This window comes from Amycolatopsis sp. MEPSY49, assembly GCF_051337345.1.
Classification (GTDB): domain Bacteria; phylum Actinomycetota; class Actinomycetes; order Mycobacteriales; family Pseudonocardiaceae; genus Amycolatopsis.
In genome coordinates, this window is sequence record NZ_JBDLYJ010000016.1 from 57,672 (window position 1) to 112,657 (window position 54,986).

56 protein-coding genes (2 of these 56 cut by a window edge) are annotated in these 54,986 nt (G+C 72.3%); 27 read left to right on the forward strand and 29 right to left on the reverse strand.

Going from position 1 to position 54,986, the window contains the following annotated elements; genetic code table 11:
• The 16 genes in view from ABFJ78_RS43275 to ABFJ78_RS43350 are tightly spaced (at most 26 nt apart) and all read right to left on the reverse strand, a layout consistent with a single transcriptional unit that may run on beyond the window.
• Window positions 1–59, reverse strand: the 5' end (the start) of a protein-coding gene (locus tag ABFJ78_RS43275) for a hypothetical protein (RefSeq protein ID WP_436393264.1). The gene continues 1,936 nt to the left of window position 1, outside the view; only the first 59 of its 1,995 coding nucleotides appear in the window; its start codon is at window positions 57–59; its stop codon lies beyond the left edge, outside the window.
• A complete protein-coding gene (locus ABFJ78_RS43280) occupies window positions 56–1,255 on the reverse strand; it encodes a hypothetical protein (RefSeq protein WP_436393265.1) in 1,200 nt (399 codons plus the stop codon). Before ABFJ78_RS43280 ends, ABFJ78_RS43275 begins: the two co-directional genes overlap by 4 nt.
• Before the next feature lie 15 nt (window positions 1,256–1,270).
• Window positions 1,271–3,187 carry a phage tail protein gene (locus tag ABFJ78_RS43285; protein ID WP_436393266.1) on the reverse strand — a complete coding sequence of 639 codons (1,917 nt, stop codon included), beginning with the start codon at window positions 3,185–3,187 and terminating at the stop codon, window positions 1,271–1,273.
• Window positions 3,184–5,286, reverse strand: a complete 2,103-nt coding sequence (locus tag ABFJ78_RS43290) for a putative baseplate assembly protein (protein ID WP_436393267.1) — start codon at window positions 5,284–5,286, stop codon at window positions 3,184–3,186. The genes ABFJ78_RS43285 and ABFJ78_RS43290 overlap by 4 nt, the downstream gene beginning before the upstream one ends.
• Window positions 5,283–7,172: a hypothetical protein gene (locus ABFJ78_RS43295; RefSeq protein WP_436393268.1), complete on the reverse strand. Its 1,890-nt coding sequence runs from the start codon at window positions 7,170–7,172 to the stop codon at window positions 5,283–5,285. The genes ABFJ78_RS43290 and ABFJ78_RS43295 overlap by 4 nt, the downstream gene beginning before the upstream one ends.
• On the reverse strand, window positions 7,169–7,573 hold the full coding sequence (locus ABFJ78_RS43300) for a GPW/gp25 family protein (protein WP_436393269.1): 405 nt from the start codon (window positions 7,571–7,573) through the stop codon (window positions 7,169–7,171). Before ABFJ78_RS43300 ends, ABFJ78_RS43295 begins: the two co-directional genes overlap by 4 nt.
• A complete protein-coding gene (locus tag ABFJ78_RS43305; RefSeq protein WP_436393270.1) occupies window positions 7,570–8,202 on the reverse strand; it encodes a phage baseplate assembly protein V in 633 nt (210 codons plus the stop codon). The genes ABFJ78_RS43300 and ABFJ78_RS43305 overlap by 4 nt, the downstream gene beginning before the upstream one ends.
• Entirely contained in the window at window positions 8,199–9,392 is a 1,194-nt protein-coding gene (locus tag ABFJ78_RS43310) for a phage late control D family protein (protein WP_436393271.1), read from the reverse strand. The genes ABFJ78_RS43305 and ABFJ78_RS43310 overlap by 4 nt, the downstream gene beginning before the upstream one ends.
• A 13-nt stretch (window positions 9,393–9,405) precedes the next feature.
• Window positions 9,406–10,074 (reverse strand): CIS tube protein, encoded by a 669-nt coding sequence (locus tag ABFJ78_RS43315; RefSeq protein ID WP_436393272.1) that lies wholly within the window; start codon window positions 10,072–10,074, stop codon window positions 9,406–9,408.
• Window positions 10,071–10,259, reverse strand: coding sequence for a putative phage tail protein (locus tag ABFJ78_RS43320; RefSeq protein ID WP_372661946.1), 189 nt, complete (start codon window positions 10,257–10,259; stop codon window positions 10,071–10,073). The genes ABFJ78_RS43315 and ABFJ78_RS43320 overlap by 4 nt, the downstream gene beginning before the upstream one ends.
• A 26-nt stretch (window positions 10,260–10,285) precedes the next feature.
• The gene (locus ABFJ78_RS43325; RefSeq protein ID WP_436393273.1) at window positions 10,286–10,786 is read right to left on the reverse strand and encodes a phage tail protein; all 501 of its coding nucleotides are present in this window, start codon (window positions 10,784–10,786) and stop codon (window positions 10,286–10,288) included.
• Window positions 10,783–12,255, reverse strand: coding sequence for a phage tail sheath subtilisin-like domain-containing protein (locus ABFJ78_RS43330; protein ID WP_436393274.1), 1,473 nt, complete (start codon window positions 12,253–12,255; stop codon window positions 10,783–10,785). The genes ABFJ78_RS43325 and ABFJ78_RS43330 overlap by 4 nt, the downstream gene beginning before the upstream one ends.
• The gene (locus ABFJ78_RS43335; protein ID WP_436393275.1) at window positions 12,255–12,713 is read right to left on the reverse strand and encodes a phage tail protein; all 459 of its coding nucleotides are present in this window, start codon (window positions 12,711–12,713) and stop codon (window positions 12,255–12,257) included. The genes ABFJ78_RS43330 and ABFJ78_RS43335 overlap by 1 nt, the downstream gene beginning before the upstream one ends.
• Window positions 12,714–12,732: 19 nt before the next feature.
• Window positions 12,733–15,000: a phage tail sheath C-terminal domain-containing protein gene (locus ABFJ78_RS43340; protein ID WP_436393276.1), complete on the reverse strand. Its 2,268-nt coding sequence runs from the start codon at window positions 14,998–15,000 to the stop codon at window positions 12,733–12,735.
• 17 nt (window positions 15,001–15,017) lie between these two features.
• Window positions 15,018–15,779 carry a carboxypeptidase regulatory-like domain-containing protein gene (locus tag ABFJ78_RS43345; protein WP_436393277.1) on the reverse strand — a complete coding sequence of 254 codons (762 nt, stop codon included), beginning with the start codon at window positions 15,777–15,779 and terminating at the stop codon, window positions 15,018–15,020.
• A complete protein-coding gene (locus ABFJ78_RS43350; RefSeq protein WP_436393278.1) occupies window positions 15,776–16,348 on the reverse strand; it encodes a DUF4255 domain-containing protein in 573 nt (190 codons plus the stop codon). The genes ABFJ78_RS43345 and ABFJ78_RS43350 overlap by 4 nt, the downstream gene beginning before the upstream one ends.
• A gap of 155 nt (window positions 16,349–16,503) precedes the next feature.
• On the opposite strand from ABFJ78_RS43350, the gene ABFJ78_RS43355 reads away from it, so the two are divergent.
• The 5 genes from ABFJ78_RS43355 (at window position 16,504) to ABFJ78_RS43375 (ending at window position 20,925) form a co-directional block, all read left to right on the forward strand.
• Entirely contained in the window at window positions 16,504–16,710 is a 207-nt protein-coding gene (locus tag ABFJ78_RS43355) for a hypothetical protein (RefSeq protein ID WP_372661925.1), read from the forward strand.
• A 112-nt stretch (window positions 16,711–16,822) separates the two neighbouring features.
• Window positions 16,823–17,548: an AfsR/SARP family transcriptional regulator gene (locus tag ABFJ78_RS43360; protein ID WP_436393279.1), complete on the forward strand. Its 726-nt coding sequence runs from the start codon at window positions 16,823–16,825 to the stop codon at window positions 17,546–17,548.
• Window positions 17,549–17,748: 200 nt separating this feature from the next.
• Window positions 17,749–18,726, forward strand: a complete 978-nt coding sequence (locus tag ABFJ78_RS43365) for a LuxR C-terminal-related transcriptional regulator (RefSeq protein ID WP_436393280.1) — start codon at window positions 17,749–17,751, stop codon at window positions 18,724–18,726.
• 172 nt (window positions 18,727–18,898) lie between these two features.
• A complete protein-coding gene (locus ABFJ78_RS43370; protein ID WP_436393281.1) occupies window positions 18,899–20,377 on the forward strand; it encodes a hypothetical protein in 1,479 nt (492 codons plus the stop codon).
• Entirely contained in the window at window positions 20,374–20,925 is a 552-nt protein-coding gene (locus ABFJ78_RS43375) for a hypothetical protein (protein WP_436393282.1), read from the forward strand. The genes ABFJ78_RS43370 and ABFJ78_RS43375 overlap by 4 nt, the downstream gene beginning before the upstream one ends.
• Here ABFJ78_RS43375 and ABFJ78_RS43380 read toward each other — a convergent pair.
• The 3 genes from ABFJ78_RS43380 to ABFJ78_RS43390 are packed head-to-tail and all read right to left on the reverse strand — an operon-like array spanning window position 20,913 to window position 22,918.
• Window positions 20,913–21,350 (reverse strand): VOC family protein, encoded by a 438-nt coding sequence (locus ABFJ78_RS43380; RefSeq protein ID WP_436393283.1) that lies wholly within the window; start codon window positions 21,348–21,350, stop codon window positions 20,913–20,915. The genes ABFJ78_RS43375 and ABFJ78_RS43380 overlap by 13 nt on opposite strands.
• Window positions 21,334–22,047 (reverse strand): SDR family oxidoreductase, encoded by a 714-nt coding sequence (locus ABFJ78_RS43385; RefSeq protein WP_436393284.1) that lies wholly within the window; start codon window positions 22,045–22,047, stop codon window positions 21,334–21,336. Before ABFJ78_RS43385 ends, ABFJ78_RS43380 begins: the two co-directional genes overlap by 17 nt.
• A 1-nt stretch (window position 22,048) precedes the next feature.
• On the reverse strand, window positions 22,049–22,918 hold the full coding sequence (locus ABFJ78_RS43390; RefSeq protein WP_436393285.1) for a DUF427 domain-containing protein: 870 nt from the start codon (window positions 22,916–22,918) through the stop codon (window positions 22,049–22,051).
• A 67-nt stretch (window positions 22,919–22,985) separates the two neighbouring features.
• On the opposite strand from ABFJ78_RS43390, the gene ABFJ78_RS43395 reads away from it, so the two are divergent.
• The gene (locus ABFJ78_RS43395) at window positions 22,986–23,510 is read left to right on the forward strand and encodes a CGNR zinc finger domain-containing protein (RefSeq protein WP_436393286.1); all 525 of its coding nucleotides are present in this window, start codon (window positions 22,986–22,988) and stop codon (window positions 23,508–23,510) included.
• An 11-nt stretch (window positions 23,511–23,521) separates the two neighbouring features.
• A complete protein-coding gene (locus ABFJ78_RS43400; protein WP_436393287.1) occupies window positions 23,522–25,195 on the forward strand; it encodes an MOSC domain-containing protein in 1,674 nt (557 codons plus the stop codon).
• Between the two features lie 3 nt (window positions 25,196–25,198).
• Here ABFJ78_RS43400 and ABFJ78_RS43405 read toward each other — a convergent pair whose 3' ends face one another.
• The gene (locus ABFJ78_RS43405) at window positions 25,199–25,768 is read right to left on the reverse strand and encodes an N-acetyltransferase family protein (protein WP_436393288.1); all 570 of its coding nucleotides are present in this window, start codon (window positions 25,766–25,768) and stop codon (window positions 25,199–25,201) included.
• A 55-nt stretch (window positions 25,769–25,823) separates the two neighbouring features.
• Here ABFJ78_RS43405 and ABFJ78_RS43410 point away from each other — a divergent pair, with 55 nt between their 5' ends.
• From ABFJ78_RS43410 to ABFJ78_RS43420, 3 genes are read left to right on the forward strand one after another with little or no spacing between them, the layout of a single operon-like run.
• A complete protein-coding gene (locus ABFJ78_RS43410) occupies window positions 25,824–26,213 on the forward strand; it encodes a helix-turn-helix transcriptional regulator (protein ID WP_436393289.1) in 390 nt (129 codons plus the stop codon).
• 50 nt (window positions 26,214–26,263) lie between these two features.
• Window positions 26,264–26,737, forward strand: a complete 474-nt coding sequence (locus tag ABFJ78_RS43415) for a hypothetical protein (RefSeq protein ID WP_436393290.1) — start codon at window positions 26,264–26,266, stop codon at window positions 26,735–26,737.
• An 18-nt stretch (window positions 26,738–26,755) separates the two neighbouring features.
• Window positions 26,756–27,721 carry a LysR family transcriptional regulator gene (locus tag ABFJ78_RS43420; protein WP_436393291.1) on the forward strand — a complete coding sequence of 322 codons (966 nt, stop codon included), beginning with the start codon at window positions 26,756–26,758 and terminating at the stop codon, window positions 27,719–27,721.
• Here ABFJ78_RS43420 and ABFJ78_RS43425 read toward each other — a convergent pair.
• Window positions 27,711–28,559 (reverse strand): carbohydrate-binding protein, encoded by an 849-nt coding sequence (locus tag ABFJ78_RS43425; RefSeq protein ID WP_436393292.1) that lies wholly within the window; start codon window positions 28,557–28,559, stop codon window positions 27,711–27,713. The genes ABFJ78_RS43420 and ABFJ78_RS43425 overlap by 11 nt on opposite strands.
• Window positions 28,560–29,172: 613 nt before the next feature.
• Between ABFJ78_RS43425 and ABFJ78_RS43430 the strand changes: the two genes are divergently transcribed.
• The 3 genes from ABFJ78_RS43430 to ABFJ78_RS43440 all read left to right on the forward strand — a co-directional run bounded on the left by ABFJ78_RS43430 (window position 29,173) and on the right by ABFJ78_RS43440 (window position 31,558).
• Window positions 29,173–29,610, forward strand: a complete 438-nt coding sequence (locus tag ABFJ78_RS43430; RefSeq protein ID WP_372661889.1) for a helix-turn-helix domain-containing protein — start codon at window positions 29,173–29,175, stop codon at window positions 29,608–29,610.
• Window positions 29,607–30,107, forward strand: a complete 501-nt coding sequence (locus ABFJ78_RS43435; RefSeq protein WP_436393293.1) for a hypothetical protein — start codon at window positions 29,607–29,609, stop codon at window positions 30,105–30,107. Before ABFJ78_RS43430 ends, ABFJ78_RS43435 begins: the two co-directional genes overlap by 4 nt.
• Window positions 30,108–30,451: 344 nt before the next feature.
• Window positions 30,452–31,558: an MAB_1171c family putative transporter gene (locus tag ABFJ78_RS43440; RefSeq protein ID WP_436393294.1), complete on the forward strand. Its 1,107-nt coding sequence runs from the start codon at window positions 30,452–30,454 to the stop codon at window positions 31,556–31,558.
• Here the strand turns inward: ABFJ78_RS43440 and ABFJ78_RS43445 are convergent.
• From ABFJ78_RS43445 to ABFJ78_RS43460, 4 genes are all read right to left on the reverse strand, one after another.
• Complete coding sequence (locus ABFJ78_RS43445; RefSeq protein ID WP_436393295.1) at window positions 31,464–32,420, reverse strand: catechol 2,3-dioxygenase; 957 nt, start codon at window positions 32,418–32,420, stop codon at window positions 31,464–31,466. The genes ABFJ78_RS43440 and ABFJ78_RS43445 overlap by 95 nt on opposite strands.
• 10 nt (window positions 32,421–32,430) lie before the next feature.
• Window positions 32,431–33,474 (reverse strand): 4-oxalomesaconate tautomerase, encoded by a 1,044-nt coding sequence (locus ABFJ78_RS43450; RefSeq protein WP_436393296.1) that lies wholly within the window; start codon window positions 33,472–33,474, stop codon window positions 32,431–32,433.
• Entirely contained in the window at window positions 33,471–34,175 is a 705-nt protein-coding gene (locus ABFJ78_RS43455) for a 4-carboxy-4-hydroxy-2-oxoadipate aldolase/oxaloacetate decarboxylase (protein WP_436393297.1), read from the reverse strand. The genes ABFJ78_RS43450 and ABFJ78_RS43455 overlap by 4 nt, the downstream gene beginning before the upstream one ends.
• Window positions 34,176–34,402: 227 nt before the next feature.
• Window positions 34,403–35,080, reverse strand: coding sequence for a GntR family transcriptional regulator (locus ABFJ78_RS43460; protein WP_436393298.1), 678 nt, complete (start codon window positions 35,078–35,080; stop codon window positions 34,403–34,405).
• A 93-nt stretch (window positions 35,081–35,173) separates the two neighbouring features.
• On the opposite strand from ABFJ78_RS43460, the gene ABFJ78_RS43465 reads away from it, so the two are divergent.
• Entirely contained in the window at window positions 35,174–35,950 is a 777-nt protein-coding gene (locus tag ABFJ78_RS43465) for a DUF1932 domain-containing protein (RefSeq protein WP_436393299.1), read from the forward strand.
• 83 nt (window positions 35,951–36,033) lie between these two features.
• A complete protein-coding gene (locus ABFJ78_RS43470; RefSeq protein ID WP_436393300.1) occupies window positions 36,034–37,359 on the forward strand; it encodes an MFS transporter in 1,326 nt (441 codons plus the stop codon).
• On the opposite strand, the gene ABFJ78_RS43475 is transcribed toward ABFJ78_RS43470, so the two are convergent.
• Window positions 37,319–38,116 carry a hypothetical protein gene (locus tag ABFJ78_RS43475; protein ID WP_436393301.1) on the reverse strand — a complete coding sequence of 266 codons (798 nt, stop codon included), beginning with the start codon at window positions 38,114–38,116 and terminating at the stop codon, window positions 37,319–37,321. The genes ABFJ78_RS43470 and ABFJ78_RS43475 overlap by 41 nt on opposite strands.
• A 208-nt stretch (window positions 38,117–38,324) precedes the next feature.
• Here ABFJ78_RS43475 and ABFJ78_RS43480 point away from each other — a divergent pair, with 208 nt between their 5' ends.
• From ABFJ78_RS43480 to ABFJ78_RS43500, 5 genes are all read left to right on the forward strand, one after another.
• Window positions 38,325–39,350 (forward strand): amidohydrolase family protein, encoded by a 1,026-nt coding sequence (locus ABFJ78_RS43480; RefSeq protein WP_436393302.1) that lies wholly within the window; start codon window positions 38,325–38,327, stop codon window positions 39,348–39,350.
• Window positions 39,347–40,267, forward strand: coding sequence for an amidohydrolase family protein (locus tag ABFJ78_RS43485; RefSeq protein ID WP_436393303.1), 921 nt, complete (start codon window positions 39,347–39,349; stop codon window positions 40,265–40,267). The genes ABFJ78_RS43480 and ABFJ78_RS43485 overlap by 4 nt, the downstream gene beginning before the upstream one ends.
• 19 nt (window positions 40,268–40,286) lie before the next feature.
• Entirely contained in the window at window positions 40,287–41,642 is a 1,356-nt protein-coding gene (locus tag ABFJ78_RS43490) for an MFS transporter (RefSeq protein ID WP_436393304.1), read from the forward strand.
• A gap of 72 nt (window positions 41,643–41,714) precedes the next feature.
• Window positions 41,715–42,443, forward strand: a complete 729-nt coding sequence (locus tag ABFJ78_RS43495) for an ArsR family transcriptional regulator (protein ID WP_436393305.1) — start codon at window positions 41,715–41,717, stop codon at window positions 42,441–42,443.
• A complete protein-coding gene (locus ABFJ78_RS43500) occupies window positions 42,440–42,814 on the forward strand; it encodes a VOC family protein (protein ID WP_436393306.1) in 375 nt (124 codons plus the stop codon). Before ABFJ78_RS43495 ends, ABFJ78_RS43500 begins: the two co-directional genes overlap by 4 nt.
• Here ABFJ78_RS43500 and ABFJ78_RS43505 read toward each other — a convergent pair.
• From ABFJ78_RS43505 to ABFJ78_RS43515, 3 genes are read right to left on the reverse strand one after another with little or no spacing between them, the layout of a single operon-like run.
• Window positions 42,811–43,635, reverse strand: a complete 825-nt coding sequence (locus ABFJ78_RS43505) for a hypothetical protein (RefSeq protein ID WP_436393307.1) — start codon at window positions 43,633–43,635, stop codon at window positions 42,811–42,813. The genes ABFJ78_RS43500 and ABFJ78_RS43505 overlap by 4 nt on opposite strands.
• Window positions 43,635–44,867 (reverse strand): RNA polymerase sigma factor, encoded by a 1,233-nt coding sequence (locus ABFJ78_RS43510; protein ID WP_436393308.1) that lies wholly within the window; start codon window positions 44,865–44,867, stop codon window positions 43,635–43,637. Before ABFJ78_RS43510 ends, ABFJ78_RS43505 begins: the two co-directional genes overlap by 1 nt.
• A complete protein-coding gene (locus ABFJ78_RS43515; protein ID WP_436393309.1) occupies window positions 44,860–45,231 on the reverse strand; it encodes a YciI family protein in 372 nt (123 codons plus the stop codon). The genes ABFJ78_RS43510 and ABFJ78_RS43515 overlap by 8 nt, the downstream gene beginning before the upstream one ends.
• A gap of 222 nt (window positions 45,232–45,453) precedes the next feature.
• Here ABFJ78_RS43515 and ABFJ78_RS43520 point away from each other — a divergent pair, with 222 nt between their 5' ends.
• The 7 genes from ABFJ78_RS43520 to ABFJ78_RS43550 all read left to right on the forward strand — a co-directional run.
• Entirely contained in the window at window positions 45,454–46,635 is a 1,182-nt protein-coding gene (locus ABFJ78_RS43520; protein WP_436393310.1) for a carbohydrate-binding protein, read from the forward strand.
• A 186-nt stretch (window positions 46,636–46,821) separates the two neighbouring features.
• Window positions 46,822–48,102: an extracellular solute-binding protein gene (locus ABFJ78_RS43525; protein ID WP_436393311.1), complete on the forward strand. Its 1,281-nt coding sequence runs from the start codon at window positions 46,822–46,824 to the stop codon at window positions 48,100–48,102.
• Between the two features lie 71 nt (window positions 48,103–48,173).
• A complete protein-coding gene (locus ABFJ78_RS43530; protein ID WP_436393312.1) occupies window positions 48,174–49,115 on the forward strand; it encodes a carbohydrate ABC transporter permease in 942 nt (313 codons plus the stop codon).
• A complete protein-coding gene (locus ABFJ78_RS43535; RefSeq protein ID WP_436393313.1) occupies window positions 49,112–49,930 on the forward strand; it encodes a carbohydrate ABC transporter permease in 819 nt (272 codons plus the stop codon). The genes ABFJ78_RS43530 and ABFJ78_RS43535 overlap by 4 nt, the downstream gene beginning before the upstream one ends.
• Window positions 49,930–51,453 carry a beta-N-acetylhexosaminidase gene (locus ABFJ78_RS43540; RefSeq protein ID WP_436393314.1) on the forward strand — a complete coding sequence of 508 codons (1,524 nt, stop codon included), beginning with the start codon at window positions 49,930–49,932 and terminating at the stop codon, window positions 51,451–51,453. The genes ABFJ78_RS43535 and ABFJ78_RS43540 overlap by 1 nt, the downstream gene beginning before the upstream one ends.
• 158 nt (window positions 51,454–51,611) lie before the next feature.
• Entirely contained in the window at window positions 51,612–52,310 is a 699-nt protein-coding gene (locus ABFJ78_RS43545) for a GntR family transcriptional regulator (RefSeq protein ID WP_436393315.1), read from the forward strand.
• A 288-nt stretch (window positions 52,311–52,598) separates the two neighbouring features.
• Window positions 52,599–54,986, forward strand: partial view of a DUF7617 domain-containing protein gene (locus tag ABFJ78_RS43550; RefSeq protein WP_436393316.1) — the 5' portion only. It continues 3 nt past the right edge of the window; the window shows 2,388 of its 2,391 coding nt (coding positions 1–2,388); the start codon lies at window positions 52,599–52,601; its stop codon lies beyond the right edge, outside the window.

The window sequence follows — 54,986 nt, forward strand, 5'->3', positions numbered from 1 at the left end:
AACGCGGCCGGGAAGGCCGACGTCCCGCCGCACCCGCATCCGCAATCAGGCTTGCTCATGAACGCTCCTCGGTGACGAAGAACCAGCTCTCGAAGACGTCGCCGCCCGCGCCGGTGCCCGACGTCCACGGCCCGATGCCCGACGGCGGCACCAGGCAGCCCGTCGGGTCGGGCTCGGGCTTCGGGTCGTGGCCGTGGCCGGTTTCGGTCTCGGCGTCGGCGTGCGCCCGGCCGATGAAGGGGACCCGGCCGCCGACGTTGGTGCCGTCCACCGGCCGGCAGCAGCGGTCGAGCAGGAACGCCGCGCGGATGGTGACGAGCACGCGGTCGCCGTCCTGCAGCGTCTCGCGGGTCGTCTGCCGGTAGCGGAAGCGCCGGGTGAACTCGCCGTCCTTCTCGGTGGGCTCCTCGAACTGCCCGCCCATGTACCAGGTGTCGGCGTTGCGGCCGGCGCCGCCCTCGATCACCTGGATCTCCACCACGCCGCGGCGCAGGCTGTCGACGCGGACGTCGTCGGAGAACTCGACGACGAGCCCGCCCGAGTTCTTCTGCGTGCCGAGCAGCTCCTTGGCCTGGTCGACGGTGTAGGTGTGGCCGTGGCGCCAGTTGATCCCGGTGATCACGGTCGGCACGTGCCGGCCGAAGAGCCGGCGGACGTTCAGGTGGATCTGCTCTTCGCGGACGGGCTTGCCGAAGTCGACGTCGTCGATCCGGGCCAGCCACAGGATCTTGTGCTCGCACGGGGTGCAGCAGGTCTCGCAGCGCTCGTCCTCCGGCGGCGTCTTGGTGGTGACGCGGACGCAGTAGCTCTCTTCGGTGTAGCCGAAGTCGCAGTCGGAGGTGTCCGCGCAGGCGGAGTTGAAGACGGTCCTCGTCGGCTCGACCGCGCGCTCGGTGTACTCGACGCCGACCCACACCGTCGTGCCGCCGGTGCGCTCGTCCTCGTGCACCGCGTCCCACAGGTCGATGGCGCAGCCACCGGGGACGAGCACCTCGTTGCCGTCGCAGTCGACCCCCAGCCCGGCGGTGATCCGCACCCGGGCCTGGTGTTCGTGCTTCTCCTTCTCGTCGGCCGGCGGGGCGGGTTCGACGAGCAGCCCGCACACCACGCCGTAGCCGAGCAGGCAGCGCATCCGCAGCTTCAGCTTCTCGCGGAAGTACTCCTGCTCGCGCTGGAAGTCGCGGGCGGTGAGCAGCTGCCCGTGAAAGTACCGCAGCCGGCGGAAGGGCTGTTCGTGTGTCGTTGCCTCGGTCATCTCTCTTCTGTCCTCTCAAGACACTCGCGTGTGGACCCCGACCGCGGACACCACGCCGACGCCCACGCCGTGGCGGGCACCCCGTGGCCCGGGTCTCAGTACTCCGTCGTGGTTCAAGCGCGCCCCGCCCACCACCGGCGGCGGCAGCGGGACGAACGCGGTGTCCACCCCGACCGTCGACCGCGTGCCGACCACGAACCCCGTCCCGCCGACGCGCACCGACCCCCTCGTGTGCGCGGGCGCCTGCCGGACGACCAGGCGCCGCACCGCGTCCTCGTCGGCCGCGCCGGCGGGCAGCAGGACGCGGAACCGGTGGGCGTGTTCGGTGAGGGGGTCGGTGTCCGGGTCGCCGAACGCCCGCAGCGGCGCCCCGCCCAGCGTCGAGGTGCCGAGCCGCAGCCGCGCCGACGAGCGGCCGAACAGCCGCACCGAGCCGAGGCCGCGCGCCGACGGCGGGGCCGCCGTCGCGCGCACCTGCGCCCAGTGGCGGTCGTCGGCCAGCTCGTCGACGACCGGCTCCACGCCGAAGACGATCTTGATCGCCTGCTTAAGGGCGCAGGGCGTGCCGCGCCGCCGGTACAGCTCGGGCGCGGCCGTGATCAGCTTCCGGCGCGTGTCCGCGTCCCAGCCCGCCTCGAACGACAGGCCGAGCAGCCCGGCCAGCCACGGCAGCGCCCCGTCCGGCACGCCCGCCGGGTCGAGCAGCGCCGGGTAGCGCTCGACGACCCGGTCGATCTCGGCCGTGGTGGCGTCGAACAGCGACAGGAACCGCTCGGTGAAGTCGTCGGCCGCCGGGTCTTGCCGGAACGCGGCGGGCAGCAGGTCCGCGCTGGTGGAGCGCGGGAAGTCGAGCCGGATCCGGTGCAGCACCGGCGTCGCCGACGAGTCGCCGGACAGCGCCACCCGGGCCGTGAGGTAGCGGCCGGGTGGCTGGTCGACGAGGAAGTCGGTGACGCCGGCGGGTGCGGTCTGCCAGTCGCTCGCGGCGAACTTGCCGTCCTCCGACACGACGACCGCCACGGACACCGCCGTGCCCGCCGGCACGTCGGCCTCGACCCGCACCCGGTGCCAGCGGCAGCGCGAGATCCCGCTGTCGATCCGGCGGGTGGTGAACTTGCCCTCGGTAGCGAACTGCCCCGATGTCGGCGCCGGTTCGTCGCGCGGCTCGCCTTCCCAGTCGTAGCAGGAGGTCACGTCGCCGTCGGGTCCCTTTTCCCGCAGGCAGAAGCCGTCGTCGTCCGCGCCGACGAGCGCGCTGGGCGGCAGCGCGGCGGCGAGTTCGTCCACTGTGGACTCACACCCGTCGCGGTAGATCCGGAACCGGCTGTTCTCCTCGGTGAGCAGCCAGATCGTGCGGCCCGGTCCGGTGCGGATCCCGATGATCTCGCCGCGAACGTGCGTCCGGACGACCTCGCACAGCCGCCCGTCGGCGCCGTACCGCCACAGCCGGTCGCGGCCGGCGCGGGCGACGAGCACCTGCTCGTCCTGCGCGAGCGCGACGACCGTGGCGTGCCACAGCGGGATCACCGCGGTCAGGTGGTCGCCTTCGTTGCGCCACACGAAGACCCGGTCCGAGTCGACGACGGCGACGCGGTGCCCGCGCGCGGCCACCACGGCCGGCTCGTGCAGCAGCCGGGGGTCGCAGTACGGGGCCCAGACGGGCCGCCAGCCGCCGGCGCAGGTGTCGCGGCGCAGCAACCGCTTGCCGGCCAGCAGGAACCAGCCGCACGGCCCGCAGCCGGGTGCCAGCCGCGGGTCGGGGAACCACGGCAGCAGCTGTGTCCGCGTCGGCCCGTCCGGGTCCGAACCGGCGTAGGCGAGCCGGACGCCGGTCTCGTCCTCGAAGCCGACGATGTTCGCCACCGCGTCCTGGTCCCACCCGACGACGTCGTCGAGGAGCCGGAACGTGACGGTGGTCGGGGCACAGGTCATGGGGACTCCTCCACCGGGATCAGCAGCGGGCGTTCCGGCCACACCAGGTCGTCCGGCGGGATCGGGTGGTCGGCGCACGGCGGCAGCCGCAGCCCGTCGGCCGTGAGCGACAGCCCGGACACCGCCAGGACGCCGTCCACCGACAGCAGCCGGCGCACGAGCGGGGTGTGGCGCACCGCGCCGCCGAACGGCCACCCGCCGCCGTCCTCCCCGCCGCGCAACGGATCGAGGTAGGTGGTCACGGCGTCGGCCGCCCTCGCGAGGACAGCGGCCCGGTCCTGGTCCGCGTCGAGCACGACCCGGGCCTCGACGGCGACCCGCCGGAACGCGACCGGGCCGGTGACCACCGTGATGCCGGCGGGCGCCACCTCGCGGGTGAGGTACGCGGCCACCGCGCGCAGGGTTTCGGCGGCCGGCACGGGCGGCTCGGTCGCGCCCGCCTCGATCGGCGGCACCACGAGGACGCCGACGACCCCGGGGATGGGCGCGCCGGCGAAGTCCGGGTGCAGGCCGGGCACGCCGTGCGCGCGGGCGATCGAGGCGCCGGGCGCGCGCAGCGCCAGCAGGCCGTAGTCGGCGGGGGTGACGGCGCGGCCTCGGGACCGCAGCTCCCCCACCCCGCGCCGGACGACGTCGGCGTCCGGCTCGGCGTCGGCGCCGCCGGTGGCCGGGAACGGGTTGGTCACGCCGGTCACGAACGGCCGCGCGGTGACGACGCCGTTGACGGCACCGGCCGCGACCGCGCTCGCCGCGCCGCCGCCGACGCGGTACCGCACGGCCCGGACGTTGCGGAAGCCCGGCGGCACGGGCGCGCCGTTGACGCCGTCGCCGAAGGTGACGATCCCGGTGTCGTAGTCGACGACGAACACGCGGTCGTCCGGCCCGTACGCGGCGAGGCTCGGCACCTCCTGCCACCGCGACGCGTTCGCTGTGACAGCCGGGGCTTCGCCCCGGGCCGGGGGCTCCGCCACCCGGAACCCCCGAAAAGCGGTGTCGGTGGTCCCGAAAAGGTCGGTGCCCGGGTCGTCGTCGACCTCGATCACGACGCTGCCGGCGAGGATCGGGACCTGGCTCAGCCGCAGCTGCCGGCGTTCGGACGGCGTCGCCGGGTCCTGGATCGGTTCCAGGGGCTCGTCGCGGATCGTGCGGGCGGCGGTGGCGGCGACGGTGTTCAGCCGCAGCCCCGACACGAGCGGCGGCGCGACCGTGACGAGGCCGTTCGTGACCTGCAGCCGCAGCCAGCGCAGCGCCGGGCCGGGCCGCGCGGTCGGCGGCCGGCCGGGCGCCCAGGTACGCGGCAGCCGCAGCTCGATCGTGCCGCCGGCGCGCAGCCCCTGCGTCTCGTCCCGGACGACTTCGGCGGGGACGAACCGGCCACCGTCCAGCACGTCCCAGCGCAGCAGCGGCTGGGGCGCGACGGGCGGCGGGGTGAGCCCCCCGGCCGCCGCGGGCGTCGGCGCCGCGGCCTCGATCACGAACCCCAGCGACAGCGAGGGGAACGGGCCGGCGGTGCCGTCGAGGCCGAGCCAGAGGGCGTTGCCGGGCTGCGGTTCGGTGCCGAACGGCGGGAACGGGCGGCCGGGGCCGCTGGGCCCGAGCGGGACCGGTTCGAGCGCGCCGCCGCGCTGCACCGCGAGCACGGCGAGGGTGGCGGGGGTGGCGTAGAGGTCTTGGCCGGTTTCGAAGACGATGTCGCCGTCGGTGCCGGACGCGGCGGCCTGGAAGCCGGCGGGCACGAGCACCGAGGCGCCGTCCGGCGGAGTCACGGTGAACTCCAGCAGCGCGGCGGCCGCGGTGGCCGGGCGGCGGCGCACGCCGGAGGTGTTCAGGTGCTCCGCGAGGATCTTCTCCGGCAGCCGGTTGACCCGGGCGAGCACGGGTTCGGCCTGGGTGCCGAAGAGCCGGACGAGCGCGACGCCGGCGTCCTGCCGGTCGGGGTTGGTCCAGTCCGGGGTGTAGCCGGGGAGGCGATCGCGCACGGCGGCCCGCACCGCTTCCCGCGTCGCGTCGACGAGTTCCGGCTGCACCCCGGACGGGCCGGGGCCGGGGACCATGCGCGCGTCTCCGCCCGAGTCGCGGGCCCACCAGACGTCGGTCACAGCAAGCCCTCCCCCGGCTCGGCAGCGGGCACCACGCGCGTGCGCACTTCCCGCACCACGGGCAGATCACCGGCGCGCAGCTCGACGTCGTGGCACGTCTCGGCCGGGGCGGCGCCGTCGATGCCGATCGCGACGGCGGTCACGTCGGCCAGGTCGCCGAGCGCCTGCTGGGCGGCCCGCAGCAACGCCGAGGGACGCAGCGCCTCGCCGAACGGCCAACCTGTTTCGTCGTCGCCACCGACCAATGGGTCGAGAAACCGGCGCAGCCCGCCACCGACCACTGTGGACACTTCGACCCGGTCGGCCGGCGTGCCGGACAGGTCGACGCGCAACCGCACGTCGCGGTACGCCGGGGCGCGCACGAACACTTCGGCCGTCAGCAACCGTGCCTCCGCCAGCCGTCCGGCGACCGCGCACACCATGCCCGGATCCGGTCGCGGGGCCACGACGCCGGGCGGCACCGACGGGACGATGTGGACGGTCACGGCGCCGGGCACCCGCGCGCACGGGAAGCCCGGGTGCTCACCGAGCGCGGCGTACGCCCGGCCGACCGCCACGCCGGGGGTCGTCACCGCCAGCGTGACGAAGTCCTCGGCGGTGACCGCCCGGGTCACTTCGCCGAGCGCGCCCGCGGCCCGGTCGCGCGCCTGGGCCACGGTTTCCGGGTCCGCGCCGCCGTCGGCCTGGACGAGGTTCGCCGCGCGCACCGGGGCATCCGCCGTCACGGGCAGCCAGTTGCCGGTGACACCGCCGTTGCCGTCGCGGCCGCCGCCGATCGTGTACTCGACGACCGTGTCGCCGTCCGGACGCGGGATGCGGCCGGTGAGCCCGTCGCCGAACACGAGCGCGCCGTCGTCCCGGGCAGGCCGGAAGACGCGGTCGCGGGACGTGCCGAAGGTGAAGTCCGCCACCGAGGTCCAGTCCTCGCCGGCGAGCTTCAGCGCCGCGGTCAGCAGCCGGCCGGCGGCGTCGGGCAGCACGAGACGCTGGCCGGGCAGCTTCAGCCACTCGCCGGTCTGGTCCGTGAACCCGGACTCCGTGCGGTGTTCGAGGTGGCGGGCCGCGGAGACGTTGACCGCCAGCCGCAGCAGCCGCGGCGCCGCCGCGTAGGTCGCCGCCGGAGTGGACACCTGCAGTCCTCTGGCCACTGTGGACCAGCCGGCCGGCGGCCGCAGCCGCACCACCCCGGACCGGCGCAGCCCGCCGGTGCCGTCCTGGACCTCCTCGAACGGCCCGGAGGCGTCGCCGGACGGCCGGAACCACGACCACGTCAGCTCGGCGGGTGGCTCGGCGGCGGCCGCGAGCGGCGACCAGGACGGCGGCACCGGCGAGTCCAGCTCGAAGAGCACGGACAGCCAGCCGGTCGTGGTGTGCGCACCGGTCAGCGGCAGCGTGAAGCGGGCCGACGCGGCGGAACCGTCGCTCGCCAGCAGCGGAACCCCGCGCCGGGCCGACAGGTCCGTGGTGTGGTCGCGGTCGGTGAAGACCGCCGCCTCGCCCTCGACCGGGAACGCGGTGACGTCGTCGTCGAGGCTGAACCGGATGGCCGCGGCGGGATCCCGGGCGAAGACGGTGCCCGCGGGCACGTCGGCGGGGTCGTCGGACTCGGGCGTCAGCGCCAGCACCGTCGACGCCGGTTGCGCGGGCCGCGGCGGGTCCAGGCCCAGGAGCTTCAGGATCGCGACGACCAGCTCGTCGGGGGCCTGGTCGAGCCAGTAGAGCCGCTGTTCCAGCAGGTAGGCGAACAGTTCGAGGAGCGTGACGCCGGGGTCGACGGGCGCGTGCAGCGTCCACGTGCCGTCCGACTCCGCCGGGATGCGGCGGGTGACGGCGGCCATCAGGTCGGCCCAGGTGAGGTCGTCGAGCTTCGGCACGGGCAGGGTCATGGCGTGGTTCCCGTCATCCCGAGGTAGAACGGGAACACCAGGTTGGCCTTGGTGTTGGTGCGCCGGATCCGGTACTCGACCGAGATCGTCACGCGGGATTCGTCGGCCGGGTCGGCCTCGGCCAGCACGCCGGAGAGCTCGACCCGCGGTTCGAAGTCGCGCACCGCGTCGGCGACCGACCGCTCCAGCTCGCGCAGGTTCTGCACGCTGCCGGGTGCGAACACCGACTCGCTCACCGTGGTGCCGAGGTCGGGCCGCATCACGCGTTCGCCGGTGGCGGTGAGCAGCAGGGCGCGCAGGCAGTGTTCGATGCTCGTCTCGCCGACGGCGTAGGCGAGCCGGCCGGCTTCGTCGGGCAGGATCGGGAACCGCCAGCCGGTGCCGAGGAAGGGTTCGGTCACGTCGCCTTCACCTTCTTCGCGAGCACGGACGGCGGCAGCGGCGTCGCGGGACCGGTGACGCCGCCCGGCGCCGGGTGGGTGTGCTGGACGAACGCCTGCAGCAGCGCGTTGCCGAGCACGACCGGTTCGGTCGAGCCACCACCGAGGTCGACGTCGGACGCCTTGACCGTGACGGTGTTGGCTTCGACGGTGATCTCGCCGCTGTCCTTGAGCACCACCGTCGCCCCCGACGCGGTGCTGATGGTGATCTCCTTCTCCTTGTCGTCGAAGAGGATCCGATGCCCCGCCTTGGTGCGGATGATCTTCTGGTCGGCGCCGTCCTTGTGCGCGACCGGCGGTTTCTTCTTGCCGTTGTAGAGCCCGCCCAGCACGTACGGCTGCCGCATGTCGCCCTGGAAGAACGCGACCAGCACCTCGTCGCCCACCTCGGGCACGAACACCGAGCCGTAGCCGGCGCCCGCGTACAGCTGGCTGACGCGGATCCAGGGGCTGATCGACGCGCCGCCGTCCAGCCAGTAGTACTTGACCTTCACGCGGCCCTCGTCGTCGCCGTCGTTCTGCACGACCTCCGCCGGCGCGACGCCGTAGAAGCGCCGGTCGGTCGCCATGGCCCGGGGCATCGCCGTCATTTCCTGTCCCCCTGGAAGATCTTCCGGCCGGTGAACGTGGTGAAGAAGCCGCTGGAGTTGAGGGCGTGCTCGACGCGCTTGACGAAGTAGGTGCCGGAGAACCGCTTGCCGAGGCCGAAGATCTCCAGGTTGTCCCCCGGCCGCAGCTCCGGCAGCCCGGCCACCCGGCCGGTCGCGGTGATGAACTCGTACGCCCGCTCGCGAAGCAGCGCGATCGCCAGCTCCTTGGCCTCTTCCTGGCTGAGGACCGGCGCGTCGACGACCACCTCCTGCCGCCCGCCCGCCGCGCTGTCCGCCGCCTCCGGCCCGCTCTGCCCGTCGCTCTGGTTCTGCCCGCCGGGCAGGTCCTTCGCGGTCGCGACGTACTCGATCGGCTCCGCCTTGACCGGGTCCCAGCCGTGCACGGTGAGCTTGCTGACCTGGTTGGACACGGTCATCGTCGGGGTGAAGTCGAGCAGGTTCGGGACCAGCCCGGCCGGCTGCCCGCTCGGCCCGGTGGCCAGGCCCGGGCTGTAGGCGAGGCGGAACACCCGGATGGCACCGCTGTCGCGGCCGTCGGTGGGCTTGATGAAGTAGAGCGTCTGCTCGCCCGTCCTCGGATCCGGCAGGATGTAGCAGTCGAAGTCGATCCGCTTCGCCCGTTCCATCAGGAACTGCGCGTCCGACTGGTTCTTCTGCACCACGAGGTCGTGGCGCGGGCCCTCGTGGGTCGTCTTGAACGCCAGCTTGTTGCGCCGGGCGATCTGCTCGGCGATCTCCCAGTCGGTCTTGCCGACGAAGTTCTTGTCCTCTTCCCTGGTGGGCTTGCGGTCCTTGAGCGCGAGCATCCCGTCCACGCAGGTGATCGAGACGGTCGGCGACGCGGCGTCCGGGAACTTGGGCGCGAGCGAGCTGATCGTCCCGGTTCCGACGGTCAGCAGCTGGTCGGCGTAGCCGAGCCGGACAGACACGCGGGTGCCGATGCGCAGCTGTTCGGAGTCGCTGTGCTTGAACTTCAAGGTGACGTCGTCCCAGTTGTTGAGCTCCAGGTCGAAGCCGGACATCTCGTCGAGGTCGCGGTGCACCTTGATGTCGAGGATGTCGTTGCGAGTGGTCGGGTCGGCCTGGAGACCGTCGATGACCACTTCGAACCCTGGCGCGTAGCGGTCCGGGTCGGCGATCTCGGGCTTCGTGCCCGCCGGCGCGGTCATCGCACACCCCCGCTCACGGCAGCCGGGGCACGGTCAGCACCAGCCCCGGCCGCAGGTCACGGGGATCGGAGATCCCGTTGGCGCGCGCCAGTTCCCGCCACGCGTCGGGGCGCCGGTAGACGGCGGCGGAGATGCGGTCCCAGGTGTCGCCGCGGCGCACCACGTAGCTCTTCTCGACCGTCGGGGACGACCGCGGCGGGTCGTTGGCCTGCTCCTTCGCCGGCCGGTACTCCTTCAGCGTGAGGTCGAGCTGGGCCCGCAGGGGCACGCCGTTCTTGGCGAACAGCACGTAGTTGACGTCCAGCTTCTCCACGACGCCCCGGAACACCGTCCTGTCCCAGACGAACTTGACGATCGGCGGCGCGTGCAGCGTGTTCTGCGGCCGCAGCAGCTTCCGGATGTTGTCCACATAGGACTCGCGGACGTCGTCGAGCGTGTCGGAGGTGTCCACCAGCGCCTGCACGGACAGCGATTCGCTGCCGCCCCGGATGTACTGGATGGGCGGCGTTTCGAGACCGGGGATGGTGATCTCGGCGAACGTGTTGCTCTTGCTCAGCTTGTACTCGGTCGGGTTGAACTTCAGCGGGATCCGCTTCGGCACGTCCTGCGGGTTCGCCGGCTGCTCGATCTCCAGGTGTGCGTCGGCGCCCTGGCTCACCAGCGAAAACGGGGTGATGCTCACCGGCGGCCCCCACTGTCCCCGAGGCTGCGGTCGTTGTCGCTGCGCTCGGCCCGCGCGCACTCTTCTTCGTAGAGCCGTGACCACGCCTGGATGTGCTTGTTGAACAGCCGCGCGAACAGGGCCCCGTCGTCGCCTTCCACCTGGAACCGCACTTCGAGGTTGTGGATGATCAGGTTCTTGGGCACGCTGTGTCTCCTAAAAGCGCTGTCCCCTAGAGGACGGCCGTCAGGCCCTCGTGGGCGATTTCCAGTTGCTCGATCGCGACCGCGTTCTGCTCGGCGTGCAGGTCCGGGCCGGTCCATTTGGCGGCCAGGCCGCCGTGGAAGATCCACGACTTCGCCGGCAGCCCCGCCTCGTCGAGCATGATCACCGCGCCGTCGCGGCGGGCGCCCAGCGAGTCGTGCAGGCCGGTCTCGTACCAGGACCAGAGGAGCCGGTCGCGGACCACGCCGCGCTTGAGGGTGATCGGGTTCCACGAGTGGCGCAGCGGCAGCCGGCGCACCGAGTCGTTGCGGCCGCCCTCGGCGTAGGTCACCACCTCCAGCTGCGCCCCCATCCCGGTGACCTCCTGGAAGGCGCCCGCCGCCACGACCTGCAGCAGCAGGGCCTGCGCCGGCGGCAGGTAGACGTCCGCGGGGGCGAGCGTCACGAGGAAGCGGAACTTGCCCAGCGGCTCGTTCAGCGCGAGCAGCTGGTCGACCGGGGTGGTCACCGCTCGATCACCTCCAGCCCGCGGTCCTGGCCGAGCACCAGCCGCAGCGCGATGAACTCCATCGGCACGGCCGGTGCGACGTCGATCTCGCAGACGACCTGGCCGGGGTCCTGCTCCGGCGGGTTGTTGGTTTCGTCGCACACCACGCGGAACGCGTCCTCCGGCCGGGTCCCGGCGAGCGCCCCGGTGCGGAACGCCTCCAGCAGCACCGAGGTGATCGCGCGGACCAGCGACAGCCGCAGCTCCGGCGAGTTCACCTCGAACACCAGCGGCGCGACGGCCCGCCGGATGGCCCGTACGAGCAGGTGCAGCAGCCGCCGGTGGGCGACGTACACCCGGCGCGGGTCGGCCGACAGCGTCCGCCCGCCCCACACGACCAGCCCGCGGCCGCGCACGCACCGCACCAGGTCGACGCCTCCTTCGAACAGCCGGACCTGCTGCGCTTCCGGGTACTCGACGTCGAGGTCGACCGCGTCCAGCAGTGTGGCGTTCGCCGGGGTCTCGGCGGCGCCCCGCTCGGCGTCGAGCCGCGCGACCAGCCCGGCGACGTGCCCGGAGGCCGGGACGGTCCGCAGCCCGGTGCCGTCGAGCGACGGCGCCCGCAGCGGCGGGTGGTACACCGCCGCCGCGGCGAGCAGCGCCTCGTCGCCGAAGTCCGCCAGCGCGCCGGTCCAGTCCACGACCTCGTCCACGGTGGACCTGCCCGGTGGGACATCCAGCAGCACCAGCCGGTCCAGCAGCGGCGCCACGGTCCCCAGCAGGTCGAGCACCAGGCCCGTGTGGTCGTCGCCGGCGAGGTCGGTGCCGAGGTCCGGCAGGGCCACCAGCGCCGGCTCCGGCATTTCGGCCTGCGTGAGCACGGCCGCCGCGTAGTCGGCGCGGCCCGGCGGGCTGTCCGTGCCCCCGGTGAGCGTCAGGTCCCACGACAGCGAGATCGGCGCGTCCGGCGGGATCGGGTCCGCCCCGCCGGCCGGGACCACCCGGATCAGCCGGGACGCGGCGACCCGGTCGACGACCTCCCCGGGGGCCATGCCGGCGAAGCTCTCCGCCGGTTCACCGGGCACGAGCACCCGCACGGTGACCGTCGGCGGCCCCGCGACGCTGCTGGCCCGGTACCGCACGGTGACCCGGCCGCCGTTCGCCCACGCCCCGGGACTGGCGGCCACCACGCGGAAGCCGTCCGTCCACAGTGCACTGGCCGGCTCGGCGGGCCCGGACACCCGCAGCACCCACGCCGCGGCGCCCTCGTTTTCGAAGAACCCGCGCAGCGCGTACGGCGTCGCCGACGTGCCGTCCGGGGGCCCGAACCCGCCGACGACGTCGTTCCAGCTTTCGACGCGCACGGGCCGGCCGACCGGGCCGCGCCGGGTGCGGCCGAGGAACACGGCCACGTCCGTGCGCAGCGGCTCGTCGACGGTGGCCGCGCGGTCGAAGGTCAGGGAGACGCCGGGAAGCGCCGAGCCGGCCATCACGCGTCGATGCCGAAGCTCTCGACGGCCAGCACGAGCGTCTCCATGGCGATCTCGTTCTTGGTCGCGTTGAACGACGGTCCGGTGTACTTCGTCGGCCAGGCCCGGTCGAAGTTCCAGCGCATGACCTCCTGGCGGTTCTCGTCGAGCATGACGACCGAGCCGGACGTGCGCCGCACCCGGCCGTCGAGGGCCTCCTTCACCCAGTTCCAGAAGCCGATGTGGCCGGTGACCCCGCGCTTGAACGTCAGTGCGCTCGGGAACTTCTTGAGCCCCACGAGCTTGCGGACCGTGATGTCCTCGCTGCCGGTGCGGTACTCGATCACCGGCATTTCGATGTCGAACCCGCTGGCTTCGGTGAACGACCCGCTCACCGCGACGCCGTCGTCGCTGACGTTGGTCACGATGACCAGGAAGTTATACGCGGCGTACGGGTCGTCCCGCGTCACAGGTGGCATGTCCCTTGCCTTTCAGTGGTCAGACGAGCTGGGGCTCGCGGGTCTTCTGCTGGATCCGGAAGATCACGAACTCCGCCGGGAACACGGGCGCCACCCCGATCACGCAGATGAGCCTGCCGTTGGCGATGTCGTCGTCGGTCATCGTGGAGCGGTCGCACTGGACGAAGAACGCCTCGTCCGCGGTGGTGCCGGCGAGCGCCCCGCCGCGCCAGACGGTGGTGAGGAAGTTCGCGACCGTCTGCCGCACCAGCGCCCACAGCGATTCGTCGTTCGGCTCGAACACGACCCACTGCGTGCCCTCGTCGATCGACTCCTCGAGGAACAGGAAGAGCCGGCGCACGTTGACGTACTTCCACGAAGTGTCGGAAGCCAGCGTGCGCGCGCCCCAGACCCGCTGACCGAGGCCGGGGAAGAACCGCAGCGCGTTGATCCCCCGCGGGTTCAGCACGTCCTGGTGCCGCTTGGTGACGTCCTGGGCGATGCCGTCGGCCGGCCGGATGCCGCGGATGACGGCGTTGGCCGGTGCCTTGTGCACGCCCCGCTCGACGTCGGTGCGGGCGTAGATCCCGATGATGTGGCCGGACGGCGGCGCTTCGACGAACTGGCCGGTCGAGGGATCGGTGACGACCAGCCACGGGTAGTACAGCGCCGCGTACTTGGTGTCGAACAGCTCCCGGAAGGCCTGGATGCCCTCGATGTCGAGGCCGTCCTGCGGGTCCAGGACGGCGAAGCGATCCTTGAGCTGCTCGCAGTGGGTGACCAGGGCCGACTCGACCGTGCCGGCCCACACGCCGGGCACCGCGCAGATCGCGATCTCGTCGATGTCCTCCAGCGCCACGATGCCGGTGCGCTTGCCGCTCCCGCCGTCGGTGCCGACGAAGTCCCCGACGTCGAGGCCTTCGAACGCGTCGTCACCGTCGTCGGCGAGGCTGATCCAGGAACCGCTGCCGGGTGTGGGGAACTCGGCGGGGTCGGTGCTGATGCCGTCGAGGGCGGTGGCCCGCACCAGCCGCGACCGGCCGGCCAGGGTGCCCACCACCGTGCCGGGCGCGTCGCCGGTCAGGCGCAGGTTGCGGAACGTCTCGGTCACCGCACCGCCGCCCGGGTCGGTGAACCGGGTGTCCACAGTGGACTCGATCAGCCGGAGCCGGGCGGTCTCGAACACCTGCTCCGGGGTGTCGGCGTCGAACGTGACGACGTCGTCCGGTCCCACCGACACGACGTTCAGGGTGCTCAGCCGGTCGCCGGTGTCGAGCTGAGTGACCGCGCCCTCGTACAGCCGCCCGGAACCGCTGACCCGCAGCTGCGGGCCGGCGCCGGCGTTGGCCAGGCGCACCCGGCGCACGGTGAGACCGGTCTTCCACGGCGCGTGCGCGGTGCCGTCCGGGAAGGTCAGCGTGACCTTCCCGTCGGCCGGCTGCGCGACGGTGACCGGGAACCGCCGGTTGTTGATCAGGATCCAGACGTCGTCGGGCAGCGGGCCGGGGTCGAGGCCGGGCACGGCGTTCACCTCGATCGACGCGGCGTCCCGGTCGGCGTCGGCGGCGAGCGCGGTGATGAACAGCGGGCCCTCGTTCGGGTCGGGCAGCGCCGGGAGCGACGCGCTCACCGACGGCTGGATCCGCACCTGGACCGCCTTGCCCCACGAGCCGGGGCTCGACGCGGCGAACCGCAGGCTCGGCGTGCCGACCCGGTCGCCCTTCTGCACGTAGTCCCCGCGGGTGGCCTTCACCTCGGCGTTCAGCGCGGTGCCGAGCGTGACCCGGCCGGTGGTGGCGTTGTACGCGGTGATCGTCGTGCGGCCGATTTCGACGTTGTCGCTGCCCCGGAAGACGGTGATCTCGTCGGTCCCGGTGAAGCCGACCACGTGCCCGAGCTGCAGCGAGTTCGCGCCGGCCGCGGCGTCCTGGGTGATCGCGCTGACCAAGCCCGTGCCGAGGGTGCCGGACGCGGCGGCCGCGGTCTGGCTGGCGACGCGCTTGACGTAGAGGCGCTGGCCGCCGTTGTCGAAGAACCCCTTGACCGCCAAGGGGAACAGCCACCAGCGGCCGCCTTCGGTCGGGTTGTTCGCCCAGGCGTCCCGGATCGCCGGGTCGGGTTCGGGCAGGAACCCGCCGAAGGTCGTCTGGAACTCCAGGAAATTGGTCACCAGCTTGGGTTTGCCGTCGGTCGGGCCGCGCTGGGTGACCCCGACCATGCCCGCCGTGCTGGTGCTCACCCCCGCGATCGGCCGCGGCCCCGCGTCGACCTCCTCGACGTAGACGCCGGGGCTCAGGTACTCGGGCATGGTTTCAGCTCCTTCTTCTACTGCTCGTGTGAATGGTCGGACCCCGCAAGCGGGTCCTCCGCGATTTCGATGACGTGCCGCACGTCCCGTTCGGTGGGCAACCGGACGTCGAGTGCGCCGGTCCGCCCCGGCCGCTCGGTCGCGGTGAGGTGGAAGAGCTGTACGGGCGGTGGCCCGGTGACCGGCTCGCCCGCCCAGCGCAGCGCGAGCCGGAACGCCCCCGCCGCGTCGGTCAGCGTCCGCTCCAGCCAGGCGATCCCGTCGCGGATCGTGACGCCCCGGGCCTCGACCAGCGCGTTCCGCACCGGCGCCCGCGTGGCCGCGTCGACGACGACGCCGTAGATCGTGCGGACGCCCGGTCCGTACGGGAACGCGACGCTCGGCAGCAGCCGGACGACGCGCGGTTCGCTGTCCACGGCCGGCGGCGTGGTGTCGTCGTACGGGGTGGCGACGAACTCGACCCCGGCCACCGCCGCGTCGAAGTCGTCGCCGTCGGCCGGGTACAGCGGCGCGAGCCCGATGGCGCTGAACCGGACGCGGAACCGCTCGGCTGGCGCGCCCGCGCCCCGGCGCCGGCCCAGCTCCGGGTAGGCGATCGCGGCGCTCGGCGTGCGGATCGCCTGGGTGTCCTGCGGCACCCAGACGTTCCCGTCCGGGTCGAAGCGGTCCAGCTCGGTGCCGACACCGGCGGCCCGCGCGCGCTGGGCGAACTCGTCGAACGGCACGAACCACGCCGGGCTGTGCAGGACGGAGGTCTCCACGGGGAAGAAGCGGGTCATGGCAGCGGCGCCCCGGTGATCGTCCGGCTGCGCACGAGCTTCAGCTCGGAAACGTCGAGGGAGTCGAGGTTGACGACCCGGACCTCGTAGTTCAGCGACAGCCGGTAGGGCTTCTGGATCGCGTACCAGATCCACGACTTCTGGTCGAGCGTCAGCGGGGTCAGCGTGAACTGCAGCGCCTCGGTGGTGCCGGCCATGCTGCCGGTCAGCTCCTCGCCGGCCCAGATCGCGTCGTCGTAGAACACCTGCAGCGCCCGGCCGATCATCTGGTGCTGGGTCTCCTGGCTGCCGCCCCACGGCGTGATCAGGTACCGCAGCAGCAGCGCCATCGGCGGCTTGCGGCTCGTGGGCGCGTTCGGCGGCAGCGACCGGACCGGCGGCCGGTTGCGCGAAGTCGGGTCTTCGGCGACCTCGTACAGGAACACCGTGAGCGTCGCGTTGCTCGGCCGGTCCTCGAGGTCGCTCAGCCGCGCGGTCGGCGGTTCGACCGGATCCAGGGAGCGCAGCGCCTCGGTGAGCCGGTTCACGATGATCGTCGATACGTCGGCGACGACGCCGAAATCGCCCATGCCAGTCCTCCCCTGCCTGCCGCGGCGCAGCATCGCAGGGGTGGCGTGGCGGGGCCGCGATCCGCGCGTCGCCCCGGCGTCACCACGGCGTTCCCGGATCCCGCGTTGACGCGGTGGCGACGCGGCGGTGACAGGTCGGCGCGCATCCTGCGTCGGTGGAGGCTCCCGAGGAACGGTCCGGCAGCATGGTCCTTCGTGCCTGGCTGGAAGGCGGCCAGGCCGGCGAGCTGCGCGTGCGCATCCTCTCCACCGTCGGCACGGCCGAGCCGAAACCGCTCGCGGTCACGTCGGCCGAAGCCGTGCTCGCGGCCGTGCAGAACTGGCTGGACGAGCTCGGATCAGGCCCGATGACGTTTTCGTGACGCCCCGTTGACGCCACTCGATCGATAATTCGCGTAACGTTTCCCACACGGGTCGCGAATTGCTGTGCGGTGGGGTCGATCCGATCGGTGGCGGGCGTAGGTTGGGGAGCCGATGCGCACTGACGTGACAGAGATCGTGACATTGCGGCTGTTGAAGGGATTCACGCTGCTCGTCGAGGACGACCCGGTGACGCTGTCGTTCAGCGCGCAGCGGCTGCTCGCGTTCCTCGCCCTGCAGGACCGCCCGCGCACCCGCACGTTCGTGGCGAGAACGCTGTGGCCGGAGGCGACCACGAGCCGCGCCAACGCGAACCTGCGTTCGTCGCTGTGGCGGGCCTCGCGCAGCGGGTACCAGGTCATCGACGCGTCGGTGCACGAAATGGCGCTGGCGGGCAACATCAGCGTCGACATCCACGACGCCGTCGCCCGCGCGCACCGGCTGCTCGACAAGTCCTGCCTGTGCGACGACATCCTCAACCGCCAGACCCGCGACGACCTCTCGGCCGACCTGCTGCCCGAGTGGTCGGACAACGAGTGGGTGCTCATCGAGCAGGAGCAGTACCACCAGCTGCGGCTGTACGCGCTGGAGGCCATGGCGAAACGGCTCACCACGGCGGGCCGCCACGGCGAGGCGGTGGCGGCCGGCCTGGCCGCGGTGCGTGCGGAACCGTTGCGGGAGAGCGCCCACCGGGTACTGATCGACGCCCACCTCGCGGCCGGCAACCGCGCGGCGGCCCAGCACCAGTACGAGCAGTGCCGGGGAACGTTGCGCGAGGAACTGGGCCTGGAACCGTCCGAGTCCCTCCGCCACCTCCTGCCGCACCCGACCGCGCACTGACCGTGATTTCCGGGAACTACGGCCAAATCGCAGAGAATGGATTCGAAACTGACGGGATTCGCATTGAATGGGTCTCCACAGCACTCCTCCATCGTTCGCCGGAACCCGTCCACGGTCGCAGCGCGACGCCCGCGGTTCTATCGCTCGCGGAGTGAGGTAATCGGCGCGGAACCTCATCGTGCGGGCGTACCGGGAGGATGATGGACCCGGGCGCGCCGGCCCGGCTGCGGGTCGACGCCGAGACGACGCTGATCCTGCGGGAGGCGTTCCACAAGATCGACGCCAACTACCGCGGCGACCACTACGGCCTCTACGACTACGCCCGGGCCGTGATGAGCAAGATCGTGCCCCTGGACCACTTCTACATCGGCTTCTTCCACGGCGCGAACCGCGTCCGCTACCCGTACGGCTACGACGGCGGCATGTTCACCGACCCGGCGTCGCACATCTACGGGCCGCACGGCCAGGCCGCCTGGCTGCTGAAGCACCGCCAGACCTACCGGATGCAGTACGACAACGGCGCGGCGCTCAACGCCGGCGTCGCGTCCGGCGACACCAGCCGGATGTCCGCCGACGCCGTCACGACACCGCTGTTCCGCCGCGGCCGCGCGGGCGAGCCGGTGGTGTTCGGGATGATGTCCATGCAGAGCTACCGGCCGGACACCTTCGACGACAACTCGGTCCGCGCGTTCGAGTGGCTGGCCGACCTGGTCGCCCGCGTGCTGACGACCGAAGCCGAGAACCTCGACGCGCTCCGCCGGCTGCCCGCCGACGTCGACGGCGCGCCACCGCTGGTCACCGCCGACCACATCGTCGAATTCCTGTCGTCGCGGGTGGCCGACATCCGGCAGCGGGCCCAGGACGCGCTGGAAACGCCGGCCGCGATGCGCGAGGCCCTGCAGCGCATCGTCACCGACTGCCAGCAGCTGCAGTCGGACCTCGTCGAGCTGACGCTCGACATCGACAACGGGCCCGAGGAACGGTTCCGCTCGCTCACCGCCGCCGGGCAGGGGGTCGCGGTCCTGCTCGGCAGCGACCTGCCGAACGAGCGGATCGCCCGCGAGCTGGGCGTCAGCCCGCACACCGTGAAGACGCACGTCCGCAACATCCTGGCCAAGTACCGGATGAGCGGCCGCGCGGCCGTGGCCGAGGACGTCCGCAAGCACCTGGCCCGCTGATCGGGCACGGCCGTTCCCGATCTGGCTGACCGAGTACGCGCTGATCGACTTCTCCGGATCCGCCCCGCGCTACCCGTCGTCCGCGCAGGGTCGCCTACCGCGCCGCGTGACGCGCCCGCCGCCCGGCGGATCTCCCGTAGGCTGACCGGCGTACCGGAGGGCTGGGGGACGGATGGACGAGGCGCAGGCGATTTCGACGGTGGTGTCGTGGATCCGGTCCACCGGCATGGACTACCCGACCGAGGGTCTCGAAGCGGAGCGCTTCGAAGTGGGCTGGTGCGTGTACGAACCGGTCGAGGTCGACGACAGCGATCCCTTCGCGTTCCTCGAAATGCCGGTCGGGCGGACGCTCTTCCTGGTCGGCGACTCCGGGCGGGTCAAGCTCGTGTCGTCGTCGACCCCGCCGCGGGTCGCCCAGGACGAGTTCGTCTTCGAGGAGCTCGCCGCCCGGCCGGCCGCGCCCGGGTCCGAAGCGGCCGCGTTCATGACCCAGTTCGAACTGGCGTTCCGCGACGCCGCCGCCGGCGGGCCGCCGGTCTTCCGCGAGTTCCACCACGTGCCACCGGACGACGACGGCGAAGCCACCGCCGCCGAGGCCGCACGGCTCATCGACCCGATCGTGCGGGAGCTGGCGCGGCTGGGGCCTCCCGGGTGGGAGCAGTTCACCGCGGAGTTCTCCGTGACGGTGTCCGCCGAAGTGGCTCAGCTGCGGTTCTGGGCCGGCGGGGGTTCGGGGCTAGTGCCGGTGCCGCGGACGATCGCGGAGCTGGTCCGCCGCCAGCGGCAGGTGGCCGCGCGGATGCCGGCCGGGCCGTGGTGGCGGCTGCTGCTGGCCGTCGCCGACACCGGCGAGACGAGCGTCGAGTACGACTACGGCGACGAACCTTTCCCGGACGACCAGCTCCTGGCCCCCGGCCACTACCGCAACGACCTCGACGCCCACCCCCGCCCGCGCGTGCCCGTCTGGCTGGCCGGCTACGCCGCCGGACCCGGCGCCCAGGGCCGCAGCCCGCGCCGGGCCGCGCTCGCGTCGGGTGACCCCGGGTTCGCCGTGGCCGCGTCCGGCATTCCGGCCCTCGACGACCTCTGGACGCGCTGGGCGGTGCTCTCGGCCGTGCACGCCGGCACCGGGTCCGAGCGGGGACCGCGGATCCACCCCGGTTACGCCTGGTACGAAGACGACCACCGCAGCGGGTCGACGCTGTACGTGCTCCCCGGCGGCCGGGCGGTGCTGTCGGGCGGGCGGTGGAACTCCCCGCTGCTCGACGCCGCCTACAACGGCGGCCGCCCGCTGCCCGACCTCTACACCGGGGCGCCCGCCTGGGTCACCGATGCCGTCCTCAACACCCGTACCCGCAACGGCCTGCTGAGCTTCTGCTTCTGGTGGACCGGGCAGCGGTGGTTCCGGGGCCCCACCGACACCACCGGCGAGCTGGCCGCGCCGCTGCCGCCGGTCCGGACCGCCGAAGAGACCGTCCGCGCGATGGCGGCCGAGGCCGGGACCGCGGCCGCCTGCGGGCACCTGCTCGAAGCGGCGGCCCGCCACGAGGCCACCATCGAGGACGTCATCGCGGTGCTCGAAGAGCGGCCGGGCGCCGACGTGTTCGCCGCCGCCGACCAGCTCAGCCTCGCCGGGCTGCTCGAACCGTGATCGTCACGTTCGCCGAGGACCACATCTGCTTCCAGCAGTACCCGTTCGCCGGCGCGAGCGTCCACCCCACCGGGGTCGTCACGCCCGACCGGATCCGCGACGCCGAACCGCGGGCCACGCCCCCGGAAATCCGGACCACGCGCGGCGAGACGCTCTTCGTGCCGCACGACCGGCGCGCCGGGCTCGAAGAGTTCTGCCGGCGTCACGGCATCGCCGTCGTGCGGCGCCGGGACGTCTGGGCGGACCTGCTCGAGCCGTTCCTCGACACCGAGGTCGGCGCCGAAGCCGAGCGCGCCACCGACGAGCGGCTGCAGCGCGCCGGGATCCCGCGGTCCGAGGTGACGCGCATCCGCGAACGGCTGACGCCGCTGATGACGGCGTACAACTTCGACAGCATGCTGTGGGAGTGGGCCTATCTGGGGCTGTTCCACCTGCTGAGCGCGGTGAACGGTCCGCTCGTCCCACCCCGGATCCGCGCCGGCGCCGGCGATCCGGCCAAGCTCCACGCCTGGGCGATGGCCATCGCCGAACGCGGTCAGGAGGCGTGACCGCGTTCCTGGACGGTCCACGTGTTGCCGTCCGGATCGGCGAAGCCGAAGAAACTCGCGTAGTCACGGTGGTCCGGGTCGACGCCGGGCGTGAAATCCCCTTGCCAGTCCACGGACTTCTTGTGCCGTAGCCCGCTCACCGGCACGCCGCGGGCAGCCAGTTCCTCGTGGGCCGCCTCGATGTCGGTCACCACCAGGTAGTGGTCCCGCGCCGAGCCCGGGGCCGCGTCGGTGAGGCCGACCCCGAGCTGGACCGACGCCGCCGACCCGGGCGGGGTCAGCTGGACGACCCGGAAACCCTCGTGCGGCGCGTAGTCGACGTCGAGGCCGAAGCCCACCTGTCCGGTGTAGAACCGCACCGCCCGGTCGACGTCGGCGACCGGCAGCGTGAGGACTTCCAAGCTGAACTCAGACAAGGGACTCACCTCCGTCGACCCCGAGCGACGCCCCGGTCAGGAACGTGCTGCCGAGCGCGAAGACGACGGCTTCGGCGATCTCTTCGGGCCGTCCGACGCGCCGCGCGGGGCTGGTGGCGGCGCGAGCGGCGAACAGCTCGGCCTTCTTCCGGTCCCCGAGGGCGTCGTAGGCCCCGGTGTCGATCGTCCCCGGCGACACCGCGTTCACCCGGATCGGCGCCAGCTCGACCGCGAGCCCGCGGGTCAACGCGTCGACCGCCGCGTTCGTGGCGCCGACGGCCAGCATGCCGGCGGCCGGCTTGCGCGCCGACGAGCCCGAGAAGAACACGAACGAGCCGTCTTCGGGCAGCCGGGGCGCGAAGTGCTTGGCCAGCAGCAGCGGGCCGAGCACCTTGACGTCGAACGAGCGGAGCACGACGTCGTGGGCGAGGTCGCCCACCGCGCCGCGGGCCCGGGCCGACGCCGTCGAGACGACGTGGTCGACCCGGCCGAGCCGCTCGGCGAGCGCGGCGACGGAGGTTTCGTCGGTCAGGTCGACGGTGGCCGCCGTGACGCCCGGGTCGTCGTAGGTCGCGGCGAGTGCGGTTTCGTCGCGCCCGGCGACCACGACGGTGGCCCCGGCTTCACGGACGGCGAGCGTCACCGCGCGGGCGATGCCGCTGCCGCGGCCGACGACGAGCACGGTGCGGTCCTTCAACGCAGTCATGTCAGTTGCCCTTCCTGGTCAGCAGCTCGTCGGGGTCCAGGCCGCGGTCGATGCCGTGCGGGGTGACGGTCTGGCCCGGTTCGAGGGCGAGCTTGCGGCCGTCGATCGTCACGTCGACGACGTCCGGTTCGAAGGACACGAACCCGGAAACCCGCTCGACCTCGGGCCACGCCTCCGGGTACGACCAGGCCGCGCGCTTGCCGGCGCCGATGTCGAAGTAGCCGGCCAGGCCCTTGTAGGGGCAGAACGTCTCGCCGTCGACCGGCGTCAACGCCGTCATGTCGATGTCCTCGCGCGGCACGTACCAGCGCGGCGCGAAGCCGGACTCGTAGAGCACGACCGGGCGCCGGGTCTCGGCGACGACGCGGTCGCCGTCGCGCACGACGAGCCGGCGCGAGGTCTGCCGGATGTCGATGCGGTGGTACGGGTCGGCCGCGTGTCCGACGATCCGCTCGTCCTCCTCGTAGAAGGCGTCCATCGCCCGCCAGGCGAAGGCGACGCGGTCGCGCAGGACGTCCGCGTGCCCGGGGAGGCCGGTGTACCGCCACGCCGCGCGTGGCGCCTGCCGCTCGCCCGCCCGGACGGTGAACCACTCGGTGGGGCCGAGCTCGCGGTGCGTCGTCGTCCGGTTCTCCGCGGCGAGCACGTCGGCGCGGACGTCGGCGAGCGGGAAGTACGCGACCGGGTAGCGGCCGGGCTCGTGCAGCAGGACGACGTCCTCGCTGTCGGCCACCCACTCGCCGCCGAACCGCACGCGCATCCGCCGCCGCAGCGGCTCGGCGAACAGCAGCCGCTCGGGCAGCGGCTGTTCGACCAGGAATTGCCCCACCGACCGCGTGGCCAGTGGTCCTTGCTGCCAGGCCAGTCCCATCTGCCTAACCTTTCTACTCGACTTTGATGGTTAGACATGCAAGCACCGGTACTGTAACCTGTCAAGGGTGAGTTTGGAGGTTAGGCAGAAGATGACCGACGAGATGCTGCTCCTGGACCTGCTCAACACGACCCCGGTGCGCGACGGCGTGCCCGGCGACGACCTGGCCGAACCGGAGGCGGCCCGGGAGTGGCTCGCCGCCCACGGGCAGCCGGCCACCGGCGACGAGCACCGCGCGCTGCTCGAAGCGCGGGCCGTGCTGCAGGGGATCGTGCGGGGCCGGGAGGCGCCGGCGGCCGCGGCCCGGTTCGTCGACGACGTCAGCTACCGGGCGGCCTTCGGCGACGAGGGCGTCGAGTGGGTCCTCGACGTCCCGGCCGGGCGGTCCGCCGCCGCGCGGGCCGTCCTCGCCTGGGACGCGCTCGCCAAGTCGAGCCCCGGCCGGCTGCGCCCGTGCGCCAACCCGGAGTGCCGGCTGTTCCTGATCGACCACAGCAAGCCCAACAGCGCCCGCTGGTGTTCGATGGCCGTGTGCGGCAACCGCATGAAGGCCCGGCGCCACTACCAGCGCTCCCGCACTGCCGCGGACTGAAGGAGACGACCATGGCCCGCTTGGTCTCACTGAACGTCGGGATGCCCCGGGACGTGCCCTGGCAGGACCGGACCGTCCACACGGGAATCTTCAAGTACCCGGTCGAGGGCCGCCGGCTGGTCCGCCGGCTCAACGTCGACGGCGACGGCCAGGGCGACCTGGGCGGCCACGGCGGCGAGAACCGCGCGGTGCTCGTCTACCAGCGCGAGTCGTACGAGCACTGGCGGCGATTCCTCGGCCGCGACGACCTCGAGGACGGCCAGTTCGGCGAGAACTTCACCGTCGACGGCCTGCCCGACGACGAGGTGCACATCGGCGACCGGTACCGGATCGGCGAGGCCGAGTTCGAGGTCACCCAGCCGCGGGTCACCTGCTTCCGCGTCGGCATGCGCCTGGGCGAGCCGCGGATGCCGTCGCTGCTCGTCGCGCACCACCGGCCCGGCTTCTACCTGCGCGTGATCACCGAAGGCCACGTCCAGGCCGGCGACGAAATCGTCCGCACCCGGACCGGCCGGCACGAGCTGAGCGTCGCGGACGTCGACGCGCTGCTCTACCTGCCGGGCCGCGACGACGACACGCTCCGCAAGGCCGTCGACATCCCCGCGCTCAGCCCCGGCTGGCAGGCGTCGTTCCGCGACCTCCTCGCGGCGCAGGCAGCGCCGCCGGCCGGGTGGCGCGGGTTCCGGCCGTTGCGCGTGGCCCGGGTGGTGCCGGAGAGCACGACGGTCGCGTCGATCCACCTGGCCGCCGACGACGGCGCGCCGCTCCCCCGGCCCGAGCCGGGCCAGTACCTCACGCTGCGCGTCCCCGGCGCCGGCGACCCCGCGCCGGTCCGCAGCTACTCGCTGTCGGCGGCGCCGTCGGACCGCGAGTACCGCATCAGCGTGAAGCGGGACGGCGTGGTCAGCAGCTACCTCCACGAGAAGCTGGCGCCCGGCGCGGTGGTGGACGTCGCGGCCCCGCGCGGCGACTTCGTCCTGACCGAGGACGATCGGCCGGTGGTGCTGCTGTCCGCGGGCATCGGCGTGACGCCGGTCTTGGCGATGCTGCACGCGCTCGCGGCTCGCCGGAGCCCTCGGGAGGTCCGCTGGGTGCACACCACCCGCACGGCGGCCGAGCACGCGTTCGCGGCCGAGGCCCACCGGCTGGTGGCGAGCCTGCCCCACGGCCGCGAGCACGTCTTCCACACGGCGGAGAGCGGGCGCCTGACACTCGACACGCTGTCCACTTTGGACCTACCGGCCGACGGGACCGCGTACCTCTGCGGCCCGGACGCGTTCATGACGGCGATGCGGGAAGCCCTGGTGTCACTGGGCTTCGACGCGGCTCGCGTCCACAGTGAACTGTTCGGCGGGGTGTCGGCGATCAACCCGGGCCTGACCGGCGTCGTCCGGAAGACCCCGCACGCGCCGGCGGGTGCGCCGGGGACCGGACCGGCGGTGACGTTCGCGCGCAGCGGGATCACCGTGCCGTGGAGCGAGCGGTACCCGAGCCTGCTGGAGTTCGCGGAGGCGTGCGACGTGCCGACGCGCTGGTCGTGCCGCACCGGCGTGTGCCACACGTGCGTGACACCGGTGCTGTCGGGCGGCGTCGAGTACGACCCCGAGCCCCTCGAGTCCCCGGCGGCGGGCGAGGCGCTGGTCTGCTGCTCGCGACCGCGCGAGGACGTCGTCCTGGACCTGTAGAAGTCAGCGGAGGTCGAGCCGCATGAGCCAGCGGACGCGGCGGTCGGCGCGGGCGTCCGTCGCCCGGACGCGCTCGAAACCCGCCTCCTCGAACAGCGTCGTCGTGCCGACGTGGGCCGCGCTCGACGAGATCCGCTCGCCCCCGGTGTCGACCGGGTAGCCCTCCACCGCCGGCGCGCCGCACTCACGCGCGTAGTCCACCGCGCCCGCCAGCAGAGCCGCGGACACCCCGCGCCGCCGATAGGGCGCGCGGACCACGAAGCACACCACGCTCCACACCGGCAGGTCGTCGAGCGGCGGCATCGTCCGCGACCGTTTCAGCCGTTCCATGGTCGAGCGCGGCGAGATGCCGCACCACCCGGCCGGCGTCTCGTCGTCGTAGGCGAGCACGCCCGGCGCCGGCTCGTCCGCGCACAGCCCGCGGACCCGCTCGGCCCGCTGCTCGCCGCGCAACGCGCTGTACTCGGCCGAGGTGATCCGGTAGGCGAGGCACCAGCAGGCGCGGTCGTTCCCACTCGGGTTGAGGATCGCGGCGACGTCTTCGAAGCGCGTGGCAGGACGGATCGAGAGCATGACCTCACCGTAGGATCGGATTCCCGACACGGCTACGTCGGTTAAGGGGGCACGTGTGGACCGGCTCGTCGGCTCCGGCCGCTACCCGGGGATGACCCAGCTGCACCAGGCCGTGCCGCTGGTGGAGCGCCAGCACGCGCTGATCGAGGAGATGCGCGCCCGGGCGCCCCGGTTCGTCACCGGCCGGGTGCTGGCCGAGCGCACCGGAACGACCGTGCGGACGATCGAACGCGACGTCACCCGCCTGCGCGCGGCGGGCATCCCGGTCGAGGTCAAGCGCGGCGCCGGCGGCGGCTACCGGCTCACCATGCCGGCCCGGCTCCCGCCGATGAGCTTCACCCCGGGCGAGGTCGCCGCCCTCGTCGCGTCCCTCGTCGCCCTCGGCCCCTACACCTCCGCGACCGCCTGCAGCGCGCTGGACAAGCTGGTCACCGCGTTCCGCTGACGATTTGTCGACTCCCGTCACAGCCGGGGCCGCCCGCGCGTCAAAGCGGCATGAGAACCCTGTCGATCGCCGCCACCGCCGCGTTCGCGGGTGGCGCGCTGCTCAGCCAGACCGTCGTCGTGCCGTCCTGGCGGGCCGCGCCGCCGGAGGTGTTCCTGGCCCGCTTCTCGACCGAAGGGCCGGTCACCGGCCTGACGGTGTTCCCGTTCGAGCTGGCTTCCCTGATCCTGCTGGGCATCACGACGTACACCGCCGCGAAGCACCACCGCCCGGTCCGGCTGTGGGCGGCGGCGACCTTGTGCCTCACTGGGACTTTCGCGCTGCTGTTCTACTTCGTGCCCGCCAACTCCGCGCTGCTCGACCCCGCCTTCCCTCCCGGTGCCGTGGCGTCCGCGCTGACGACGTGGAACGCGGTCAACTGGGTACGGACCGGGCTCGCGGTGGCCGGCGCGGCTCTGGCCGTCACCGCCCGACTCAGGTCGGATGTCCCCGGTGATCACCGGGCCTACAGTGGATCCAGCTGAGCGGCACCGGGAGGCGTCGTGGACCTGGAACTGCGCCACCTGCGCGCCCTCGTGACCGTCGCCGACACGCGCAGCCTGACCCGCGCCGCCCGCCTTCTGCACGTCTCGCAGCCCGCGCTGTCCGGGCTCCTGCGCCGCGTCGAACGGTCCGTCGGCGGGCCGCTGTTCGTCCGCTCCCCCACCGGCTGCGTGCCCACCCGGCTAGGCGCGGACGTCGTCGCCGACGCCCGGACCGTGCTCGCCGGCGTGTCCGCGCTGACCGAGCGGCTCGGCGAACGGCGCGCGCCGGCCGGGCCGCTGCGCGTCGGCGGCTACTGCGGCTTCCTGCACCTCGCGGTGTCGCGCTGGCTGCGCGACCGGCCGTGGAGCCACGGCGTGAGCGTCCACGAGGACCAGGACGAGACGGCCACCCTGCACCGGCTCGCCACCGGCGCCCTCGACCTGGCGCTCGTCTACCTGCCGCCGCTGCCCGATCCCGTGGTGCCGGAGGGCGTCGAGAGTCTCGTCGTGCACCCACGAGAGCCGGTGTTCGTGATCCTCGCGCCCGACCACCCGCTGGCCGGCACGCGGGAAGTCCCGTTCGCCGGCCTCGGCGAGCACCCGTGGGCGGACGACGCGCCGGGCACGACCCGGTGGTCGGCGTACCTCCAGCGCGTCTGCCGCCGCCACGGCGTCGCGCTCGACCAGCCGCACCGGCCGCAGTGCCTGGCGACCCTGCTGGACCTCGTCCGCGCCGGCATGGCGGTCGCGCCGGCGCTGGCGACGCGCGAAGACCGGCCCGCGAGCATCGCCGTGCGCGCGATCGAAGGCGCGCCGCTGTGGCAGGAGCTGCGGCTCTGCTATCGGCCGGGCACTCCCGTCGCGGCGCACGCCGAGGAGATCCACGCCGCCGCCGTCGCGAGCTATGCCGGCCGGCGGGGCTGCAGCGCCGCGTTCGACACGTGGTGGCACGAACGCGGCCGCGAGCTGCTGCTCACACGGTGACCCGCCAGGTGCTGTTCGGCGCCGGGACTTCGAAGCGCAGCGTCGAGCAGTCGTAGTCGGCCGGCCGCGGGTTCGCGGTCGGGCGCAGCGGCGAGTTCGTCGGCGACGCGTTCACCCACCGCCCGGCGACGCGCAGCTGCAGCGAACTGGACTCGAACACCGCGCCGCGGGCGTCCGAGCAGTAGTACGCGTTGCCTGTCGCGGGGTTGCGCGTCGAGTAGAGCTCGAAGATGTCCCAGCCTTCGTCCAGCGAGCTCTGGTCGCTGCCGCTCTGGGTGAACAGCGTGTCCCATGCGCCGGTCTTGACGTTCCGGAGCGAAGCCGTCCACGTGTTGGCCGTCGCATTGGTCCGGACCTCCTGCACGGTGTAGGCGGGGTGCCCGTCCACGGTGCTGGTGTAGGTCGCGAGGAAAGCGCTGTCGATGGGCACGACCTTGGCGGGCGACACCGAGCGGCACCAGTCCCACGCCCAGACCTGCGCGGCGTCGCCGAGGCCGTAGGCGGTGACGACCTCGACGCACGAGTGCCCGGTGGGCTTCATCGTGGGCGCGTAGACGACGTCGTCGCGGTTCGAGATGCGCAGGGACGGCGTGACGCTCTGGGTGACGACCAGCCCGTCCGCGCTGGTGGCGAGCTGGGGTTCGGGACCCCAGAAGGTGTGCCGCTGCGCGACGGCTTTCCCTTGGCGCAGCTGGAGGAACCGGTCGGCCATCGGCCCGGCGGCGGCCTTCGCGGCGGCGCCGGTGAGGCCGGGCACGGTCCCCGCGGCGGCCGCCGGCCCGGCCACCACGGTGGTGGCGACGACGGCACAGCACAGGACGGCAAGCCGTTTCCGCATCGGCGCGTCTCCTCGTCCTCGGCGGACGAGGGCCGCCCGCGGGACTCGGAGGCTAAGCCGAGCTTTTCCTTGCGTGGCACCGACTTTCGTCGGGTCGACGGAATCGCGGCAGGCCGGCGCGGGTATGCGATCCGCGCGGCGGCGGTGTTATGCCGCCATCCGGCTCAGGCGACCCGGCGGTGCCGATGCCGGCACGGGGCTATTGACTGGTCCCGGCGCACGTGCCCGGTCCGGAGCCTTTGATCGCTACGATGCGAGTCAGCGCGACCGGCACCGGCGGGCCGGATCCACCGAGCACCGTCGTATAGACCGTTATACGCTGCAAGCGCACGAGGGGTGCCGTGCCGCAGGCCGGGGTCGAGACGGCGGCGGCGAGCGCCACGGGTTCGTCGGAAGTTCAGGTTCGCTGCCCCGCAGGGCAGCCGGCGCCTCCGATGCAGTGGGCGTAGAGCAGCACGGCGGCGCCCACCGCGGCCAGCCGTCCGGTCGTCGTCGTCATCCTCGCGCGCTTCCTCGGAATGCGAACCGCCCCCTCGCCCATTCACATCAGTTGGTGAACTCGGCCGCGATCGTAAACTGACGTGGCCGACGCGGTCAACGGTAGACTCGCGCCATGCCGGAGGAGATCGCCGCGGGAACCCTCTCCGCGAAGCTGAACCACCTGTTCAGCGTCGTGCGTCCCGCCGACGGCGACGAGTACACCTTCGACGAGGTCGCCGAGTCCATCCGCGCGCAGGGCGGACCGACGATTTCGGCCACCTACCTGTGGCAGCTGCGCAAGGGCCTGCGCGACAACCCGACCAAGCGGCACCTCGAAGCGCTCGCCGGGTTCTTCGGCGTGCCGCCCGCGTACTTCTTCGACGACGCGGAAGCCGAGCGCATCGACGCGGAGCTGACGTTGCTCAGCGCGCTGCGGGAGGCACCGGTCCGGCAGATCGCCCTTCGCGCGCGTGGGCTGTCGGCGAAGAGCCTCGAAGCGATCAGCGACATGGTCGACCGGGTCCGCGAGCTCGAGGGTCTCCCCGAACCGGCGAGCGACGCCGAGCGATGACCTCGCGGCGCCGGCTCCGGCACCGGTTCACCGCGGTGCTGCGCGACCTGAACCTGCCGGCCAGGTTCGACGTGCGGACGCTGTGCGCGGCACTGGGCGAGCGCCGCGGCCGCCCGATCCGGCTGCTGCCGTTGCCCGGGCTGTCGGAGGTGTGCGGCCTGTGGATCTCGACGGCGACGACGGACCTGATCGCGTACGAGAAGCACACGAGCGCACCGCACCAGGACCACATCGTGCTGCACGAGATCGGCCACATGCTGTGCGACCACTACCCGGCGACGCTCACCCCGGCCGAGCAGGCGCACGTGCTGCTCCCCAACCTGGACCCGGCGATGGTCCGCCGGGTCCTGGGGCGCGCGGGGTATTCGAGCGAGGAGGAGCGGGAGGCGGAGCTGTTCGCGTCGATGCTGGGCCAGCACACGGGTTTCGCCCACCACGGCGATTCGGCGGCGGACCGCCTGCGCTCGGCCCTGGAGGACGGCGGCGACCGTGGGTGAAGTGAGTAGCGGCACGAGTTCGGCCGCACCGATCGGCTGCGCCGGCCCGGGAGCCGCACGCGGCCCCGTTCCCCGCACCAGCCTGCCAACCAGCCGCAAGCTCGCACCCGGCGGCAGCCCGGCCGCCACGGCCGAGCCAACCCGCCCCGCCGACCCGGCCACGTGCACGCCCATCCCCCACACCAGCGGGCCGAGCCGGCGCGAGCCCGCACGCGTCCCCCATCTCACCAACCTGCCAACCACCCGCAAGCTCGCACCCGGCGGCAGCCCGGCCGCCACGCCCGAGCCGATCCGCCCCGCCGACCCCGCTACCGCAGCCACCCCTCCGGCGAAGCGCGGCGCCCATGGGTGAGCTCGTCCGCCGCTACGGCCCGGCCGTCCTGGCCTGGGCCCTCCTGCTCTGGCTGCGCCCCAGCCCCACCCCCGGCCGCCGGCTCGTGCGGTTCTGCGTGCTCGGCCTCGCCGTGTCCCAAACCGCGCTCACCCCCGCCGTCCGCACCCTCACCCGCGAGCTCGGCGCCCCCAACGTCGAACTGCTCGTCGCCCACCTCGCCATGGTCGGCGCGGTCTGGGCCGGCGCCCAGCTCCTCCTCACCGTGCACGGACTCCGCGAAAGCGCCCGGCGCCACAGCGCCTGGGCCGCCACCGGCGGTGCCGTGATGATCACGTTCTTCGCGCTGGCCCCGAACATGATGCCGCAGTCGCCGTTCGTCATGGAGTACTGCGTCGCCTACGCCCTCGCGCTCCTGCCCGAACTCGCGGTCATCGCCAAGCTGTGCCTGCAGGACGCCCGCCGCACCGCCGACCGGATCGTGCGCGCCGGCCTCGGCCTGGTCGTCGCCGGGGTCGTCGCCGCGGCCGCCTACATGGTGATCCGGACCGTCATCGCCGTCACCGCCCGCGCTCCCTTCACCTTCGAGTACGGCCGGGGTTTCCTGCTGAGCAAGGCCCTTCCCACCGCGGCCCACGTGCTCGTGCTCGTCGGCGTCGGCGCGCCCGCGGCGGCCGGCTGGCTGCGCCGCCACCGCCAGTACCGCCGGCTCGGCCCGCTCTGGCTGGCCCTCTACCGCGCCGAGCCGGAGATCGCGCTCGAACCGCCGCGCACCACGCTGTTCCCGACGCGGCTGCACCTCTACCGCCGCGTCATCGAGATCCGCGACGGCCTGCTCGCCATCCGCCCCTACCGCACCGGCTCCGGCACCGGCGAACACCAGGAGGCCGCCGAAATCGCCGCCGCCCTGCACGCCCGCGAACACGGCGAACCGCCGCGCGCGACCGACCCGTCCGTCCAAGGTGGACAGGACCTCGGCAGCGACACCGAGTACCTGTGCCGCGTCGCCGACGCCTACCGCGAGCTCACGCGACCGGCGGGGTCCCGTGCGTGTGGAACGACTCGATCGTCTTCAGCCCCCACGCCTGCCCCTTCGCGCGCTCGGCCTCGGTCCAGGTGACCGGCTCCCAGTCCGGCGCGAAGATCAGCCGCCCGGTCGGGTTGCACAGTTCGATCCGGTTGCCGCCGGGCTCGTAGAGGTAGAGGAAGAACGTCTGCTGGATCGCGTGCTTGTGCGGCCCGGTCTCGATGTGGACGTCGTTGTCGAGCGCGATGTCCGCCGCGCGCAGGATGTCCTCGCGCGTGTCGGTGGCGAACGCGATGTGGTGCAGCCGGCCGTTCGACTTCGTCCAGTCGTTCGTGTAGACGAGGTCGTACGACTTCTGCGCGAAGTGCGTCCACTGCCCCGAAATCACGCCGCTGTCGAGCTGGATCTGTTCGGTGACGCGGCCACCCAGCGCGTCGCAGATGAACCGGCCGTTGACCTCGGCCTCGCGCGCCAGGTAGTTGACGTGGTCGAGGCGCCGGACGCCCACCCCGCGCCCCGGGTACGCCTGCGCCTGGTTCTTCAGCGCGGGCCGCAGGTGCTCCGGCGGCTGGTAGCGCTCGGTCTCCCAATAGATTTCGAGCTCGTGGCCGTCCGGGTCGCGGAACAGGTAGGTCGCGCCGATCCCGGTGTCGCCGTCGACCCAGCCGACGCCGAGCCCGCGCTCTTCGAGGGCGACGACGCGCCGCTTGAGGGCCTCTTCGCTGGACGCGCGCAACGCCGTCCGGCCGACCCCGGCCGTCTTCGCCGCGGTCAGCTTCAGGCTGTGGTGCTCGTAGTCGTCCCAGGTGCGCAGGTAGACGGAGTCGCCGTCGGTGCCGTTCTCGGTCAGGCCGAGCACGCGGACGAAGAAGTCGAGGCTCTTCTCCGGCTCCGGGGTCAGCAGCTCGACGTGGCCGAGGTGGGCGATTTCGTGACGCGGCGAGGGGTCGGGCATGGACGTCTCCTCAGGGGCGCGGGAAAACGGTGCCGTCGAACAGCTTCCGCGCGGTGCGGATCACCGTCGACCGCCGGACGCGGGAGCCTTCGAACTCGATCGCCACGGCGAGCTTGCCGCTCGGGTGCTCGATCTGGACGGGTCCGCCGTCGGTCTCGAGCAGCTCGTGGCCGACGGCGCCGTCGAGCAGCAGCGCCGTGACGACGCTGACGCCGCCGAGCACGCCGATCGACGGGTGCGGCTTGACCGGGATGAAGGTCCGGGTGCAGATCGCGCCGCCGTCGCGGGGCGCGGCGACCAAGGTGGTCTTGGGGACCGAGCTGCCGCGGACGTCGCCGAGGCCCATCAGCTTCCCGGCTTCGACGCGCAGGGCGTCGATCCGCCCGGCGAGCTCGGTGCCGGCGAGCTCCCCGACCGGTTCGTACCCGGTGATCCCGAGGTCTTCGGCGCGCGCTACGACGACCGGCATCCCATTGTCCACACAGGACACGGCGATGCCGCCGACGTCGTCATGGACGTTGCCGGTGGGCAGCAGGCTGCCGCAGACGGAGCCTTCGGTCTCGGTGAAGTCCAGCTCGACCGCGGCGGCGGTGCCGGGGACGCCGGAGATGGCCGTGTCGCCGGCGTAATCGACTTCGCCGCCGGGGGTGGCGAACGTCGAGACGGCGACGGTGCCGGTGTTGACCAGCCGCACGCGCACGGTGGTGCGGTCGGGGCCGGCGGGCACGAGCCCGCGTTCGACGGCGAACTGCCCGACACCGGCCAGGAGATTGCCGCAGGTCTGCCGGTCGGAGACGGTCGGCTCTTCGACGCCCAGCTGCAGGAACAGGTAGTCGACGTCGTGGTCGCGTCCGTCCGCTTTGGACACGATGGCGACCTTGCTGGTGACCGGCTGGGCCCCGCCGAGGCCGTCGATCTGGCGCGGGTCGGGGGTGCCCATGATCCGCATGAGGAGGTCGTCGCGGTTCTGCGGGTCGGCGGGGAGGTCTTCGGCGAGGAAGTAGGCGCCTTTGGAGGTGCCGCCCCGCATGAGCATGCACCGCACGCCGGTCATGCCTGCTCCTTTTCGTACTCCTCGGCGGTCACGTACCGGACACCGAGGGCTTCGAGCTTCTCGCGCAGCCCGTAGCGGTCCAGGCCGAGCTGCCCCTGGGCGAACGCTTCCCGTGCGGCGGCTTCCTTTTCGAGCCGGGCCTGCGAAGCCTCGAGTCCGATTTGGACGTCCTCGCGGCGCACGCGCATGACGCCGTCGTCGTCGGCGAGGATGGCGTCGCCCGGGCGAATGAGCTGGCCGCCGATGACGACGGGCACGTTGACGGCGCCGGCGGTCGCCTTGACGGTCCCCTGCGCGCTGACGGCGGCCGACCAGACGGGGAACCCGAGGGCGCGCAGGTCGGTGACGTCGCGGACCCCGGTGTTGATGACGAGGCCTTTCACGCCCCGGTACCGAAGCGCGGTGGCGAAGAGCTCGCCGAAGAGCCCATCGCGGCAGGGGGAGGTGGTGGTGACGACGAGGACATCGCCTTCGCGGCACTGCTCGACGGCGGCGTGGATCATGAGGTTGTCCCCGGGCCAGCAGAGCGCGGTGACGGCGGTGCCGCCGATCCGCACGCCGTCCTGGATGGGGCGGAGATCGGGGCCGAGCAGCCCGGAGCGCCCGAGAGCCTCGTGAACGGTGGCAACGCCGTAGTCGGCCAGCTGCGCGACCTGCTCGAGGTCGGCGCGCGGCGGATCGGTGACGATGACGGGCTTCATACGGGGTACGGTACGGTTCGGTAGACGAAATTGTCAACAATCTTGGCGCGCAAGTTGGCGAGGTGAGTGGTGACGGGAGTGCGGCCGCTCTCGCGATGGCATGAACGGGTCGTTCATGCCATCCGGCGCGCTGAAAGGGTCGTTCATGACCTCGGACCGGGACACGACGCCATGAAAGGTCGTTCATGCCATCAGATGCACGAGACCTTTCCCACCGGCACCCCGCCTCACGGGCGCAGGTGCGAGACCTCCGCGGCATCCGCGGCCTTGAGCGCCTCGATCACGCTCGCCAGGTGCACCCGCGCCGCCTCGGCCGCGCGGGCCGCGTCGTGCGCGCAGATCGCGTCGATGATCGCCAGGTGCTCCGGCAACGACACCTGCGGCCGCCCCGGGCGCATCGCCAGCCGGAACTGGTGGCGCACACTCTGCCCGCGCAGGCGCTCCAGCACCTGCGCCGCCGTGTGCTGGCCGCTGATCTCGCGGACCCGGCGGTGCAGCCGCTGGTTGAGGCCCGAATACCCGACCACGTCGCCGGCCGCGACCGCCTGGTGCATCAGCTCGCCGAGCTCCTTCAGCTCGCCGACCTCCGCGTCGGAAACCCGCTCCGCCGCCTTCGCCGCGCACAGCGACTCCAGCATCATGCGGACCTCGGAGATCTCGACGGCCTCCTCCAGCGACACCGCGCGCACCCGCGCCCCGCGGTTCTGCACCCGCTCGACGAGCCCCTCGTTCGTCAGCTCGATCAGCGCCGCGCGCACCGTCGCGCGGCTCGCGGCGAACTGGCCGGACAGGTCCGCCTCCACCAGCCGCTGGTTGGGCACGAACTCGCCGCGGACGATCGCGTCGCGGATGGCCGCCACCACGGAACGCTCCCCCGGCTGCCGATCCGCAGCACTCTCGGTCATACCCCGACTCCGTTTGTTGAAGAGACGCCGTTTGTTGACAATTTTGTCGAGCACATCGTGTACTCGATCGTAGCTTGTCGAGAGGATTCTGCTATGTCCGGAACCATCGCGATACTGGGCCTCGGCGAAGCGGGCAGCGCGCTCGCCCGCGATCTGGCCGCCGCCGGCGCCGTCGTGCGCGGCTACGACCCGGCCGTGCCCGCCGCCGAAGGGGTCGTCGCCACCGGCTCCGAAGCCGACGCCGCCGAGGGCGCCGACCTGGTGCTCAGCGTGAACAGCGCGCACGCGGCCGTCGAAGCGCTCGAAGCCGGCCTGTCCGGCGTGAAGCCGGGCGCCGCCTGGGCCGACTTGAACACCGCCTCCCCCGGCACGAAGCGCAAACTCGCCGCCATCGCCGCCGAGCACGACGTGCCGTTCGCCGACATCGCGATCATGGCGCCGGTACCGGGTCGCGGCCTGCGTGTACCCATGCTCGCCACCGGGGTCGCCGCCGAGATTGTCGCCAATTCGCTCAACAGTTTCGGCGCCGCGATCGAGGTCATGACCGGCGACGCCGGACTCGCCGCCGAACGCAAGCTGCTGCGCAGCGTGTTCTTCAAGGGCATGTCGGCCGCCGTGGTCGAAGCGCTCGAAGCCGCGCGCGCCGCGGGTTGCGAGGACTGGCTGCGCAAGATCGTCGTCGACGAGCTCACCGCGGCGAACGCGGCCACCGTCGACCGGCTCGTCGACGGCTCCTACAAGCACGCAGTCCGCCGCACGGCCGAAATGGCGGCGGCCGCGGAGATGCTGAACGAGCTGGGCGTGCGAGCCGACGTCGCCGGCGCTTCTCGTGACCAACTTTCGCACATAGCTGATTCACAGGATTGTTGACAATCTTGCCGCGAGTCTTGTGTTCAATATCTCAGCCGATGTAGCTTCGGACACCTTCGCCACCCAGGACGAAAGGGACGAGGATGTCCACACGAGAACTCGGCGGCGCGGCCGCCGCCACGGTCCGGCTGTCCGTCCGGGTGACCGCGTTGTGCTGGGTTCTCGTGCTGCTCGACGGCCTGGACCTGTTCGTCTACGGGGCGACGCTGCCGGGCGTGCTGGCCGACAAGAGCTTCGGCCTGACCGCCGTCACCGGTGGCACCATCGGCAGCCTGACGACGTTCGGGATGATGCTCGGCGCGCTCACGTCGGGAATCCTGACCGACCGCACCGGGCGCCGGAAGATCATCATCACCGGCGTCGTGGTGTTCTCGCTGGCCGCGGCCGCGTGCGCCGCCGCGCCGACGGTCGAGTTCTTCGGCGCGGCGCGGTTCGTCGCCGGGATCGGGCTCGGCGGCCTGCTGCCGTCGGCGATCGCGATGGTCATGGAGTACGCGCCGGCGTGGCGGAAGAACCTCGCCGTCACCACGGTGATGACGGCCCACCAGGCGGGTGGCGCCCTGGCCGGGGCGCTGGGGATGACGCTCGTGCAGTCGCTCGGCTGGCGCTCGGTGTACTGGATCGGCGCGCTGCTGCTCGTGGTGGTGCTGCCGGCGGTCGTCTTCCTGCTGCCGGAGTCGCTGACGTTCCTGCTGGCCAAGGGCAAGACCCACCGCGCGCGGGCCATCGCGGACAAGTACGCGGTCTCGCTCGGCACGTTCGCGCCCGAACCGGCGGAAGACCGGCGCGGCGGCCTGCGCGGGCTGTTCACGCCGTCGGTGCGGATGACGACGCTGCTGTTCTGGATCGCCTCCTTCGCCGGCCTGCTGCTGGTGTACGGCGTCAACACCTGGCTGCCGACGATGATGCGCGGCAGCGGCTACAACCTCGGTTCCGCGATCAGCTTCCTGCTGGTGATCAACCTGGGCGGGATCGCGGGCATGCTCGTCGCCGGCCGGCTCGCCGACCGGTTCGGCGCCCGGCCGGTCGCGATCATCTGGTTCGCGCTGACGGCGTGCGGTGTCGGCCTCCTGGCGATCCACCTGCCGCTGGCCGTGACGTACGTGGTCGTGTTCCTCACCGGCGCGTGGCTGTTCAGCGCGCAGACGCTCATCTACGCGGCGGTCGGCTCGTACTACCCCGCCGACAGCCGGGCCACGGCGCTCGGCTGGGTGTCGGGCGTCGGCCGGCTGGGCGCGGTGTTCGGGCCGTGGCTGGGCGGGATCCTCGTCGCGAGCGGACTGTCCTCTTCGGGCTTCGTCGTGTTCGCGATCGCGGGCGTCCTCGGCGCGGCGATGGTGAGCCTGGTGCGCCGCGCCGGGAACCCCGTCAGCGTGGGCGAGGAGCGCACCACTGCGCGGTCGGCTTGACGATCGCGAGGACGAGCGTCGCGATGGCCGGGGTCAGCGTCAGCAGCAACCCGACGAAACCCGGGAACAGCCCGGCGCCGTAGTGCCCGATGCCGACCAGGTCGACCACGACCGTCGCGACGGCCACGAAGATCGCGAACCCGCTGCCGATGATGGTGAGCAGGCGGCCTATCGGCTTGCGCAGGAAGAGGAGGATGCCGCCGGGCAGCAGGGTGCCGACGAGGATCAGGTTCTCGACCAGGGCGACGATGAAGAGCCAGTGCAGGAAGCCGAGGCTCGAGATCCCGATGACGCCGGTGATCAGGCCGAGCAGCGAGGCGAGCCCGCCGAGCACGGCGAGGACCCCGGCGATGATGGCGGTGGCGCCGTTCGGCTGCGGCGGCTGCATGCCGTAACCGGTCGCGGGATAGGGCGCGGCCGGGTACGGCTGGGCGGCGAACCCGCCGGGGTAGGACGGCTGGCCGGGGTACGGCTGCTGCCCCGGGAAACCCCCCGACGGCGCGGGATAAGTCGGCTGCCCCGGGGCCGGCGGCGCGGGAAAGCCCCCCGACGGCGCCGGGTACGGCTGCTGACCAGGATCGGGCTGCGCGGCGAACCCGCCCGACGGCGACGGGTGCCCCGCTCCCGGCGGCGCGGCGAACCCGCCCGACGGCGCCGGGTACGGCTGCTGACCAGGGTCCGGCTGCGCCGGGAAACCACCCGAAGGTGCGCCGTACGGCTGCTGCCCCGGCGCTCCGGGGTACTGCGGATTCGTCATGACTTCCTCGGTCTCGGCTGACCGCCCCCACGGTGCGCCGACTCCGGCCCCGGCGGTTCGGCCGCAGTCTCTCACGCGGACCTGCGACGACCCCAACCACCGGCAGGCGAAGGATCTCAATCAGGTCAATCTCGTCGTAGATATTGTCAACAATTTCATCGACGATTAGTGTGCGAGTATCGAAGCCCAGAAGCGACGAGGAATCACCTTGATCATCGACTGCCACGGCCACTACACCACCGCCCCGCCCGCCCTCGCGGCCTGGCGCGACCAGCAGGTCGCGTCCCTGACCGGCGGCGCCCCCGCGCCCAAGCCGGCGGACCTGCGGATCAGCGACGACGAACTGCGCGAGACGATCGAGCCGAACCAGCTGCGCCTGATGGACGAACGCGGCATCGACCTCACCATCTTCTCGCCGCGCGCGTCGTTCATGGCCCACCACGTCGGCGGCTTCGAGACGTCGGCGGCGTGGGCGGCCATCTGCAACGAGCTCTGCCACCGCGTCAGCACGCTCTACCCCGAGCGGTTCGCGCCCGCCGCGATGCTCCCGCAGTCGCCGGGCGTCGACCCCGCCACCTGCGTTCCCGAGCTGACCCGCTGCGTCGAGGAGTACGGCGCCGTCGCGCTGAACCTCAACCCCGACCCCAGCGGCGGCCACTGGACCGCGCCGCCGCTCACCGACCGGTCGTGGTACCCGATCTACGAAAAGATGGTCGAATACGACATCCCGGCCATGGTGCACGTCAGCACCAGCGTGAACCCCGCGTTCCACACCACCGGCGCGCACTACCTCAACGCCGACACGACCGCGTTCATGCAGCTCGTGCAGGGCGACCTCTTCACCGACTTCCCGACGCTGCGGCTGGTCATCCCGCACGGCGGCGGCGCGGTGCCCTACCACTGGGGCCGGTTCCGCGGCCTCGCGATGGCGCTGGGCAAGCCCGAACTGGAAGAGCACGTCCTGAACAACGTCTTCTTCGACACCTGCGTCTACCACCAGCCGGGGTCGGACCTGCTCTTCGACGTCGTCCCGGCGCGCAACATCCTGTTCGCGTCCGAGATGATCGGCGCCGTCCGCAGCGTCGATCCGCGCACCGGCCACCACTTCGACGACACGCGCCGCTACGCCGAAGCCGCGAAACTGTCCGAAGAGGACTGGGCCGCGATCCGGGAGCACAACGTCCGCGCCATCTACCCGCGGCTGGACACCCTCCTCAAAGGACAGGGCCGATGATCGCGCGCGCGCCGAAGACGCCGGGCTGGCTGGACTGGTACCCCCATCCGTCCACCCCGGACTTCCGGCTACCCGAGGGCACCGTGGACGCGCACTGCCACGTTTTCGGCCCGCAGCACGAGTTCCCGTTCGCGGCCGAACGCAAGTACACGCCCTGCGACGCGAGCAAGGACCAGCTCTTCGCGCTGCGGGACCACCTCGGCGTCGCGCGGAACGTCATCGTGCAGGCCACCTGCCACGGCGCGGACAACTCGGCCATGGTCGACGCCGTCCGGGCGGCGGACGGCCGGGCGCGCGGGATCGCCACCGTCCGCCCGGATGTCAGCGACGAAGAACTCCGTCAACTCGACGAAGCGGGCATCAAGGGCGTCCGGTTCAACTTCGTGAAACGGCTCGTCGACGCCTCGCCCAAGGAGGACCTGAGCACCATCGCGAAGAAGATCGCGCCGCTCGGCTGGCACGTCGTGCTCTACTTCGAAGCCGCCGACCTGCCCGAGCTCGAGGACTTCTTCGGCGGCCTCCCCGCGCCGCTGGTGATCGACCACATGGGACGCCCGGACGTCACGAAACCCGTGCACGGCCCGGAGTTCACGCGGTTCCTGGAGTTCGTCGACCGCAACGACGTCCACGTGAAGGTGAGCTGCCCCGAGCGCCTCACCGTCACCGGCCCACCGGCCCTCGACGGCGAACGGCACGCGTACACCGACGTCGTGCCCTTCGCCCGGCGCGTCGTGACGGAGTTCCCGGACCGGGTGCTGTGGGGCACCGACTGGCCCCACCCGAACCTGAAGAACCACATGCCCGACGACGGCCTGCTCGTCGACTACGTCCCGCACATCGCGGAAACGCCCGAGCTGCGGCGAAAGCTGCTCGTCGACAACCCGATGCGCCTCTACTGGCCCGGCGAAACCGCCTGAAACCCCCGAAGGGCATGCAATGCAGCACGCCAACGCGCTCAACCGGCTGAACAGACTGCCGATTTCGCGGTTCCACAAGATCACCCTGCTCGCCGTCTCGTTCGCCTACTTCTTCGAGTTCGCGGACATCAACAGCTTCGCCACCACCGCGCCCAAGCTGATCAAGCTGTGGGGCGTGACGGTCGACCAGGTCGCCTACGTGACCTCGCTGTCGTTCGTCGGCATGTTCTTCGGCTCGATCATCGCGAGCAAGCTCGCCGACCGCTGGGGCCGGAAGAACGCGCTGATGTGGACGACCGTGTGGTTCGGCGTCTTCTCGTTCGCGGCGGTGTTCTCCTGGGACATCGTGTCCCTCGGGGTGTTCCGCATCCTGACCTCCGCCGGGCTCTCGGCGATGACCGTCGTCGCGGTCATCTACGTCAGCGAGCTGTACCCGGCGGCCAGCCGCGGCAAGTACCAGGCGTACGCGATCGTGATCGGCATCTGCGGCACGCCGGTGACGAACCTGATCGCGAGCGCGGTGGTGCCGATCAACTCCTGGTCGTGGCGGCTGGTGTACCTGTGGGGCGCGCTCGGCGTGCTGCTGGTGCTGTTCACGCGGCAGCTGAAGGAATCGCCGCGCTGGTACGAAAGCCGCGGCGAGCACGCCAAGGCGGACGCGGTGCTGCGCGAGATCGAGGAGCGCGTCGAGGCGGAAAAGGGCCCGCTGCCGGAGCCGGCGCCGGCGGTCGACGAGGCGCCGGTGGCCAAGGCGCCGCTGCGGTTGCTGCTGAAGAAGAAGTACCTGATGCCGACGTTGCTGCTGACGGTCCTGTGGGTGACGCAGACGATCGGCTTCTTCGGCTACTCGAGCTGGGCGCCGACGCTGCTGGCCAAGGAGGGCTTCAGCGTCGAGAAGTCCGTGTTCTACGTGGCGCTGACGACGGTCGGCGCGCCGCTGGGCTCGTACCTGGCGGCGCTGGTGACGGACCGCTTCGAGCGCAAGTGGTGCCTGGTCGCGTTCGGCACGGTCATCGCGCTGTGCGGCCTGTTCTACGGCCTGACGTTCAACCCGGTCCTCATCGTGGTGTTCGGCTTCCTGGTGAACCTGTTCGAGCGCGGTTACACGGCGCTGGGGTACGCGTACTCGCCGGAACTGTTCGACACGCGGGGCCGCTCGCTGGGCACCGGGGTGTCGTACGGCCTCGGCCGGCTGTCCAACGCGGTGGGTCCGTTGATCGTGGCCGCGTTGTACAACGGGAGCGGCTACCAGAGCGTGTTCCTGTTCATCGCCGGGACGTGGCTCGTGGGCGCGGTGGTGCTGGCGCTGTTCGGCCCGAAGACCCGCGCGGCGCGGCTGCAAGGGACCCCCGAGGCCAAGCCGGCCGGGGTCTGAGCCACCGGACCAGGGCCGCCGCGGGAACGGCGACCCTGGTCCATCAAGCCCGTTTGATGTATCTTCCGGGTCATGGAGGCGCCCGCGTTCGTCCGGCTGGCCGCCCACCCGCTGCGGTGGGCGCTGCTGTCGGCGCTGGCCGGGAGCGATCTGCGGGTGCGCGAACTGACCGAGCGCGTCGGCCAGCCGCAGAACCTCGTCTCCTACCACCTGCGGCTGCTCCGCGACGGCGGCCTGGTCGCCGCCACGCGCAGCAGCTTCGACGGCCGGGACAGCTACTACCACCTGGATCTCGACCGCTGCGCCGCCGCGCTGGCCGAAACCGGCTCGGCGCTGCACCCCGCGTTGCGCGGCGAACCACCGCCGGTGCCGTACGGGCGGATCGCCGTGCTGTTCGTCTGCACCGGCAACAGCGCCCGGTCCCCCATCGCCGAAGCCCTGCTCCACCGGCGGACCGGCGGCAAGATCGAAGTCACCAGCGCCGGTACGCGCCCGAAAACCGCGCTGCACCCGGACACGCTCCAAGTGCTGCGCGAAGAGTTCGGCATCGACTTCGCCGGGCAGCGGCCGCGGGCCCTCGACGTCGTCGCCGGCCGGCGGTTCGACCACGTCATCACGTTGTGCGACAAGGCCCGCGAGGCCTGTCCCGAGTTCGCCCACCATCCGCGACGCCGCCACTGGAGCGTGGCCGAGCCCTCGGGTTACGACGCGTTCCGGCGCACAGCGGCCGAAATCGACACCCGCGTCCGGCACCTGCTGCCGGATCTCGTTGTGGCACAAGGCAAGGAGGCCCGGCCATGACCGAGCAGTACGCCAGCGTCCGGTACGTCGTCGACGACGTCCCGGCGGCCCTCGACTTCTACACCACCCACCTCGGCTTCACCGTCCGCATGAACGCGGCGCCCGCGTTCGCCGACGTCGTCCGCGGGCCGCTGCGGCTGCTGCTCTCCGGGCCCGCCAGCTCCGGCGCCCGCGCCACCCCCGCCGACGCCGCGGCCGCCGGGCGCAACCGGATCCACCTCGTCGTCCCCGACCTCGACGCCGAGATCGCCCGGCTGACCGACGCGGGCCTCACCTTCCGCGGTGACGTCGTCGCCGGGCCCGGCGGCCGGCAGATCCTCCTGGCCGACCCCGCGGGCAACCTCGTCGAACTGTTCGAGTCCGCCCGCTAAGCCGTGAGCGCGGCGCGGCCGGCGTCGAAGCTGCGCAGCGCCGCGCCCACCGCCGCGGCCACCGTGACCTCGAAGACCTCGTCCTCACCGCACCCGGCGGCGAGCAGGGCGCGCACGTCGTCGTCGCGCACCCGGTGGGACGCGTCGCGGACCAGCGCCACGTAATCGCCCCACGGCGAAGGCAGCCCCTCCCCCGCGCCGGCCGCCCGCCGCAGTTCGGGGCTCGTGTGCGCGGGCTGCTCGAAGACGCTTTCCCGGAGGTCGTCCGGACCGTCGGCGAGCAGGAAGCCGGGGAACCGGTAGCCGGCGCGGTGCAGCGCCCGCGTGCCCGTCTTCAGCTGCCCGTCGAGCAGCTCGAAGCCGAACGCGTTCGCGAGCCGGTTGACGATGTTCCACACCAGGTTGACGTTCAGCGCCTCCGACACCGCGTGCGCGGGCAAGTCGCGCAGCGGCGCGGTGTCGAGGTCGGCGTCGCGCGAGACGTCTTCGAGGAACTGTTGCACGGCAAGCAGTTCCGGCCGGGGATCGAGGTCACCGCCGCCGGCGACGCGCACCAGTTCGGCGTGCGTGACCACGCAGAACGGGCACTCGTGCACCCGTGCCGTGCTCATCGCGAGGTATTCGCGCTCGGCGGCGGTCCAGTAGGACTCGCCGCGCATCGCGGGCGCGGTCAGCTCCAGCAGCGGACGGGTCAGGAACCCGGGCCGGTACAGCAGCAGCTTGACGATGTCCGGGCTCGTGACGCCGGAGAGCTTGCCCGTGACGGCCATGAAGACACGGGCCCGGCGGCGGTGGCCGGTGTCCAGAACGGACAGTCGCATCAGGACTCCAGTTCGTGCAGGCGGCGGTCGAGGAAACGGTGGTCGGCCGGGGATTCGGCCAGCTCGCGGGCCCGCCGGTACGCGGCGGCGGCGTCTTCGGGACGGCCGAGGCGGCACAGCAGGTCCGCGCGGGCGGCGTGCCAGAGGTGGTAGCGGTCGAGCCCCTCGATCGCGTCGACGAGAGCGAGCCCGGACGCCGGTCCCTCGGACATCGCGACGGCGACGGCGTGGTTGAGCGCGACCACGGGTGACGGCGCGAGCGTCCGAAGCTGCGCGTAGAGGGCGGCGATCCGCCCCCAGTCGGTGTCGGCCGCCGCGCGGGCCTGCGCGTGCTGGGCCGCGATCGCCGCCTGCAGCTGGTACCGCCCGACCGTCCCGTGACGCAGCGCCCGCCCGAGCACGCCGAGCGCCTCGGCGATCTCGGCGCGGTCCCACCGCCCGCGGTCCTGGTCTTCGAGCAGGACGACGTCGCCGTCGCCGGTGTAGCGGGCGGCCGAGCGCGAGTCCTGCAGCAGGAGCAGCGCGACCAGGCCGAGCGCTTCCGGCTCGTCCGGCATCAGCGTGGCCAGCAGCTTCGCCAGCCGGATCGCCTCGCGCCGCAGCTCCGCCGGCTCGTCGCGGCCGGACGGCGATACGTAGCCGCGGGTGAAGACGAGGTAGATGACCGCGAGGACGCCGGCGAGGCGGTCGGGCAGCAGGTGATCCGGCGGGACGCTCAGCGAGATGCCCGCGTCGCGGATCTTGCGTTTCGCGCGCACGAGCCGCTGCGCCAGCGCCGGCTCGGCGACGAGGAACAGCCGCGCGATCTGGGCGGCGGTCAGGCCCGCGACCGCCTGCAGCGTCAGCGCGACCCGGGCGTCTTCGGCCAGCGCCGGGTGGCAGCAGGTGAAGAGCAGGCTCAGCCGGTCGTCGCCGACCTCGGCGAGCCGGTCGTCGGGCAGGTGCACCGTGGTCACCCCGCTTTCCCCGGCCGCGACCTCGGCCAGCTTGGCCCGGCCGACGCGGGCCCGGCGGATCCGGTCGACGGCGCTGTTGCGCGCCGCGGTCAGCAGCCAGGCCGCGGGGTCGTCCGGGACCGTGGCGTCCCAGGTCCGCAGCGCCCGCGCGACCGCGTCCTGCAGGGCGTCTTCGGCGAGCTCGAAGTCGCCGAGCACCCGGACCAGCGCGGCGAGCAGCCGGGCGCGGTCCGCGCGGTAGACGCGTTCGACGGCACCGGCCGCCCGGTCAGCCACGGGCGGCGCGGTGGTCCAGCCCGGGCACGCCGGCGACCGGGCGGACCTCGATCGACCCCTGGGCGGCCATCGGGCACAGCGCGGCCAGCTCGAGGGCTTCGTCGAGGTCGCGGCAGTCGAAGACGTACACGCCGCCGAGGTGCTCGTGGGTTTCGGCGAAGGGCCCGTCCGTGATGAGCGTCCGGCCGTCCTGCACGGTCACCGTCGTGGCGGTGTGCTCGCCCTGCAGCGGGTGGCCGGAGACGAAGACGCCGCGGCGGCGGCACTCGTCGGCGAACGCGTTGACGGCGGCCAGCGACTCCTCGAACCCGGGGTCGCCCGGCTCGGGGCGTTCGCAGTTGTAGATCAGCAGCATGTAGAGCACGTGCGCTCCTTCGTCCGGCGTCGGTCGAAGAGGATGACGAACGAGACGACGGTAACTCGACAAGCCGCGCGGGACCCGCCGGAAACCGGCCCCGGAAATTACCAAAGGTAAGTTCTTGTGCCATCTTGACTTTACCAATGGTCAGGAGGAGAGTCCTCGCCACCTGATTCGTCTAGACCAATCAGCGAGCTCCGGCGGACGGCCATCCTCAGGAGGAGACCCATGTCCCGCAGAACCCGGACCACCACAGCAGCCCTGACGAGCGTCGCGACCGTGGCCGCGACCGCCCTGATCCTCACCGGCGGGGCCAGCGCGAGCCCGCCGGCCGCGGCGGCCGCCGACTGCGGGGTGCTGTTCGACGACTTCCACTACAACTCCCCCACCGACTCCGCGTTCAGCGGCGCCGGCTGGACCACCCGCAACGACGTCGGCAGCCCCGGCGTGGCCGGCGCGCGCTGGCTCACCAGCAACGTCACGTTCCCGACGGTGAACGGCGAGCGCGTCGCCCAGCTCGCCGCCGGCACCGACGGGAGCGCGGCCGGCACCACGCATTCGGAGATGTACCAGAACCAGCTGCGGTTTTTCGAAGGCACGTACGCGAGCCGCGTCCGCTTCACCGACGCGCCGGACAGCGGCACGGACGGCGACCACGTCAACGAAACTTACTTCACGATTTCGCCGCTGCGGTACGACCGCGACCCGCTTTACAGCGAGCTGGACTTTTCTGAGTACCTGCCCAACGGCGGCTGGGGCGGCCCGACGGCGAACTACCAGACCAGCTGGTACACGTACTGGAACAGCCCGACGTGGGACGGCCTGCGCACGTCCACCGCGCAGAACCGCAGTTTCGCGGGCTGGCACGACATCGTCACGCAGGTGTCGGGCGGGCACGTGAAGTACTACATCGACGGCGTGCTCACCGCGGACCACACGACCGACGCGCAGGGCAACCCGGTGTACCCGCGGACGCCGATGTCGATCAACTACAACATGTGGTTCATCGACACGGCCGGGCACACGAGCGGCAACAGCGTCTACACCGAACAGGTCGACTGGACGTACTACGCGGGCAACCAGGTGGTCTCGCCTTCGGACGCCGTCGCCCGCGCGGGTTCGTACCGGACGGCCGGAACGTCCCATGTGGACACCGTGACGGGGTGCACGACGCCGACCACCCCGCCGGCGACCACGACGACCAAGCCGACGACGCCGACCACCCCGACCACGCCCACCACGCCTTCGCAGCCGGCCGACTGCTCGACGGCGGCGGAGTGGGACTGGGGCACGGTGTACCTCGGCGGCCAGCGGGTGAAGCACAACGCGCACCTCTGGCAGGCGAACTGGTGGACTCAGGGGTCCGAACCCGGGCTCACCGCCCAGTGGGCCGACCTCGGCCACTGCTGAAGTCCGGCCGCGGCCCGGGTCAACGGGACCACCCCGGACCGCGGCCCCCTTCCCTCCGCCGAAAGCGCCCCAATGTGGCCTTCGGTGCGCCAGACGCACCCAAGGCGGCCTTCGGTGCGTCACACGCAACCAAGGCCACATTGGGGCGCTCCCCCACCCGTCAACCTTCACTCCCCGGGAACTCCCATGCGCAGACGCACTTTCGCCGCCGCCCTGGCCGTCGCCGCCGTGACCGCCACCGCCGCCTGCGGTACCGACACCCCCGCTCCGTCCGCCCAGGGCGGCGGGCAGCTGACCGTCTGGCTGATGAACGGCGACCTGTCCGACAAGGCCACCGCGGCGATCAACGCCGCGTTCGAGAAGGCCACCGGCGCGAAGGTCACCGTGCAGATCCAGGAGTGGGACAACATCAACACCAAGATCAGCACCGCGCTGGCCCAGGACAACACCCCCGACGTCATCGAAATCGGCAACACGAACGTCCCGCTCTTCGCCGCCAACGGCGCGCTCACCGACCTGAACCCGCACCGCGACGAGCTCGCCGCGGGCCAGACCTGGCTGGCCGGCCTGGCCGGTCCGGCCACTGTGGACGGACACGTCTACGGTGCCCCGCTCTTCGCCGGCAACCGCGCGGTCATCTACGACAAGCAGGTCTGGGCCGACGCGGGGATCACCGCGCCGCCGAAGACGTTCACCGAGCTCACGCAGGACCTCGACAAGATCAAGGCCAAGCACCCCGCCGCCGACTACTCGGCCTTCCACTTCCCCGGCAAGTACTGGTTCGGTGCGCTGCAGTTCGTCTGGGACGCCGGTGGCCAGATCGCGACGCAGAAGGACGGCAAGTGGGCCGGCGCGCTCGAGAGCCCCGAGGCGCAGAGAGGCCTGCAGGCCTGGAAGGACTTCCAGAACGCCTACTCCTCCCCCGCCTCCCGCAACGTCGACACCAAAGCTCCCGACCAGGCCGCGATCTTCTCCGCCGGCGGCGCCGGGGCGATCCTCGACACGAGCGTCAACACCGTCGTCAAGAACAAGCCGGAGCTGAAGGACCGCCTGGGCACCTTCCCGTTCCCCAGCGCCACGCCCGGCCGGACGCAGCCGGTGTTCCTCGGCGGGTCCGACCTCGCCATCGCCGCCAAGAGCCGCAACCAGGACCTCGCGCTGGCCTACCTCAAGGCCGCGACGGACCCGGCCGTCCAGCGCGACGCGATCGTCGGCATCGACGGCTGGACCCCCATCTCCACCCAGCTGATCGACCAGATCACGCCGACTCTCCCGCCGCTCAACGCCGCCTTCGCCACCGCGGCCAAGACGAGCGTCGCCACCCCGGCCGCGCCGGGCTGGGCGACCATCGAGAGCGACAAGTCGATCAACACCTTCTTCGCGGACATCGCCACCGGGCGCCGGCCGATCGCCGACGCCGCCAAGGACTTCGACGCTCACCTGACCGAGGCGCTCAACGCCCGCTGACCGGCGGGGTGGCCCGGCCGGCTGCCGTCCCCAACCGGGCCACCCCGCCCCTTTTCCGCGAAGGAGTCCTCGTGTTGCTGGAGAAAGCGCCGCCCGAAGCCCCGCCGAGACCGGCCACGCCGCGCCGGCGTCCCTCACTGCTGCCGTACGGCCTGCTGCTGCCCGCGACCGTCCTGCTCGGACTCGTCCTGGGCTACCCGCTGGTGCGCCTGATCGTCATTTCGGTGCAGCAGTACGGCTTGCGGTCCCTGTTCACCGGCACGACGTCCTTCGCCGGCCTGGACAACTACGCCGCGGTCCTCGGCGACGACCAGCTCCTCCCGGTGCTGGGACGCAGCATCGGGTTCTGCGCGGCGCTCGTGCTCGGCACCCTGGTCATCGGGTTCGGCGTCGCCCTGCTGCTGCAACGCCTGGGCCGCGGCATGCGCACCGCCGTCACACTCTGCCTGATCGCGGCGTGGGCGCTGCCGAACGTGGCGTCCACCTTGGTCTGGCAGTGGCTCTTCCAGCCCGGCTACGGCGTCGTCAACTGGCTGCTCACCCAGGCCGGCTTCGGCGACCTGACCCAGCACGACTGGACGACGTCCCCGGCGTCGGCGTTCACACTGGTCTGGCTGCTGGTCGTCTGGCAGTCCGTGCCGTTCGTCGCGCTCACGCTCTACGCGGGCCTTTCGCAGATTCCGCGGTCCTACTACGAAGCCGCCGCACTGGACGGCGCCCGGCCGTGGCGGGTGCACCGCACCATCACCTTCCCGTTCCTGCAGCCGATCCTCGGCCTGGTCACCATCCTTTCGGTGATCTGGGACTTCACCGTGTTCAACCAGATCTGGATCCTGACCCAGGGCGGGCCGAACGCCGGCACGACGACCCTGGGCATCTGGACGTTCACCCGGGCGTTCAGCCGCAACGACTTCGGGCAGGGCGCGGCGATCGCCGTCGTCTCGGTCGCGCTGCTCGTCGCGATGACGGCCGTGTACGTGCGCCGGCTCGTCCGTTCCGGGGAGGACCTGTGATCCGGCGGATCGGCCGCAATGTCACAGCCGCCCTCTTCTGTCTTGTGTGGATCTTCCCGGTCTACTGGATGGTGCTCACGGCGTTCAAGCCCGCCGGCAAGATCCTCCAGCCCACGCCGCAGTTCCTGCCGTTCGACGTCACGCTGGACAACTTCGCCGACGCGCTCGCCAAGCCGGGCTTCGTCCACGACCTCGTCAACAGCGTCGTGGTCGTCGTCGCGGTCGTCGCACTGTCCATCGTGGTCGCGTTCCTGGCCGCCACGGCGTTGACGCGCTTCCGGTTCTTCGGGCGCCGCAGCTTCCTCATCGGCGTGCTCGTGCTGCAGATGGTGCCGGTACCCGCGCTGGTCATCCCGCTGTTCCTCGGGCTCAAGAGCGCGCACCTGCTCGACACGCTGTTCGGGCTGATCCTGACGTACGTGGCGCTCGTGCTGCCGTTCACGATCTGGACGTTGCGCGGCTTCCTGCACGGCATCCCGGTCGAACTGGAGGAGGCGGCGATGGTCGACGGCGCGACGCGCGGGCGGGTGATGCGCTCGGTCCTGCTGCCGCTGGTGTTGCCCGGGCTGATCGCGACCAGCGTGTTCGCGTTCATCACGGCGTGGAACGACTTCCTGTTCGCCTACGTGATCATGAAGGACAGTTCCGGCTACACGTTGCCGGTGTGGCTGGTCTCGTTCAGCACGAGCACCGGCACCGACTACGGCGGCCTGATCGCCGCGTCGACGCTGTTCGCGCTGCCCGTCGTCGTCTTCTTCGCGCTCGTGCAGCGCCACCTGGTCGAAGGCATGACCGCGGGCGCGGTGAAGGGCTGATGATCATCCCCCACCCCGCGCGGCTGACCCGCCGCGCCGGCTCCTTCGTACCGGCCGGCGGGCTGCGCGTCCTGGCCGGCCGCGGCGCCGAGCGCGCGGCGCGGCTGCTCGCCGGCTACCTGCCCCGGCCGTCGATCCACAGTGGACCGGCGATCCGCCTCGACCTCACACCCGACGGGAACCACGGGCCGGAGGGCTACGAACTCGACGTCACCCCGACCGGCGCGCTGCTCACCGCGTCGACCGAAGCGGGACTGCGCAACGGCGTGCAGACCCTCCGGCAGCTGGCGCCGCTGCACGGGCCGCCACGGCTGCCGTGCCTGCACGTCCGGGACGCGCCCCGGCTGCCGTGGCGCGGCGTGCTGCTCGACGTCGCCCGGCATTTCCTGCCGCTGGCGTTCCTCCGCGAGTTCGTCGACCTGCTGGCGCTGCACAAGTACAACGTCCTGCACCTGCACCTGACCGACGACCAGGGCTGGCGGATCGAGATCGACGGATGGCCGCGGCTCACCGAAGTCGGCGCGTGGCGCACGGAGTCGATGGTCGGCGCGGCCGGCAGCGACGTCTACGACGGCGTCCCCCACGGCGGCTTCTACACCCAGCGCGAACTACGCGAACTCGTCGCGTTCGCGGCCGACCGCGGCGTGCGGGTCGTGCCCGAGATCGACCTGCCCGGGCACGTCCGCTCGGCGCTGGCCGCCTACCCCGAGCTGGGCAACCGGCCGGACGTGCGGCTGCCGGTGTGGACCGCGTGGGGCATCAGCCCGGACATCCTCGGCGTCCACGACGGCGCGCTCGCGTTCTGCCGCGAGGTCCTCGCGCAGGTCGCGGACGTCTTCCCGGTCCCGTACCTGCACATCGGCGGCGACGAGTGCCCGACGACGCAGTGGGCGTCGAACCCGGTCGCGCGGGAGAAAGCCGCCCAGCTCGGGTTGCGCGACACCGCCGAACTGCACCCGTGGTTCCTGAGCGAGCTGCACGGGTTCCTGGCGGGCCTCGGCCGGCAGGCCGTCTGCTGGGACGAGACCGGCCACGCGGCCGGCCGGCTGCCGCCGGAAATGGTCGTCACGGCGTGGCGCGACGCCGCGCACGGCGCCCTCGCCGTGGCTCGCGGGCACCAGGTGATCATGGCGCCGCACACGTCGACCTACTTCGACTACCGGCAGAGCGAAGAACCGGACGAACCGCCGCGCGCGGACGTCACGACACTCCGGGACGTCCACCGCTTCGACCCCCTGGCGGGCGGGCTCCCGGTCAGCGACGGGACCAGGCCCGGGGTGCTCGGCACGCAGGCTCAGCTGTGGACCGAGCACGCGCCGACCCCCGACCACGTGCGGCACCTGGCGTTCCCGCGGCTGTGCGCACTGGCCGAGCGCGCGTGGTCGCCCGCGGTGCGCGGTTATGCTGAATTCCAGGAGCGCCTGGCCGGTCACCTCGAACGGCTGCGCGCCCTGGACGCCCTGCCCAAGGAGCGCGTCCGGTTCGCCGGCGCGGTCCCCGTATCCGGGAAGTCGGTGCCTTGACCGCTGTGTCACCTGGGGCTTCGCCCCAGGCCGGGGGCTCCGCCACCCGGAACCCCCGAAAAAAAGGTGAGCCATCCGGGGCTTCGCCGCAGCCCGGGGGCTCCGCCACCCGGAGCCCCCGAAACGAAGGTGGCGACCCGGCGGACCGCCCGCCCACCGTGAAGCGCGACCGCGTCCGGCGGCACCTGCTCAAGGTGATCGAGAACGCCGGCCCCGGCACCGGGCTGGCCTCGGAACGCGACCTGGCCGCGGAGCTGGGCGTGTCGCGCCCGACCGTCCGGGCGGCGATCGACGAGCTGACCCGCACCGGGCTGCTGGTGCGCCAGCGCGGGCGCGGGACGTTCACGAGCCCGCACAAGGTGACCCAGGAACTGGCGACGGGGCTCGCGGTCCCGCCCGCGGAGGGGCACTGGACGAGCCGGGTGGTCGCGTTCGCGGTCTCCCCGGCCCCGCGGTCCACGGCGGCCGACCTGGAACTCGCCCCGGGGACGCCGGTGCTGCGCGTGACGCGGGTCCGCCACGTCGACGACGAACCGATCGCGATCGAGCAGCTGGCCCTGCCGGCGTCCCTGGTCCCCGGGCTCGCCGTCGCGGACCTGGAATCGGGCAACTTCTACCGCCTGCTGCGGGAGCGGTTCGGGATCGTGGTGTCGGACGCGGTCCAGACGATCGAGCCGGCGGTGACCAACCCGGAGCAGGCCGAGCTGCTCGAGATCGCGGTGTACGCGCCGATCCTGCACATCGAGCGGCTCACCCGCGACACGACGGGCCGGGCGGTCGAGCTGACGCGCTCGGTGTACCGGGGCGACCGGTACCGGATCACGTCCAAACTCCGCTTCGACGCCGAATCGGGCTGAGCACCCGGAAAATAGATCATCACCGCGGCGGAATCGCGCCGGTTTTCGCGACCGGCCATTACCCGATCGAGTGACAGCACGACGGCATCCGGGTGAGCGACCACCGGAAACCCCTTGTCACAGCACATGCCCGTTGTTTCGCGCCGGTAACGAACTGCGCTGTTGGCATCGCCTTTCTGGCGCCCGGGTGAGAGCGCTTCTACACACTCCCGGCACGGCATAGGATTTTCCTTCGGCCGGGAAAACGATTCCCGGAATCCACTCCCGTGAAAGAATCGAGGACCATTCATGCGAAGACGCATGCTGGGCGCCGTGCTGCCCCTCGTGCTCGTCGCGGCCGGCACCGCCGCCCTGCCCGTGACCGCCGAGGCCGCCGCCGTCTCGGGGCTCACGAAGTCCGTGCAGGGCACCGGCTCCCCCGCCGACCACGGCGCCACCGCGAACTGGGTCATCGGCTACGACGACCAGGCCACCGGGTCCGGCGCCGCCACCATCACCGACGCGATCGGCGCGGGTCAGGCGTTCCAGTCCGGTTCGCTGCACGCGCCGCCCGGCTGGACGCCGTCGTGGTCCACCGACGGCACCACCTTCACCGGCACCGAACCCGCGTCCGGCGTCACCGCGGTGCGGGCGACCGACCCCGACGCCGGGCCCGACGCGACGTCGCTGTCCGGCGCCCTCACCCCGCCCGTGCAGGCGGTCACGACGGCGACCGGCGGCGACGGCTTCACCCCGATCCTGTACCGCACCCCGGGCGGCACGCTGCAGGCCTGGAACATCTACCACCACCTGGGGGCCACTTCGCCGAAGGTGGTCTGCACCGACCTCGCCACCGGGCAGCGCTGCCCGGGCGGCCCGTGGCCGAAGGTGCTCAACACCGCACCGGGACCGCTCGGCACCCTGGGGGCCGGGGACATCGCCAGCACCATGGTCGAGCAGTACGTGCGCGACCCCGCCGCGCCCGCGAAGGTCTACTACCCCGCCGTCACGGCGTCCTCGGTCGGCGTCGGCTGCCTCGACCTGGCCGCCGCGGCCAACTGCGGGTACTCGGCGCTGTCCCCCACCGGCGGCTCCCCGCCGGTGAGCAGCATCGGCGGCTTCGTGGCGGTCGGCGGCAACCTGTACGGCATCGTCAGCTCCGGCGCCGTGGTGTGCTGGACGATGGCCACGCAGAGCGCCTGCGGCGGCCAGCCGTACGCGCCGATCGTGCCGGCGGTCAACCAGCCGTACGTCTACGGCGGGGTGACCGTCGTGGCGGGCAAGGTGTTTGCGTCGACGTCGAACCCGGGCACCGGGCAGCAGCCGTCGCTGGGCTGCTTCGACCCGGCGACGGCCACGGCGTGCGCCAACTGGGCGTCCCCGCGCCCGGCCGGTCCCCCGGGCAACTTCACCTACAACGACTACACGGCGTTCGACGCGAGCGGTGCCCCGGTGGGCGCGTGCACGACGACGACCGGCAATCCCGACGTGACGACGTGCTACGCGCTGGACGGGTCCGCGCTCGCGGCCCCGCCGGGCCCGGCGGCGCTGCCGGCCGGCGTGTACGCCTTCCCACCGGAGGTCGTCACCGATCCCGCCGGCCATGTGCGCAGCTACCTGCCGATCTGGAACGGCGGCTACGCGGGTGCGGCGCTCTGCCACGACTGGACGACGGGCACGGCGTGCGCGGGCCTGCCGGGTCCGATCTCGCACCCCACGGTGAACGGCGGGGCCACGCGGGACTACGGGTATTCGTACGACCCGCCGTCCGGCTGCCTGATCGGGCTGGGCGACGCGGGTGTGCTGTTCTCGATGGATCCCACGACCGGGGCCACGCCGTGCGTCCGTTCGGGCGGGCAGGTGACGCTGAAGCCGGGTGACTTCTACTGCGACGGCGGGTCGCACGTCCAGGGCTACACGGCGGCGCGGCTGACGGGCGTCGATCCGGCGAACGTCGACTTCGCGGCGTCGCGGGTCACGGTGGTGGATCAAGACGGCGCCACGGTGCCGACGCCGGGCTTCGCCCCGGACGGCTCGGTCGACCTGACCGGGGTCTCCGTGGCGGCGCACCCGTCGATCACGGTGACGACCACGCTGGTCCTGCACTCCGCGGCTGGGTTCGCCGGCCGGCTGGTGGTGGACTACGCGGGCGACGCGCCGCAGCTGTGCTTCCGCACGACGATCTCGGCGGACTGCGCGGTGTCGTCGGTGGCCAACACGGCGTCGGGCACGGACTCGACGGGTTCGTTCACCTCGAACACGGTGACGCTCCCGGTCGCGCCGGGCGCGTCGTGCACGCCGAAGGTCAAGGTGGAGAAGGAGATCTGCACGTCGTCGTCGGCTTCGAAGTGCGGCCCGGGTGGCGCCGGACCGTGGGCGAAGCAGGCGGGGGTCGGGCTCCTGGGCCTGCTGAACGCGACGGCGTACTGGCGGATCACGGTGACGGACCTCGGCCCGGTCGGGATCACGTCCGCGCACGTGGTGGACAGCGTGGAGCCGTCGTGCCAGACGGGTCCGTTCTCGCTGGCGGCGGGTCAGTCGAAGCAGGTCTACTGCTCGACGTACGCGTTGCTGAACCTGTTCCCGATCACGAACCAGGCGAAGGTGAGTTATGTGCCGGTGAACGTCTCGCCGGGGACTCCGCCGTCGCACACGGGGTGGTCGTCGGCGACCGCGTGTTCGCTGTTGTGCATCCTG

Coding starts and splice junctions, on each gene's coding strand:
- ABFJ78_RS43280 (WP_436393265.1), bottom strand. CDS start 1,255: ATGACCGAGGCAACGACACACGAACAGCCCTTCCGCCGGCTGCGGTAC.
- ABFJ78_RS43285 (WP_436393266.1), bottom strand. CDS start 3,187: ATGACCTGTGCCCCGACCACCGTCACGTTCCGGCTCCTCGACGACGTC.
- ABFJ78_RS43295 (WP_436393268.1), bottom strand. CDS start 7,172: ATGACCCTGCCCGTGCCGAAGCTCGACGACCTCACCTGGGCCGACCTG.
- ABFJ78_RS43305 (WP_436393270.1), bottom strand. CDS start 8,202: ATGACGGCGATGCCCCGGGCCATGGCGACCGACCGGCGCTTCTACGGC.
- ABFJ78_RS43310 (WP_436393271.1), bottom strand. CDS start 9,392: ATGACCGCGCCGGCGGGCACGAAGCCCGAGATCGCCGACCCGGACCGC.
- ABFJ78_RS43330 (WP_436393274.1), bottom strand. CDS start 12,255: ATGGCCGGCTCGGCGCTTCCCGGCGTCTCCCTGACCTTCGACCGCGCG.
- ABFJ78_RS43335 (WP_436393275.1), bottom strand. CDS start 12,713: ATGCCACCTGTGACGCGGGACGACCCGTACGCCGCGTATAACTTCCTG.
- ABFJ78_RS43340 (WP_436393276.1), bottom strand. CDS start 15,000: ATGCCCGAGTACCTGAGCCCCGGCGTCTACGTCGAGGAGGTCGACGCG.
- ABFJ78_RS43345 (WP_436393277.1), bottom strand. CDS start 15,779: ATGACCCGCTTCTTCCCCGTGGAGACCTCCGTCCTGCACAGCCCGGCG.
- ABFJ78_RS43350 (WP_436393278.1), bottom strand. CDS start 16,348: ATGGGCGATTTCGGCGTCGTCGCCGACGTATCGACGATCATCGTGAAC.
- ABFJ78_RS43360 (WP_436393279.1), top strand. CDS start 16,823: ATGCGCACTGACGTGACAGAGATCGTGACATTGCGGCTGTTGAAGGGA.
- ABFJ78_RS43365 (WP_436393280.1), top strand. CDS start 17,749: ATGGACCCGGGCGCGCCGGCCCGGCTGCGGGTCGACGCCGAGACGACG.
- ABFJ78_RS43370 (WP_436393281.1), top strand. CDS start 18,899: ATGGACGAGGCGCAGGCGATTTCGACGGTGGTGTCGTGGATCCGGTCC.
- ABFJ78_RS43385 (WP_436393284.1), bottom strand. CDS start 22,047: ATGACTGCGTTGAAGGACCGCACCGTGCTCGTCGTCGGCCGCGGCAGC.
- ABFJ78_RS43390 (WP_436393285.1), bottom strand. CDS start 22,918: ATGGGACTGGCCTGGCAGCAAGGACCACTGGCCACGCGGTCGGTGGGG.
- ABFJ78_RS43400 (WP_436393287.1), top strand. CDS start 23,522: ATGGCCCGCTTGGTCTCACTGAACGTCGGGATGCCCCGGGACGTGCCC.
- ABFJ78_RS43405 (WP_436393288.1), bottom strand. CDS start 25,768: ATGCTCTCGATCCGTCCTGCCACGCGCTTCGAAGACGTCGCCGCGATC.
- ABFJ78_RS43415 (WP_436393290.1), top strand. CDS start 26,264: ATGAGAACCCTGTCGATCGCCGCCACCGCCGCGTTCGCGGGTGGCGCG.
- ABFJ78_RS43425 (WP_436393292.1), bottom strand. CDS start 28,559: ATGCGGAAACGGCTTGCCGTCCTGTGCTGTGCCGTCGTCGCCACCACC.
- ABFJ78_RS43430 (WP_372661889.1), top strand. CDS start 29,173: ATGCCGGAGGAGATCGCCGCGGGAACCCTCTCCGCGAAGCTGAACCAC.
- ABFJ78_RS43435 (WP_436393293.1), top strand. CDS start 29,607: ATGACCTCGCGGCGCCGGCTCCGGCACCGGTTCACCGCGGTGCTGCGC.
- ABFJ78_RS43440 (WP_436393294.1), top strand. CDS start 30,452: ATGGGTGAGCTCGTCCGCCGCTACGGCCCGGCCGTCCTGGCCTGGGCC.
- ABFJ78_RS43445 (WP_436393295.1), bottom strand. CDS start 32,420: ATGCCCGACCCCTCGCCGCGTCACGAAATCGCCCACCTCGGCCACGTC.
- ABFJ78_RS43450 (WP_436393296.1), bottom strand. CDS start 33,474: ATGACCGGCGTGCGGTGCATGCTCATGCGGGGCGGCACCTCCAAAGGC.
- ABFJ78_RS43455 (WP_436393297.1), bottom strand. CDS start 34,175: ATGAAGCCCGTCATCGTCACCGATCCGCCGCGCGCCGACCTCGAGCAG.
- ABFJ78_RS43460 (WP_436393298.1), bottom strand. CDS start 35,080: ATGACCGAGAGTGCTGCGGATCGGCAGCCGGGGGAGCGTTCCGTGGTG.
- ABFJ78_RS43465 (WP_436393299.1), top strand. CDS start 35,174: ATGTCCGGAACCATCGCGATACTGGGCCTCGGCGAAGCGGGCAGCGCG.
- ABFJ78_RS43470 (WP_436393300.1), top strand. CDS start 36,034: ATGTCCACACGAGAACTCGGCGGCGCGGCCGCCGCCACGGTCCGGCTG.
- ABFJ78_RS43475 (WP_436393301.1), bottom strand. CDS start 38,116: ATGACGAATCCGCAGTACCCCGGAGCGCCGGGGCAGCAGCCGTACGGC.
- ABFJ78_RS43485 (WP_436393303.1), top strand. CDS start 39,347: ATGATCGCGCGCGCGCCGAAGACGCCGGGCTGGCTGGACTGGTACCCC.
- ABFJ78_RS43490 (WP_436393304.1), top strand. CDS start 40,287: ATGCAGCACGCCAACGCGCTCAACCGGCTGAACAGACTGCCGATTTCG.
- ABFJ78_RS43495 (WP_436393305.1), top strand. CDS start 41,715: ATGGAGGCGCCCGCGTTCGTCCGGCTGGCCGCCCACCCGCTGCGGTGG.
- ABFJ78_RS43500 (WP_436393306.1), top strand. CDS start 42,440: ATGACCGAGCAGTACGCCAGCGTCCGGTACGTCGTCGACGACGTCCCG.
- ABFJ78_RS43505 (WP_436393307.1), bottom strand. CDS start 43,635: ATGCGACTGTCCGTTCTGGACACCGGCCACCGCCGCCGGGCCCGTGTC.
- ABFJ78_RS43520 (WP_436393310.1), top strand. CDS start 45,454: ATGTCCCGCAGAACCCGGACCACCACAGCAGCCCTGACGAGCGTCGCG.
- ABFJ78_RS43525 (WP_436393311.1), top strand. CDS start 46,822: ATGCGCAGACGCACTTTCGCCGCCGCCCTGGCCGTCGCCGCCGTGACC.
- ABFJ78_RS43540 (WP_436393314.1), top strand. CDS start 49,930: ATGATCATCCCCCACCCCGCGCGGCTGACCCGCCGCGCCGGCTCCTTC.